We start from the raw sequence: 57671 nt of genomic DNA on the forward strand, positions 1-57671 counted from the left end.
GGGGGGCGTTCACTGTCACTTCCCGATTTTTGTCGAATGGCCCGGGTTAAAACCATCCTTTTTTTCGAAACCAGAATATCATGATGATAGATACGAGCAGCATGATTCCTAATATGATAAAGTAGCCATAATGCCACTCCAATTCTGGCATATTTACAAAATTCATCCCATAGATACCAGCAATAAAAGTTAGCGGTGCAAAAATGGAAGTAATGATGGTAAGTATTTGAATCACCTGATTTTGCTGGTAGGAATTCAAAGAAATAAAATTATCGCGGATGTCATTTGTTATGTCCCGATTGGAATCCACCATTTCTGATAGCTTCAGTAGATGGTCATAGATATCTGCAAAATATTCACGCCGACTGTGAATGCCCTCCAAATGATGGGAATTCAAGATGCGATAAAGTAAATCCCGAATCGGATTAATAGTATGACGCAATTTCAGGAGTTCATGCCGCAATTCAAATAACCGGTCAAGTAAAAGATTCATGCTTAAATGATTTGGATTTTCTTCCACATCATTAATCTGATCTTCCAATTCGTAAATAATGGGAAAGAAGTTATCCACCACTTTATCGAAAACTTCGTAGAAAACTCGGAATTCATCCCAATTGTCAATATCTTTACGTTTGATTAGTTCATTCCATACTTGGTTTACCTCAATTAAATCTGTCAAATGAAACGTAACAATAAAATGATCTCCAAGGAAAAAATCAATTTCATGCTGATTGTAGTGATTCTCCCCAATCGTATGGGTAACAACTAAGGAAAAATCATCATAGTAATCCATCTTTGGACGCTGCTGTCCCTGAATACAATCTTCTATGGCAAGCGGATGGAAATTCAGGATCTTATCAAGCTTTTTAATTTCTTCTTCGGTCGGTTTGTTAAAATCGATCCACCACCATTTATAATGTTCAAACTGGAAGTTATCGAGGTTCCGGTCTAATGTTCTTTCGTTTTCAGAATTTACTGCTAAGATCTGAATCACGATGGAAAACTCCTCTAAAATATAAAAATTTCATTCGCACGATTTAGGTATATCCCGAAACATCAGTTGCTATTCTTTAGTGTGCTTTTCGAGGTGCCATCGAGGTGCCTGTCACTTCCCGGATTTTGTTGGAATTTGTCGAATTTAAGCAGCAATACTTTCTTTCTGTTTAAGCCATCTAAGGTAAATGCCTAAAGCTTAGCGAACTCCATGCTCTCTAATGTACCAAAAAAGCCCTATTACCTTACTTAGGTATAGTGACTTTAATCATTAAAACTAATATTTATTTATGTTTTTAGAGCGATGTTTTTCTTCTTCGGAAATAACACTACGAAATGAATAGACAAAGACGCCCCCATCTGATATGTGTCTTTCAGCAACGCCAATTTTCACATAATATTCCAGCTTTCTTTCCGCATCGAGAATGGACAGATTTGTATTGGCTGCCAGTTCAGCCGTGGTTATTTTCCCTTTTGAATTTGCAGCAAGTTTGAGAATCTCATTTTCCAGTAAGTCTTCTTCACGCTGCTTTCTTTTCTTTATCATCCGTGCACATATAAAAATTCCGAACAACAAAGGTACGAGTCCTAAAATGAGGCCGATTGTCATATCTGTTATAAGGGACTCTTCCGGCAGCGAATAGTCGGTCATTGTAACGGCAACAGTAAAAATCGCTCCGATAAAAAAACCAAATAAAGCAATGAAAAGTCCGATGATGAAAACAATTCTTTCTTTCAGCTCCATTGATCCACCTCTTATATGTTGATAAGGTTACCCTTTTTCATTTGTAGAAAGTATCAACCATAATTTACATTTTGATTTAATTTGCAAAGGTTGTCAATGGTGTTTAAAGGTGATTGTAGGAGATGTATGAAAGGGTGAGTTTTTGTTGATACTGGCATAATAAGCCATCCGTATATGATGGCTTGTTTATGTCCGTATGCTAAAGGTGGATAAACAATATGAAAACAAGTATCTTATATACCATAAGGCCGGTGGAATCAAGCGAATTCTATGCAGGTCAAGAAGCGGAAATAGAGCGATACAGTAAAATACATCATCTTTTTATTTTAAAAAAATACAGTGATATCGGATACCCTGCAACCAATATGAAGCGTCCTGCTTTGAATGAGATGATAAAGTTTCTTGTTCATACTGAAGAGAATATTGATACCATTCTTTTTTATGCAATCCAACACTTGGAAAAAGATATGAAGCGAATCCATTATGTAATGCCTATTGTAAAAAAACATGTAAATGAAGTGACCTTTATAAAAAATCCTTCGAGCAATATACTGGATGAGTTTAAGAACATCCATAAACCAATCCCCGGCAGAATAAGAAAAACAAGCTAACTCTATACGACAAATTTCAGGAAGTGACACCACAGTCAAGTTTTAAGAATACACGAAATTATCAGCGTTCAAAGTTCAATGGATGTCCTTCAGGAGAGTTCTGAATTTTTAGAGAATCCACATCTGATTCGACAAATTTCGGGAAGTGACAGGCACCCCATTGAAATCTCAAATTAAGCGACATTATGCTTTGTTTCTGTTAACATATAGGTATATGAATTTAGTGTTAATAGGAGGTATGAGATGGATTTTAGGGGAGGAACAAACGGTTCAAACGGCCCGAATGGTCCGAATGAACAACTGATGAGAAAGATAAAGAAACTCGGTAATCGTTCAGGTATTATAATTGGAATCGTCTTCATGTTATTTATTATCGGTACGCTTGGACTGAATTGGGTTACAGAATACATATGGATGGATTCACTGGATTTTGGTTCTGTGTTTACCACCATATTTATGACGAAAGTAATGCTTGGTGTAATAGGGTTTATCCTATTTGCTGTGGTAACTTATATTACGATGTTTTGGATTAGGCGTTCTTATACAACACATTTTGATCCCCACCAGCTGCCACCGGTTTTTCGCCAGGGGAAAGTTATGGGCTGGATCATTTTTGCTGTTTCAGTTTTCATAGGCTTAATAGGAAGTGTTACTGTTCAGGGAATTGGATGGGAACCAGCATTGAAGCTAATGAATCATGTCCCATTTGGTGAGACGGATCCATTTTTTAATAGGGATATTTCATTCTATATGTATGTCCTGCCATTTCTGCAATTTGTTATTAATCTATTATTAAGTTTTAGTATTTTTATTTTAATCGCTGAAATTGGTGCCTATTCTGTTTTTCATATGTATCGTATGAGCAGATCGGCACAGACCCATTTAGGTATAACAGTGGTAATCGTGGGAATTCTCCTGGCGATGACACACCTTTTAGAACCATTTGGAACATTGCTGACAAACCGGGTAAATATGTTCCAGGAAAGCGTTGTGCATGGGCTTAGCTACACAGACCGTGTGATTAATATTCCAGTCTCCTATATTCTTGCGGCAGCTGCCATTATTGGAGCAATCTGGATTATCATTTCCCTTAGAAAAGGAAGTATCCAGAAAGTTATAACACCTATTGCTGTCTACTTCGGATTAATTATTTTAGGGCAGGGTGCATCATTTGTTGTTCAAAATTTTGTTGTTTCTCCAAATGAATTTTCCCGGGAAAAGCCTTATTTGGAACATAATCTGAATTTTACAAGGGCTGCGTATGATTTGGAAAATATGGAAGAAAGGGAACATCCAGGCAATGTTGATTCCCTTGATGAAGATATGATTGAAAGAAATAAACTTACCCTTGATAATGTGCGAATTAATGATGCAAGACCACTTCTGGATGTCTATAATCAGCTGCAGACGTTTAGAACGTATTATCAGTTTAATGATATTGATATTGACCGGTATGAAATAGATGGTGAGTACCAGCAAGTATTTATCGGGGCAAGGGAATTGAATACGGTAGATTTGCCCTCACAAGCCCAAACATGGTTGAACCAAACTCTTCGCTATACGCATGGATATGGGGTTACAATGAGTCAGGTGAATGAGGTTACATCTCAAGGTCAGCCACAATATATGGTCAGAAATCTTCCGCCACAAGGGGTACTCGATATTGAGAGACCGCAAATCTACTATGGGGAAGAAAGTTATGACAGTGTAATTGTTGATACAGAGGTAAATGAATTTGACTATCCGGCGGGGGATGAGAATGTAACAACACGTTACGAGGAAGAGGCTGGCATACCGCTGATAGGGTTAAATCGCCTACTATTTGCAGTGGATGAAGGTTCATTCCGTATTCTCGTTTCCGGACAAATCAACAGTGATAGTAAATTGCTGCAAACTCGTAATATTGTGGACCGTGTGAAGCGAATCGCTCCATTTTTTGAGTATGATGATGATCCGTATATCTTTGTTCGTGATGATGGAAGTTTAGCATGGATGATGGATGCCTATTTAATAGAAGAAGGCTATCCATATGCGGAAAGCTATGAAGGAAGAAAGAATTATATTAAAAACCCAGTAAAAGTTGTGATCGATGCGTATACTGGTGAGGTTCATTACTATATTACGAATCCAGAAGAACCGCTTGTACAAACGTATCAAAATATGTTCCCTGATTTGTTTTCAGAAGAAATTCCTGATGATGTGAGGAGTCACTTCCGTTATCCTGAAGACTTGTTTAAGATTGAAGCGGAGATATTTGGAACCTATCATATGACTAATCTGGAACTCTTCTATAATCGGGAAGACTATTGGCAGTTCCCGACAGAAAGATATTTTGATGAAGATATCGAGATGGATCCATACTACATTACGATGAAATTGCCAGAATATGAGGAAGAAGAGTTTATCCTAATGATGCCTTATACACCAAGAAATAGGCAGAATATGATTGCTTGGATTGGTGTCCGTAATGATGGAGAAAATTATGGGGAAAAAATTGTTTATCGATTCCCTAAACAGGAAAACGTATATGGGCCGCAGCAGATTGAAAATCGTATCAATCAGGATAGTGTCATTTCACAGGAACTGAACTTATGGTCACAAGGGGGTTCATCGGTAATTCGTGGGAACTTACTTGCAATTCCGATTGAAGATACGATTTTGTATGTGGAACCAATTTACATTGAGTCTTCCAATGAAACATCCCTTCCTGAAGTAAAACAGGTTATTGTTGCCTATGGGGATCATATTGCAATGGAGGCCACCTTTGATGAAGCATTGGAGGAAATTTTAAGACGTGTAGAATTAGGGATAGAACCTGAGGAAATTCCTGATCTTGACGAAGAAGGGCTACCTGCTGAAGATGGAATAGATGATGGAACAGAAGATGAAGGTGCTGTGGATGAGGGAGAAACGGAAATACCAGGTGCAGACCCTATCTTGGGTGCTGATGAAATGCTGCAGGAAGTTTCTGACCTATTCGAACAGTATCAAGATGCCTTATCAGCAGGCGACTGGCAAAGAGCCGGCGAACTGATGACAGAAATTGAGCGATTACTGGAATAGAAGTGCTTTTAGAGGTGCCTCTAAAGGTGCCTGTCACTTCCCGAAATTTGTCGAATGCAGGAAGTGTTGGTGCATAGTATAGAAAAAGCGAACGGTGCCTGGCACCGTTCGCTTTTTTAATGTAGTCGTTTTGCTCCAAGGTATCGTGGAGACCAGTATGGGTTGTCCATACTGCTGATGGTTACGCCAGTGGATGAGCCAGAATGGAGGAACTGGCCATTACCTAAATAAATTCCTGCATGAGATGGACCTGCTTTGTATGTTTCAAAGAATACTAGGTCACCCTTGGAAGGAGAGGAAACAGATTTACCTGCACTCCAAATCATTTCCACTGTTCTAGGGAGAGAAATTCCATTTTTAGAGTATACATAGTTTAAAAATCCGCTGCAATCAAACCCTGAAGGACTTGTACCACCCCAAACATATGGAACGCCCAAGTGTTTTTTTCCTTCTGTAATAAGGGAGTCTGCTATATTTACTTTTGGCTGCTGTTCCACTAGATTACCAGTATTTGAAGTTAGGTTAAGTTTTTGCCCGACATAAATGATGTCATTCGTTAATCCATTTAGTTGTTTTAATGATTGAACAGTAGTGCCATATTTTTTAGCAATAGCAGTTAATGAGTCTCCAGCTTGCACAACATGGTGTGATACTGTTTGCTGGGATGATTTTGTGGATCCTGATGGAATGTTTAATGTTTGTCCAACACTAATAGTATCAGAAGTTAAACGATTCGCATCTTTAATAGCTTGTACGGTTGTTCCATAGCTTTTAGCAATGGCATAAAGAGAATCCCCTGATTTTACAGTATAAGTACCAGAGTTATTTTCCGAAATGTTTTGTGAGCCGGATAATTTCAATGTTTGTCTAACATAAATCATATCTGACGTTAGGTTGTTTAATTGCTTAATAGCATCAACTGTTGTTCCATGGTTTCTAGCAATCAATGATAAGGAGTCACCATTTTTTACGGTATAAGTTGTTGAGGATTGTACTGGTTTTGCAACATGTAAAGTTTGTCCAATACCAATACTTGAGGAGGTTAAATTATTCCATTCCATTAAATTTGCAACAGAAATATTGCTCTTTTGTGAGATACTCCAAAGGGTGTCACCCGAATGAACTGTATAGGTGGTTGAACTTGCTTCAGCAGTAAGAGCATTCCCGGTAAATAGAATGGTAGAGGCTAATGCAACAGATAAAATATGCTTTTTTATATGAATCGTCTCCTTTAGTCTGAATGTCATTGCTCATTTATTGTATCCGGGTTCTGTAAGAAATGGAATAGGATAAATACTGGAAAAAATACCGGTTCTTCCCTAGTGAAACAAACGACAAATTATGACAAAAGTCGGGAAGTGACAGGCACCATAAAGGCACCATAAAAAAAACCGAAATTACTTTTCAGACTCCTTTTGGCACTATGATTTTAAAATTCCCATTACTGTTTATTTAAAAATGAAAAGGAAAAACAGATAATAATTGATTTTCAGCACTTTGACTTTCGTACAGAAATTGTTTATGTTTTCCTTAATTACGTATGGGGAGTTGAGATTATGTCAAGAAAAAGGCGAACATGGATTGAGGATTCTTTTTATCATGTAACTAGCAGGGGGAATCGTCGAGAGGAATTGTTTCGGCAGGAAGAAGATTTTAAGTTTTTTCTGCATGTGATGAAAGAAACAAATAGGAAGACACCCTTTGATTTAGCTGCTTATTGCCTCATGACCAACCACTTTCATCTTCAAATACGTTCTCAACAACAGCCACTATCCAAAGTTATGTTTCACATTAACAAACGCTATGCCGATTATTACAACAATAAAAATGGACTGAGTGGACATGTCTTTGAAAAGCGATATTATGCAGACCATATTGACTCACCATTAGGAATGCTGAAGGTAAGTCGCTATATCCATTTAAATCCACTGGAAGCCGGAATTATTCAAGATCCAATAGAATATCGCTGGAGTAGTTATTATGATTACATGCATTCGAATCAAAAGAGATTTTCGTTATTACATCCAGAGTTTGTATTAGAATCATTCTTAGGGGAAGAAAGAGATAAACGAAAAAAATACGAAGAATACATGGAAGCAGACGAAGAAATTAAGCTGGAGGTGCCTGTCACTTCCCGAAATTTGTCGAATGGATGAGATGTGAAGCTACTAGTCTAGTGTGGAGGCACAGAAATGGCTAGTAGCTTTTAATGTTTTCTCCAGATAAACATAATCATAAAATGCAATGAATAGAAATAGGTATAATATGTCAATCCTTTTTATTAGATGCGTGGCTTTTTGAACTAGTTAAAGGGGATATGAACATGAATGAAGACGGAAATTTTGCAAAAGGATTAACATGGGGGATTCTTTTGTCCATGCCAATTTGGGTGATGATTATTCAAGGAATAAGATGGATGCTGGATTAAAATTGAAGGCGATGGCGAGGAGAGAGTGAAAAACTTCTAAATAAAAAATACATAAACTATTATTCTCCTAATGAACCGACAATAAACGACAAAAACCGGGAAGTGACAGGCACCATTTTGTTTGACAACTAAACAAAAAGAAAGTATGTTTATTTTAGATAATATATTACTAATTTGATATAGGATAAATCGTAGTAGTGCATGGTATTTTTATATGTGATGTAAGGAAACGAACATCTTAAATTGAAAATCCCCTAGACAGGGAAAATGAGGTGAATGGAATGACTGAAATGCTTAAGAAGAACCGTCGTTTGAGTGAAACATTGCGAGAAATGGGCCGTGTTATGGTTGCGTTTTCTGGTGGAGTAGATAGTGCAGTTGTTTTAAAGAGAGCACAGCAGGAATTGGGAGACGACAATGTATTAGCAGTAGTTGTTAACTCTGAATTATTCCGTGATTCTGAATTTGATGCTGCTGTCAAATTTGCGGAGGAGATGGGCGTTCGTGTTCATCAAACAGAGATTAAAGAATTGGAAAATCCGAACATCGTAGCGAACACACCGGATAGCTGGTATTACAGCAAAAAATTACTTTATTCTCATTTAAATAAGTTAGCAGAAGAAATGGGTTATCCATATGTATTGGATGGCATGATTATGGATGATGAGGAAGATTTCCGTCCTGGTTTAAAAGCTAGAACAGAGGAAGGAATACGCAGCGTGCTTCAGGAAACAAACTTCTACAAAACAGAAGTTCGTGCCCTTGCAAAAGAATTGAATCTTCCAGTATGGAATAAACTTGCATCCTGCAGTTTAGCTTCCAGATTCCCATATGGAACAAAATTAAATAAACGCATTGTTGAACAAGTAAACCAAGGAGAACTTTATCTAAAAGGTATTGGCTTTGAGGAAGTTCGTGTACGTTATCATGATAATGTTGCCCGTATCGAAGTAGCTGCAGATAAAATTATCGAGTTATTGGAAAAACGTGAACAAATTCAGCATAAATTTGTATCACTTGGTTTTGATTATGTTTCTGTTGACCTTCGCGGTTATCGTACAGGTAGCATGAATGAAGTATTGCCAGAGGTTTCTGCTTCTGCTGAACAAAAACTTGCTGCAAATGCATAAAACGTTGATATCATTTACAATCCTATAGCAGTTTTTAATCTTAATGCAGATTGAAAACTGCTTTTTTTCTTTTTGGGTGCCTTTTTGGTGCCTGTCACTTCCCGGAAATTGTCGGATTTTGTCGGGGTGTTGGGCTGTAAAAAGTGGGTATCCTTTTGAAGAAGTCTAAATTAAATACAGCTATTACATAGGACAAGCAATATACGTTAAAGGAGCAATACACATGAAAATTTTATATCTTGATTGTTTTTCAGGTTTAAGTGGTGATATGACGATTGGCGCTCTTCTTGATGCAGGAGGAGATTTTTCCCATTTACAAAAAGAACTAAAGAAACTGCATATAGAAGACGAATATGAATTAAAATTCCAAAAGGTCGTAAAGAATGGGATTACAGGAACTAAATTTGATGTTATTTTGAACAATGAAGGACATCATCATGATGGACATGATACCGATATTAACCTTCATGTACATAGTCACGGGGGTGAAGCTCATTCCCATGATCATAGTCATCATCATGGAGCAAACGGCCATTCTCATGGACAGGATCAAGATAATCATGAGGTCGCCCCTCATGGCAATGGACATGACCACCATATCCATTCGCATGCACACTCTCATGACCATGAACATCATCACGATCATCCCCACAGTCATTATTATGGGCATGATCATCACCATGGCCACCACCATCATCATCGTGCCTATCGGGACATAGTGAAGATGATCTCGGACTCTGATTTATCGGAAAAAGTAAAAGACATGTCATTACGGATTTTTAAAAAAATTGGGGAAGCAGAAGGACATATTCACGGGATGCCGCTTAAGGATGTGCATTTCCATGAGGTAGGTGCAGTCGATTCGATTATTGATATTGTCGGAACGGCGATTTTAATCGAGCAGCTTGAAATTGAAGAAATAAAATCTGCGCCAGTTCCAACTGGTTCTGGAAAAATTCATATTGATCATGGAGTTTATCCGGTTCCGGCACCAGCGACATTGGAGATTTTACGAGGGGTACCCATTGCGGCAAGTGAATTGAAAGCAGAATTGACAACGCCTACTGGAGCTGCGATTGCAGCCGTATTGGCAAATGAATTTTGCGCATTTCCTTCTATGAAAGTAGAAGAAGTTGGTTACGGAGCAGGAACCAAAACATTTCCGAATCATCCAAATGTGCTGCGCGTAGTCATTGGAGAATGATGCCAAGCAGCTCAGAAGGCTAAAGGCCTATCCATGCATTCGACAAAATACAACAAAAATCGGGGAGTGACAGGCACCATCATGGAAGATATTTTAAGGCAGGTTCAGGATGGGACGTTAAGTATTGAGGAAGCAAAGAAACAGCTGGCAACTTATGAGGATTTGGGCTTTGCCAAAGTGGATCACCATCGGAAGAAACGTCAAGGGTTTCCGGAAGTTATATACGGTGAAGGGAAATCAGTCGAACAAATTACATCTATACTGGAAGCAATAAAGTCAAAGGATAATGATATTTTAATAACACGAATCTCACAGGAGAAGGCAGATAAAATCCTCAAGCTTCATCCGGAACTAACATATGAAAAAATAGCCAAGATTTTGTATTGGAAAGCAAATGCTGCTGGAACAACGGACAAAGCCGGTTATATTGCGGTGCTTTGCGCAGGAACCTCAGATTTACCAGTAGCAGAAGAAGCGGCAATAACCGCGGAAGTGATGGGCAGCAATGTTCGGAGGTTTTATGATGTCGGGGTAGCTGGGATCCATCGTTTACTGGACCAGGCAAAAGATATTCAGGGTGCAACGGTTTCGGTAGTTGTTGCAGGTATGGAAGGGGCTTTGCCTAGTGTGGTTGGCGGGCTAGTTTCACACCCGGTTATCGCGGTACCAACGAGTGTTGGATATGGAGCAAATTTTCAAGGGTTATCAGCATTATTGACCATGTTGAATTCCTGTGCAAGCGGGATAAGTGTTGTGAATATTGATAATGGTTTTGGTGGAGCATACAGTGCGGTATTGATCGACAGATTGGCGCGACAGAAGTAGGAAAGAAAGGGCGTGTTAAATGTTGGGAGCAAAACATCCTCCAAATAATGAGCATATTGACGATAATATGGTGAAAATGGAAGTGAATTTGGACGATATTTCAGGTGAGTGGCTCGGTTATGTTATGGATCTACTGTTTGAAGCAGGGGCAAATGACGTTTTTTATTCGCCGATTTATATGAAGAAAAATCGCCCAGGTATCCTGCTTCAACTCCTATGCTCTAGTCAAAAACTGGACAAGATGAAGGAAATATTGCTTCAGGAAACAACGACATTAGGGATTCGTTATTACCCAATTACTGTACATCGCATGGAACGAAGATTTATCACGGTGGAAACGAAATGGGGAATGGTAACCGTAAAGCAAGGCATATCCACAAAGGGAGAGGTATTCCAAAGTTCTCCAGAATATGAGGAATGCAAACAAATCGCTAAAGAGCATAATATCCCACTGAAAAAAGTCTATGCAGAAGTTTGGAAAAAGTTATAAAATCACCGCTGGACCAAACGATGCAAAGAAAGCTAGAATAATTGCCCCGTTCAAGAGCAATTCATTCTAGCTTTTTTTATACACTCATTCGACAAAATTCGGGAAGTGACAGGCACCACCTTTAGAAAGTTTAAAAAATTCTTTATAGAAAGAAGGAATTATGGTATTCCTTGACGAATTATTTATATTTAAATGAGGCTACATATATTACAATCGATTTTATATCATACATAACACTAAAATTTTAATAAGAAAAGCGCAAGCGCCCGTTTAGCGACGTACGGACTGCACCTGGCCATGCCAGGTGGTTCGGTGTTGCAGCGCAAAGCGGCGGTTTTAACCGAACAGTCCCCGTAGGAGATAAAGGAAACACGACGAACGGAGTGAGTCGATGTTGACTTTCACCGCAAGGGTATAAGTGCGACTAAGCCTCTGGTTTCACCAATCGGCAAGTCTTCTTTATCATACGGAGGTGAGGGAAGTCCGCTAGTCGCTGGGCGATGGAACTAGACATCAAAGCGCAAATTTATACTTTCTTAGTTTTGAACAAAAACGTCGAACCGATTTCCTGGATAACATTTTATCACGTATTAACTGGTTACAGACCGCCACTTCAAAAAATCGGATTTTCAATAAGTGGGGAACAGCAAATCAGTGATGTTGAAAAAAACGACTGATGGAAGATACACCTACCTAATTTCTCAATGTGTAAATAAGGAGGGGATAAGAATACATAAGTACGTATTAATAGTTAATCCGTCTAAAAATTAATAGACATTGGATTAGAAAGTTTCTGGTGCGAAGACAGACAAAAAAAGAAATATTAAAATTATGGGGGATATTTTAAAATGAAAATGTTAAAAGGGTTGTTATTTATCACTATTTCCGTATTTTTCCTTGTGGCATGTTCCAGTTCCAATACATCCGAAACCGATGGGACAAGTTCAGCACCTGGAAATGATGCAACGGAAGCAACAGAAGCGCTAGCTCAGGAAGATAAAATCATTCGAATCGCCATGAGTACCGAAGTGGATAATTTGGATCCATATATATCCGAAGCAGCAGACACTGAATCTATGATGGATAACGTTTTTGACGGATTGCTGGATACGGATGAAACCGGAAAATTAATACCAGCCATTGCTGATTCTTTTGAGGTATCTGATGATGGATTGACCTACACCTTTCAACTTAAGGAGGGAGTCCTTTTCCATGATGGTTCTGAGCTAACCGCAGAGGATGTTATCTATTCCTATGAAAAATTAAGTGGGTTGAATGGAGGAGAACCGTTAGCATCTCTGTTTGCGGGAATTGAAAAAATAGAAGCCCCTTCTGATTATGAAATTGTGATTACTTTAAGTGAACGTAACTCAGCATTTTTGGCCGCCAATATTCGTCCCATTTTGCCTGTGGGGTATGAGGAACAAAGCACGAAACCAATTGGTGCCGGTCCATTTAAATTTCAAGAATATGAAGTTGGACAGCAATTAACTTTGGTAAAGAATAAAGACTATTATAACGAGGAAAAGGTTCCGCAAATCGATGAAGTCCGTTTTATAGTCATGCCGGATTCGGAAGCGGCTATTTTAGCTATGCAGGCCGGTGAAATTGATATTATTCCTGGAGTGAGTGCACAAGGCTTACTCCAGCTTGGAGATACGGTGAACACTGTGTCAGGGCCACAAAATATGGTGCAGCTCATGGCATTGAATAATGAGGTCAAACCTTTGGATGATGTTCGTGTCCGCCAAGCTATCAACCTAGCAGTTGATAAAGATATGATTATCGAAACCGTTGCTGATGGCATGGGCACGAAACTGGGTTCGAATTTCAGCCCGGCGATGGATTTCTATTATGAACCAGGGTTAGAAGATTACTATGCACCAAATATCGAGGAAGCACAAGCCCTCTTAGCGGAAGCCGGCTATGCAGATGGTTTTTCGTTAGAGTTAACAGTACCTTCTGATTATCAGTTCCATGTTGATACGGCACAAGTAATCGTGGAACAGCTAAGTCAGATTGGCATTGACGTAGAAATTAAATTAATTGAGTTCAGCACGTGGCTGGAGACGGTTTATCAGGATGAACAATATGAATCAACCATTATAGCTTTTACTGGAGAAATAGATCCATATGAAGTACTCGTAAGATATGTTAGTGATTACCGCAGTAACTTTGTGAACTACAATAATCCAGATTATGATGAACTTATTGAAAAGGCTGTAGCATCAACCGATGAAGAGGAAATGGCAGAACTATACAAAGAAGCACAACGACTATTGACTGAAGAAGCTGCAAGTGTCTATATCATGGACCCAGACCGTACGATTGCGATGCGAAGTGATTTAGAAGGGTTGAACATGTATCCAATTCAAAAGTTTAATCTAGAGGATTTAAAAATTAAAGAATGAATCGATAAGAACGTGTTGGAATCACAATAAGTTTTTTACATCTTTCATAAGGAGTCTGGGACAGTGAGGTATATTCTTTACAAACTATCCAGTTTTTTCTTCACGATTGTGATGGTGTCGGTGATCATTTTCTTTGTATTTCAGCTTTTACCTGGCAATCCAGCACAAATTATACTCGGAATGGATGCAGAACCAGCACAGGTTGCTCAATTGGAAAAACAGCTGGGATTAGATCGGTCGGCAGTCGAACGGTATTTGGATTGGGTAGCTGGTTTGTTTCAGGGAGACCTTGGTGAGTCTTTACGGTACCAGCTTCCTGTCCGTGATATCCTAATGGACCGAATTCCAATTACCGCATCCCTTGCTATATTATCACTTATTCTTACGGTATGCATGGGACTGCCTTTAGGGATTTTGATTGCCCGTTTTGATGGGAAATGGGTATCGGTTATGTTAAATATCGTCACCCAGCTTGGTATTTCCATTCCGTCCTTTTGGTTTGGATTTATCCTTATTTTAGTTTTTGGTGTGATATTACAGTTGTTTCCGACCTATGGCTATGTCCCATGGTCTGAAAATTTTATTGGTGCATTACAGTCATTTTTCCTCCCGTCCTTAGCCATAGCAATCGGAAATATTGCAATTGTTATTCGGTATTTGCGAAATACGATATTAGATCAGGCAAAAATGGATTATGTTCGAACAGCAAGGGTAAAAGGCTTAAAGGAGCGGACCATATTATATGGGCATATTTTACGAAATTCACTGATTCCAGTTTTGACAATAATGGGTCTGATTGTAGCGGATACACTAGGTGGCAGCATTATTATTGAAAATGTATTCTCCCTCCCAGGGCTTGGCAATCTTCTTATTCAGTCGATTACATCACGGGACTTTCCGTTAGTTCAGTCGATGGTGCTATACATTGCAGTGCTTGTTCTTCTGATTAACTTCATCGTAGATATCCTATACAAAATAGTGGACCCAAGAATCAGGCAGAAGGGGTGAGTGGAATGCGAAAAACGAAAAGCATCCCATTTCATATCGGGGTTGGTCTAGTGGGGGCGCTCGTCGTCATGATGCTGATTAGTATATTTTATACACCGCATGTTCCCCAGGCAATGGATTCGGCCAACCGCCTGGCACCCCCGTCTCTTGATCATCCCTTTGGTACCGACAATTTCGGCAGGGATATATTGTCCCGGGTTATGGAAGGTTCGCAAACAGCCTTCATTATTGGCATATCATCAGTTGTAATAGGTCTGGTATTTGGTTTTATTTTAGGTGCATGTGCCGGATATTTTGGTGGATGGCTGGATGAAATTATCAGCAGGCTTATGGATGCAATGTTTGCGTTTCCGGGAATTTTGCTTGCCATTATGCTTATTGCCGTATTCAGTACAGGCATGACCAATACGATTATTGCCCTTGGAATCATGAGTATTCCGGCTTTTGCCAGAATAACGAGAAGCAGCTTTATCCAGTACAAAGAGTATGATTTTGTCAAAGCGAGTATTGCTAAAGGGGCAGGTTCATTTCGAATCATTTTTCATCATATTTTACCAAATGCGATTTCACCAATTTTAGTTGCAGCAGCTCTCAGCTTTTCCGGGGCAATCCTTTCTGAATCAGGATTAAGTTATCTTGGTTTGGGTGTACAACCTCCAGAACCAAGCTGGGGGCGGATGTTGAAGGAAGCACAACCTTATATTGATTCAGCCCCATGGTATGTTGTCATTACTGGCATGGCAATTACGCTATTAGTGCTTGGATTTAATTTGCTTGCGGATGGTCTGCGTGATAAGCAGGATAAAAAGGTGTAGTGGTACCTTTTGTTATGTTATGAAGGATATGATGAAGACATGGTTGCATAAGCTCTTGCAATGCCATGGTGAATCCAACCTTTTCGGGATTAGAAGAGAAATGCTAGGAGGGCAATTCATTGAGTACACCGCTATTAGCTGTTGAAAATATGAACGTTACTTTCCAGTTTGCAGATGGAAAATATAAGGCATTGGAAGATATTACATTCTCTGTTTTTCCAGATGAGGTAATAGGTATTGTTGGTGAATCAGGCTGTGGAAAAAGTTTAACCTCTCAGGCAATATTAGGGATTTTGCCTGACAATGCAGCTGTGAAACAGGGGAAAGTGTCGTATAAGGAAAAGGATCTACTGAAGTACAATGAACGGGAATGGCAGCAGGTTCGTGGAAAGGAAATTTCGATAATCTTTCAGGAACCGATGACAGCACTAAATCCATTACTTACCATCGGAAAACAAATTTCAGAGGTTTTAAAGAAACATACAAATTTATCTAAATCGGAAAGGAAAAAACGAACGATTGAAATGATGCAGGAGGTTGGGTTACCCCGAGCAGAGGAGTTATACAAAGCCTATCCCCATCAGTTATCGGGCGGCATGCGGCAGCGGGTGGTGATAGCCATCGCTCTCATCGCTGAACCCGATCTCATTATTGCTGATGAACCAACAACTGCCCTTGATGTAACAATCCAGGCGCAAGTTTTAGAACTGTTTCGAAAAATAAAACTTCAGCGCAAATCGTCGATGATTTTCATTTCCCATGACTGGGGAGTTATTCGCCATGTTTGTGATCGGGTTCTCGTCATGTATGCTGGTCATATTGTTGAGGAAGGAACCGTATCGGAAATTTTAAAACATCCAAAGCATCCATATACAAAAGGACTCATTCAATCGATACCGGACCATCGGAAAAGAGGAATGGAATTGTATACGATTCCTGGAAAAGTACCCTCTTTACAAGAGAGAAAGGGAGGATGTCCTTTTGCAGATCGTTGTCTGGAGCGCATGGAGCAATGTGGAGAACTGTACCCGGAATCGAGATTGCTGGAAGGAACCCATGCCGTGAAATGTCACCTCTATACGAAAAGTGGTGTAACGACGTCATGAAGGAACCAATCGTACAAGTTGAAAATGTGTTTAAGCATTATAAGCAAAGTCAGGGCAACTTTTCAGGGAGAGATGCGTATGTAAAGGCTGTTAATGGTGTGACCTTCTCGCTTTATGAAGGTGAATCTTTTGGTCTTGTAGGAGAAAGTGGATCAGGGAAATCAACGATCGGACAGGTGATGTTGCAATTAATTCAACCGACTTCTGGAGTGGTGAAATATAAAGGAAGGGATGTTTCGACATTTTCCAGGAAAGAGCGAAAAGCATGGAGAAAAGACGTGCAAATTGTGTTTCAGGATCCATATTCCTCCCTTAATCCAAAAAAAACAGTCGGCTGGATACTGAATGAACCACTCCAGATTCATAAAATTGGCGACAAATCCTATCGGAAGCAGAAAATCATGCAAACGCTTGAGGAGGTTGGACTGGACGCTTCCTATTTGAACCGGTATCCCCATGAGCTCAGTGGTGGTCAAAGACAACGAGTTGCCATTGCCTCTGCGATCATATTAAACCCTGAATTGATTGTAATTGATGAGGGCGTGTCAGCTTTAGATGTATCGGTTCAGGCCCAAATCTTGAACTTGTTAAAAAGTTTACAGCGAAAGTATCATTTAACTTATTTGTTTATTTCTCATGACTTGAATGTAGTTCAATACTTCTGTGACCGAATTGCTGTCATGTATTTGGGGGAATTGATGGAGATTGGCAAAACAGAAGAACTCGGGACAAAGCCAAAACATCCCTATGCAGAAGCGTTGTTTTCTTCTATATTAATGCATAATGAAGCGGAGAATCGGATTGTATTGGAGGGTGACCTGCCAAATCCGTCCAATCCACCTGCAGGCTGTCCATTTCATAGTAGGTGCATACACAAAATGGACATCTGTAAAACCACTAAACCAGCTAACCAATATTTAGGAGGCCAGCATCAAGTTAGCTGCCACTTATATAGCGAAAACCAATCCATTCAAAACGCTTAGCAGGTGCCTGTCACTTCCCGGATTTTGTCGTTTATTGTCGGCAGGGAATGGATAGAGTGTTATTTTATCGTTACATGGCAGGAAGATATAAAAATTTGGTCTATTAAATCTTCATTTAAAGAATCCACGTTCAGCTCTAGTGCTAAAGCAGTAGCGGGATTTTCTACACCACCATGAAAATATAAATATTGACTCTAATTATTGAGAAAGGCCGAATTATAGCGGTATGCCTACGCTCAGGCGCCTGCATACCGCTATAAAGGTGCATTTTTCTTCTTCGCTATAAATGCTTAGATTCAATTTTGTAAAGATCAAGTTCATCTAATCCGCTAGTAGCGAGTTGTTCGATTAATACAGCACTTAACGCGATAACATCGAATTATCTGACATGGAAGAAGCAACCCGTAATTCTCTAACCGGGCACTTGCACTTTTGATTGTTCATTTGAATGTAAATATTTTCCTGTATACTGTCGAAATATTTCCCGAGAAATATTTTTATGTCATATTCTTGTTTGTTAATTATACAAAAAACCCCCTTTGATTAAAGCGGGGTGGGCAAGTATAATGTAATAGACATGATATATAGATATTTCAGAAATTAAGTTTGAACGGAGGTATTTTATTGAGTTGGAAAACGAATTATAGTAAGTGGAAACAATTTTCGGATTTAGATGAGGAATTAAAAGTACAACTACAAAAGCTGGAAGAGGATTCAAAGCAATTAGAAGACAGTTTTTATAAAACATTGGAATTTGGTACGGGTGGCATTCGGGGAGAATTAGGACCTGGTACAAACCGAATGAACATATATTCCATCCGTAAAGCTTCCGAAGGATTGGCACAATACATAGAAGAGCACGGTGAAGAAGCAAAAGCTCGAGGTGTAGTAATTGCTTATGACTGTCGTTTTAAATCCCCTGACTTCGCAATGGAAGCAGCGAAAACCCTTGGACAGCATGGTATACATACATATGTGTTTGAATCACTTCGGTCTACGCCGGAATTGTCTTTTGCAGTGAGATATTTAAACGCCTACAGTGGAATTGTTATTACAGCTAGTCACAATCCTCCAGAATATAATGGTTACAAAGTTTATGGCGAAGACGGGGCGCAAATCCCGCCCGCCATTGCGGAAGAAATTATCACTAAAGTAAATGCAGTAGAAAACGAGTTAGCGGTAAAAGTGGGAGATAAGGAAAAACTGAAAGCAGCAGGAATTATTAATGTGATTGGAGAGACGGTTGATAGGGCTTACTTAGATCAATTAAAAACTGTCACTGTAAATCCTGATGTTATTAAAGAAGTTGCAGATGATTTTAAAATTGTTTATACACCACTCCATGGTACAGGAAACAGGCCAGTAAGAAAAGGGCTTGAAGCAATTGGGTTTAAGCATGTTCAAGTGGTAGAAGAACAGGAACATCCTGATTCGAGTTTTTCCACAGTGAAGTCACCGAACCCTGAAGAACATGCGGCATTTGAATTAGCCATTCAATATGGGGAGAAAAATGATGCAGACATCCTGCTAGGAACGGACCCCGATACAGACCGTGTTGGTGTAGCGGTACGTAATGATAAAGGAGAATACCAGGTATTAACCGGGAATCAGGTCGGTGCGCTATTACTCCATTATTTGATTACGGAAAAGAAAAAACAAGGTGTACTCGCTGACAATGCTACAGTGTTAAAAACGATTGTAACATCGGAAATCGGGCGGGACATTGCAGAAGCACATGGTTTAGAAACAATGGATACATTAACCGGCTTTAAATTTATCGGTGAAAAAATCAAAGAATTTGAAGAATCTGGTGAAAGAAGCTTCTTATTTGGATATGAGGAAAGCTATGGTTACTTAGTGAAGGATTTTGCCCGTGATAAAGATGCCGTTCAAGCATGTTTGTTAATAGCTGAAGTTGCTGCTTATTATAAGTCTCAACATATGACGCTTTATGAAGGCTTGTTGGACGTATTCCAGCAATACGGCTACTATTGTGAAGGATTGGAATCATTGACGTTAAAAGGAAAAGATGGAGCCGAGCAAATTAATAGCATTTTAGCAGCATTTCGCAGCAAACCTCCAAAAGAAATGGCAGGTAAAACAGTGGTGGTTATAGAGGACTACCAAGTTAGTAAGCGCCGATTGGTTAATGAAAACAAAGATGAAGAAATTCTTTTGCCTAAATCCAATGTGCTGAAATACAAATTAGATGACGGCTCATGGTTCTGTCTTCGTCCATCTGGAACTGAACCGAAAATTAAGTTTTATTTCGGTGTAAAGAATGAATCACTTGAGGCAAGTGTAAAAGCACTTGAACACCTGCGCCAGGCAGTGATGACACGTGTGAACGAGGAAATTAAATAAATGGAAAACCTTATTGGTGCCTGTCACTTCCCGAATTATGTCGAAAAATATTATAGTATACTTTAAAAAATAGCCAGCCTCATCATTTAGATGGGCTGGCAAATCCATGTATAAACTATTCATCAATATCAATAAACTTACGATTAGAATTTCTTTTTGGAATAACCACTTTGAGCAGACCATTTTTAAAAGATGCTTTAGTTTCTTTTTCAGGGATATTAAATGGAACAGTAATGATGCGCTCTTTACGCTGAAAGGACTCCTGTTTGCTGTAATAATGTTTCTTTTCATCTTTCCCTTCAAAGCTATTCGTATCCTCTACTGCAATCTTTAAGCGGTTACCTATGATTTCCAGTTTAATTTGATCGCGGCTATATCCGGGTAGTTCTGCTTTTACCATAATATCTTTTTCTGTTTCATCGACATCCACATGGAAATTGCCTAATTTAAAATTAGTATTCAGATGTTTAAAGGATTCATTAAACATGGAGTCCATTTTGCGCATAAAATCATGAAGTGGTGTCATATCAATGTCAAAGCCTTCTGGAAAATTTCCTTTTTTCAAAACCCACACTCCCCTTTCTATCCTTTTTTATATTTTTACATTATGCATGAACAGAATAGAAGGTATGGGTACTTGCCCTTATGCGAATCACTCATTTGACATTTTTCAACAAAAACCGGGAAGTGACAGGCACCGAGCACCAAAAAGGCGCCAAAAAATATAGAAATGCAGGAAATTTCCTAAGATGTATCGAAGTAATTATTAAATTGCTTTGTAAAGAAAGGAGATTATACAGTTGGAAACCGTAATAGATATCGTGGATGTTTCTTGGAAAAGACAGGGGCAATTCATTCTTTCGGACATAGATTGGAAAGTATGGAAGGGAGAGCATTGGGCATTATTGGGACTGAATGGTTCAGGAAAAACGACGCTGCTTAATATGATTAATGGATATATATGGCCGACGACTGGAAGAGTATCTGTGTTAGGACAAGTTTTTGGGGAAACGGATATGCGTGAACTGCGAAAATCAATTGGCTGGGTCAGTTCATCACTTCAGGAACGGCTTCAGGAAACTGCGACAGCGGAGGAGATTGTCGTCAGTGGAAAGTTTGCATCGATTGGGCTGTACGAATCGACAAACGATACCGATTTTGAAAAAGCCTATCATATTATGGACCAGCTTGGCTGCAGTCACATAATCGGTCGTACATACCAAACTTGTTCACAGGGGGAAAAGCAAAAGATCTTGATTGCCAGAGGACTAATGGGTTCACCGGAACTATTAATTTTGGATGAACCAACAAGTGGACTCGATTTTCTTGCCCGTGAAGACCTGCTGTTGGTCGTTGAAAACTTAGCAGCCCAGGACAATACACCTACGATTATTTTTGTAACTCATCATATAGAGGAAATCCTACCGGCATTTTCAAAGAGCTTGTTGCTTCGTGAGGGATCGGTGTTTAAAAAGGGCTACACGAAAGATATTCTTACAACCGACACCCTTTCTAAATTTTACAGCACACCAGTCGAAGTCGAACGGAAAAACAACCGCTTCTTGATGTCGGTGCCTGTCACTTCCCGATATTTGTAGAATATTGTCGAAGGGTGAGGGGTTATGTGATGTTTAGCTCCATGTCGTTTTTTCTGATTATTAATAGTTAGTTTTCAGTTTAATTTTAGATTGATATATTTCCAAAATTAAGTAACAATGAAATGAGATTCCTATTTTCATAACTTCAAGAGAATGGAGCATACATATGTTTGATTTATCTGTCGTGGAATGGCTAGTCGTCATTTTATGTGCGACCTTTATCGGATTTTCTAAATCAGGTCTGCCAAACATGATTATATTGGTTGTAACCATTATGATGTTTGTCTTTCCTGCCAGAGAATCGGTTGGAATTTTACTTCCTATGCTGCTTGTTGGTGATTGCTTTGCGATTTTCTATTATCGAAGACACGTTGTTTGGAAATATCTAATATCTCTCATTCCATGGGTCTTAATGGGGATCGTTGCCGGGTATTTTGTGTTAGACATCATAAACAGTGCACAGCTGGAGCCGTTAATTGGAATGATTGTTTTAGCCATGATTGGATTGCATTTATGGCGTGATAAATTAGGAGAAAAATTTAATGAAATGCTTCCGAAATCAAGGATATTTACAGGAACAATGGGGGTATTAGGTGGATTTACCACAATGGTTGGAAATGCTGCCGGTGGGGTGATGGCCGTCTATTTGCTTGTCAAAGGCTTGCCTAAAACAGAATTTGTAGGAACATCCGCCTGGTTTTTCTTATCTGTAAATATTATTAAAGTGCCTTTCTACCTTCAATTGGGATTAATTAATCAAGAATCTCTTGTATTCAATGCTTGGATGGTGCCAGCAATTATAATCGGAGCGTTAATTGGAGTAAGATTATTACCACTCATACCACAAAAAGTATTCCAAACATTAATTCTGGCATTAGCAGCCTTGGGCGGAATCAATCTGCTGTTTTAATTTGGCGCTCCATTTGAGTGCCGATTTTTAGGTGCCTGTCACTTCCCGGAAAAGCTCGAAATTTGTCGAAGTGATGAATTAAAAAAGCCGTTTCCATTCTAAAGAAAGGAAAGCGGCTTTTTACATTCAAACATTCGACATTCAAACATTCGAGCGATTTCGACAAAACTCAGGAAGTGACAGGCACCCCATTGAACCCATGCATCCAGTTCCCAGTGCTCCAGCGCGGGCACCCAGCTTATTTCCTGAATTTGCTTCCTTTGCTCTTGGACCGGAGTTTTGCCATTAAATCAGAGGATTTTTGTGAATCACTCATCGTTGCGTGCTCATCAATCGATACAATCTCAAATTTATCATCTTTTTTCTCTAGATTGAAATACGTATTTACCATACTGCCTTCAGGTAGTTTCTCGCGAGGAACTACCATTTCTTCCTTTAGTTCTTCTATGAGGATCACGGCATTGTTACCTTCAAAACGGTCTAGTACACCTTTTATCATCATTTATCATTCCTTCATCATTAGTTATCGACAAAAACCGTCAAAATCCGGGAAGTGACAGGCGCCTAACATGCTAGGCCTTCGTTTTTGATGTCGTCTATTCTTGCTGGGCCGATGCCATTAATTCGCGATAAATCATCGACGGATTTAAATGGCCGTAATTGAATTAATTCCTCTGCTCTGGCTGGCCCAATGTGGATAATGTTCTGTAGCTCTTCTACAGATGCTTCATTAATATTAATACAGGAACCTGCTGAAGCACTACCGCTATTCTCACTCTTTTCATTGCTAGTAGTATTACTCGAATCGCTTTCCGACGTGGAAGAGGAAGAGTCTCCTGAAGATGTACTTTCAGATGAAGCCCCCGAGCTTTTCGGACTAATCGTACCATCTTCCTTTGTAGCAATACTAAATTCTTTCCCATCTGTTGTTACTACAATGGTTCCGTGAACATCGGTTCCATACAGTTCCATTCCCTTATCCTGAATAAGTGAAACAACTTCCGCACTGGGATGTCCATAACTATTATTTTCCCCGGCACTGTAAATTGCAACGGATGGATTCACTGCATCAATAAAGGAGGAGCTGCTCGATGTCTTGGAGCCATGGTGTCCAAGCTGAAGGATATCCGCGTCAAGCTTCATGCCACTTTGAATCATTTCCTGTTCGCCAGATTTTTCTGCATCTCCCGTAAAAATGAAGCGGACGTCGCCATAAGTAAACTTCAAGGAAATCGATTCTTCATTTGCCTTGCCGGAAATATTTCTTGGGTACAAAACGTCAATCTCCATTGGCCCGATTGCAAATTCCTCGCCCATTCTAGGTTCATGGTAATCCGCATCACTGTTTATCACAGCTTCAATAGCGTTTTGGAAGGTTTTAGAAGAGCTCTCATTTCCCGACAGCCAAACCTCTCCTGTTTCATACGTACTCACAATTTCTGCCAGCTGGCCTATATGGTCGGCATCAGGGTGACTAACGACAATAAGATCTATATCAGATACATTCTGTGCAGCTAAGTAATTAACCACATCATTGCCTCGCCAATCCCCAGTGTCAAAAAGAATCGTATACGAATCCTCTCCATCCGAATACTGAAATAACGCCGCATCAGCCTGTCCAACATCAATATAGTGAACCTTTAGTTCATCCAGTGGGCCGCTGCTATTTTCCACGGCATCTTCAGGTGAGGAGGATTCCTCTGTTTCTGCCACATCTTTTGCAGGTTCCTCTTCATTTTCCTCTTCAGCCTTCTCAGATAAGGAAGAATCCTCTGCAACGGGAACTTCCCCACTCATATCTGCCTGATTCTGTTCTATATCCTGCCCACATCCTACCAAAAATACAGCCATGAGCATGGACAATAACAATCTTCTTGCCAAAATCATTCCCCCAAAATTAAAAAATTCATCACTATAAGAGTATCAAAACGTCGGAGAAATCGCTAGATAAGCAAGGAGTATTAATTTTTACAAATATAATAAAAAATTGCATTTTGCAGAGACTTTTATGTACTGTTTTTGCCTTTTCCCTGTTCAAAAAAGTAAATATGAGATCTATCCATGGTTTAATTTTTAAAAATAGCCATTTGCATGATTTTCCGAGTCTTGCCATAATGTGAAAAAAGATTTGAGGGAGCCGGGATGGAAGGGATGAAGAAAATGCTAGCAGCTCTATCATTGATTATTGTTGGAATCAGTTTTCTCCTACTGATTATGCAGTCATTTCAACATTTGCAACAAACATCTTTACATACAATCCACGTGAAAGGAGTCATCGACAGATATGAGAACAGTCTGGCTGTTATTCTCGTGGAAGAACTGGAGGAAGAATTTATTGTACCAAAAGAGGAATTGCCAAGAGGGAGTACTGAGGAAATGTGGTTGGATATTTCCGTAAGTAAGAAGGAGTTTGAAATCATTTCTATCCAGGAAGAGACAACAGAACATGAAAATAAACGTGTAGGAGAATTACTGAAAAGGCTGCAGGAATAACTTTATATTCAAATTAACCGGGCCCATCTGTATGGTATAGTAAACATAAACACTAACAGGAGGAATACCATTGAAACTAATCGCAATAGATTTAGATGGAACTTTATTATCAGATAAAGGTACAATCAGTATGAAAAATCGCGAAATGATTCGGCTTGTGCAAGATCAGGGACATGTCGTGTCGATAGCATCCGGGAGATCACTACATGATACCATCGAGATTTTAAAAGACGCGGAAATTCAATGTCCAATTATCGCAGGAAATGGTGCAATTGTATATCAAAAAGGTGAAATACTACAAAATCTTTATTTGCCAGCTGAAATAATTAAAGAGATGATGGACATGTTGGAAGAAATGGGACTCTATTTCGAACTTTATACAAACCAGGGCGTTTATATTGAAGAAAAAGGAAGGGATATACTAACGAAAGAAGCAAGAAGGATACATGAAAAAAATGATGATTTTCCAAGGGAGAAGGCCAAGCATATGATTGACCTGCAATTTCAGCAAAAAGGCTTTGTATCGGTTAAAGAATATCGTACATTGGATTACGCTCCACTAGAGATTTATAAGGTTTTCGTTCTTTCATTTGATCATGAAAAGCTATCGAAATTAAGTAACCTCCTTCAGCATCGAAAAGACATTTCCCTAACAACCTCTGGAAAGGAAAAGCTGGAAATTGGGAATCCGGGAACAAGTAAAGGAAATGCTCTGCAATTTTTGGCCAATCATCTCACTATTCCGCTAGAAAATACAGTTGCAATTGGTGATAATGTAAACGACCTCTCCATGTTTCATGCTGCAGGGACAAGCATTGCGATGGAAAATGCGGAGGAAACCGTTAAAAAGCAGGCAGCCTATGTAACGAAACGCTATGATGAGGATGGAGTTGCATATGGTCTGGAAAGGTATATTGCGATTGGTTTATAGGCGTATCCCTTTTTATTAGTGAGGAGGCTCACGGTTCTCCCGCGGAAGGCGAAGTGTATTTCCGGTGCGGGGGAAGGTAACTTATGTCACAGTTCATATCTGCTTCTAATCTTAAAACAACAATACGTACGACATTATCAGCTGAAATTTTACCTTTTGTAATCAATTTTTAATCATATTTCAACAGTACCCCCTACAAATAATGTTAGAATAGAAAAAACAGACAAATTTAGACAAAGGGGTAAAGGGAATTGTCGAAAAGGAATTATATATCGCTATTGGTATTATCAACTATTTTAGTGGGAATCTATCAACCTATTTATGCAATGGATAGAAATGATGTAGAAGTCATTATAGGTTATGAAAATGAGGATGGAAAACAGTCTATTCTGGAACATAGCAGTGAAGTAGAATATCAATTTCAACACTTATCTGCCATGTCTGTGTTGATAGATAAAAACAGAGCATCAGAGCTGTACGACAACCCGAATATTTCATACATAATAGAAAATCAGGTAATGGAACTGTCTGTTGGTGATCAGATTACCGAGGTTCCAGTGATGGAGGATGTACATGAAACCGAGCACTGGAATATCGATCTGATTGGTACGGAGAAAGCATGGCTGGAAGGAGCTACTGGTAAAGGGGTGAAAATAGCCATTATTGATACGGGAATTTCCCCGCATTCTGAGTTAACGATTGAAGATGGGATTTCAACGGTGGAATACACGGATGAGTGGATGGATGACAACGGGCATGGAACACATGTTGCTGGAGTAATTGCCGGAAAACGCGATGACCATGGAGTAGTTGGCGTTGCACCCGATGCCAGTCTTTATGCCGTGAAAGCACTGGATGAAAACGGGGAAGGCAATCTGGATGATGTGCTGGAAGCCATCGACTGGGCGATTGAAAACGAGATGGATATGATTAATCTTTCATTGGGAACAGAAGTAGAGAGTCCCTTACTGGAGGAAATCGTAAATAAAGCCTATGAAACTGGTATTTTAATCGTTGGTGCCAGTGGAAATTCCAGTAATACAAATTCGGTGATGTACCCAGCCAAATATGAAAGTGTCATTGGCGTTTCTGCCGTGGATGCAAGATTAAAACTGGCTTCTTTTTCATCAACCGGCCGGGAAGTAGAATTTTCTGGACCAGGATTAAACATTTTCAGCACTTATTTAAATAATTCCTATGGTATTGCTAATGGCACGTCACAGGCTGCCCCGCATGTAACTGGTATGCTTGCATTACTGAAAGAAAAGCATCCGGAAATGTCCCATGTAGAGCTTAGGGAAGAACTGGTTCAACATGTGCAGGATTCGGATGAGAAGGAATCCACCAGTTCCGGTCATGTTCCGTCGACAGAAAGGAACAGGCTTTCCATGGACGATGCCGACGAAAGGAAAATAGTTGAAAAAGCTCAAGAAGAGGAAACGTCGAATAAAACGATAAATAGTGAATTAGAAAAAGATGCTTCATCAAATGAGGAAAAGTCGTCTGATACGGAAAATAATACAGAGGAAACCGGTCAGGATAAGAATTTCTTTGAAAACATGATCGACTTTATCGGAAAAGTAATTGTATCGATTTTTACTTGGATAGGCGGACTGTTTCGTTAATATCGGCATTTTAAGGCTGCTAATACTTCTGTAGTTAGCAGTCTTTTTTCACGTTAGCAAAGTATAAAATTTTAGCAAAGAAGTAGTATCGGCGTAGCTAAAATTTTAAGGTCCTAAGTATAAGAAAAACTGGCTCATTCGCTAAAAGACGAGCGAATCCGAGTTTTTGTAATGCATGTCGGAAAAGTCATACATCGTTCAGAATGGTTCTACCACTTTAGTGTCACTTTCGTACAAAAGCTTTGCAGGATATTCTGAATATTCGTCGAACACATTAATGAAACGGGAAAGTGAGGCGACGAAGATGATTGCATTAAAAAATGTGTACCATAAAGTAAGGGAATCTATGTCCAAAGAAGCAATTGACTTGGCGATTCACGGTGAGTCAGTGGATGAATGGCAAAGGCTTTCCTATCCAGTGATTACGAAGCAATTTGAAAATTTAGCTGGAAAACATTCCAAAAAAGCATGGGTGAAGCGATTGGCCTATACGTATTCCTGGCATCCACAAACCCCAAGTTCAGTTACACCAACGCCAATGAAAGAGAATTTTAGCACACTGGAAAAGAAATTTTTTAATGCCAGTCTACGAAAAGTAAAATTGATGGAAACAGAAGAAGATGAAAAATTAATTCGTTATAAAAAGAAGCTGCATGAACTCAGTGAATTTATTGTTCCTATTGGTTCTCTGATATACGGTAAAGAGGAAATAGATTATCAGCTGTCATCCGTTTCCAAAGTATTGCATTTTATGTTCCCTAATTTATTTCCACTATTTGATCGCAAGGCCTGTGAAACGGTATTTGGTTCTAATTATCAATCATACAGCAGATATTTTCGCTATATCAGTGCATTTCGTACGTACCTTCAGGAAGGCGAAAATGCTGAATATGTAATCAAACAAGCAGAAAAAGAAGGCTTGTCTCCTCTATATGTCATGGAATTGGCATTATACGCGGATAGAATGAAGAGCTAAAACGAAGTAACGAGCTAAAGTTTAGCACCCAATCATTCGACAACATTCATCAAATTCCGGGAAGTGACAGGCACCACAATGGGCCACCACATATTTTTCTCTTTTTTGGTTAAAATATGAGCTAAAAAGGGGAAATTTGATGGAGCTTATCCAAAGATATGTTTCAAAGGAGCTGACTCATTTTGTTGGTCGTCATCAGCCGAAAAATGAACGTTTCGATTTACTGATGGATATCATTAAAAGTGGTTGGCTGCTTCATAAGAAAATTCCGGGGGATATTAAAATTAACACAGATGCAGAGGGTTTGGAGGATATTGTTACACCTGGGATTACTTGTTTTGCAGATATTCCTATTAACGATTTATCACTTCATATGGAAAAATACAGTAATTTTGGGTTAGCGTTTAAAAAGGATTTTCTTGTGGAAAAGGGCGCGAATCCGGTGTACTATATTGCCACAAATGGAGTCATACAGGAGTCAAACTCCAAACAGGAAAAACATAAACAAATAAGGGAAGGCTATTTTAAAGAACATATAAAAGGCTATTTTTCATTAATGGAAGAAATAAAGGAGGAACTATCCAAAAAGGGTAAAAACGAATCTGATCTTCTTCCATTACTAAACGAACTGGATTCCTTTTTAATTGAACATATCTTTGCTTACCTTAAACCGTTTGATGCATCAAAAACGGATGCAGACGAAGACAACTACTATTTGGAAAGGGAATGGAGAATCGTTGGTGATGTTCCGTTTTCACTTAATGATATTACGAGAATACTGATTCCAGAACGATATGGGAAAAAGCTTCGAGAAATGCTGCCCAACTATTATGGGCAGATTTCATTTACTGAGTAAAGCAACCCTATCCCTACACAAGTATAAAAATTCGACAAAATTCAACAAAAACCGGGAAGTAACAGGCACCACTAAAGAAGGGTGCCGATTGCTCCTGCGTATGGCCCTTTTTCCAGGAAGATGGGTTCGTATGACATCATACTTTGGAAGCCGCTTAACACTTCCTTTAACGGTGTGTTTCCGTTTAGAGTACTTCCAACAAAGACAATTTTCTTAGCATTTGCTGCAGCGGCAGCTTGAGCAGCAAGGGAAATAATTGTTTCGCCAAGTAATTGAATGAGGGCCGAGACATGGTCTTCTACTCTTGCTTTCTCGTTCCAATGTGCTTTTCCGAAATTTGCAGCGGTTAAGTCCCCGGGAATAGGCGGTTCGTCAGGGGCATAAATATCCTTGACAAGTAGATCACTATTTTGATTGGATCCCTTTTTCGCCAGTTCAATCAGATGATTATAATCATTTCTGCCCGTAATCAATGATCCTAGCCCCATGAGGGTTCCACCACCAATACCACTTCCGAGTACGCGACTGGAGTTTTCCGAAGTAACGTGAAAAACCGATGTACCGGTACCGATACTAACGAGAATAAAGTCCTCATCAAAATGAGGAGAATTTTCCTGTAAAAGAAATCTAGTTCCTTTTGTAACGGCTTCAAATTCTTTTACTATCTCGGCATGCTGGTTCACAGATTTTTTAATCGGCCCGCTCTTCCCACCTGTTAAGTATAGTTTTGCATTTGGCTTTATCATTTGCAGCCAGTGTAAAAGCTTTTCCATTTCATGATTTCCATATGCTTTGAAGTGAAACTTGCCTTTTTCCTCATAAGCAATTTTAATTAAAGAACCACCCGCATCAATCCCAATTTTCTCAGCCATCATGCATTGTCCTTTCCCACTCTATTTTTCCAGTACGTAACATGTTATATTAACCAATACTCTATCATATGCTTACTATTTTGACAATTAAAGGGAATGCTTCATCACGGTTGGCATTCCACTAGTAAATTCATTAAAATAGAGATAGATGAAACCTTTTAGTGAATTTCATCGTATTAAGAAGTAAATAGATGAATCCTTTACGAACAGAAGGATTTTCATAGGAGATGATAGATTTGAAGGCTTTTTTTCAATTTATAGTACAGTCGATATTAGCCTTCCTTGCTATGGTAGTGACATGGCTCATTAGTTTCCTAGCGATGGAACAAACTTTTTTCCTCTCAAGCTTGTTTGCATTGTTTGGAGGGGGAGTGGTGTTCATTGCTGTGAAGGAAATCTCCCATACAAGATTTGTACGGAGGAATGGTTTAACTCGCAGGGAGTATAAATATATCGGAAAAAATCTAAAGGAAGCGAAAGATAAAATTTCCCGTCTGCAGCGAGCGTTAATGAGTGTCCGCAGGATTGACCAAGCGAAACAGAACTTAGAAATAATCCGTACCGTTAAAAAAATTTACATGAACACGAAAAAAGAGCCGAAACGATTTTATAAAGCAGAAGGGTTCTATTATGATCACCTCGATTCCCTTGTGGAGTTAACAGAAAAATATGCCTTTTTATCCTCTCAGCCGACAAAATCAAAGGAAATACAGGATTCATTGCGTGATACCCGGATAACACTGATTGGCTTAAAAGAATCGGTAAAAAAAGATTTATATATCATGCTCGATGATGACGTGGATACACTGCATTTTGAAATCGATGTAGCTAAAAATTCAATCAATCGAATGAAGAAAAATGACAGGAGGATGTTTAAATGAACGAACAAAAACGTTCAGAGGAATTCAATGATTTAGTAGCCAATCCTTTTGGACAACGGGGAGAATCCTTAGCGGAATCTGACGTCACAGAAGCCAAACAGGATGAATTAAAAAAAGTCATCGACGTTTTGCCTGATGTGGACAAACAAAAAGCATTGGAAATCGCTAAACAAATTGACCACCAGAATCAACAGTCGATTAGTACGTATGGCACAGAGGCTCAATCCAAGCTCCATGACTTTTCCCATTCGATGCTGGAACATGTAGACAACAACGATGTGTCAGAAATTGGCGGGATTTTAAAAGATTTGATGAAGAAATTGGAATCCGTTAACCCGGATGAGCTCAAACCGGTAAAGCGCGGGTTTTTATCGAAAATGTTTGGAAAAGTATCCAGTACTGTTAATGAAATCCTCTCGAAATATCAAAAAACAGGTTCCCAGATTGACCGGATCAGTGTGAAATTAGACCGTAGCAAAAATGCGCTAATGAAAGATAACAGCTTACTGCAGCAGCTGTTTGATAAGAATCGTGATTTTTATGATGCGTTAAATATTTATATTGCTGCAGGAGAAGTGAAGCTGGAGGAATTGGAAACAACCGTTATTCCAGAGTTAAAACGTAAAGCAGAGCTTAGCCAAAATCAGATGGATGTCCAGGAAGTAAATGATACGATACAATTTGCGGAGCGGTTGGAGAAGCGAATGCATGACCTGAAGTTAAGCAGGCAGATTACGATGCAAAGTGCACCGCAAATTCGTTTAATTCAAAATACCAACCAGGCACTTGTAGAGAAAATCCAATCGTCTATTTTAACTGCTATTCCACTTTGGAAAAATCAGATTGCCATTGCCCTGACTCTTCTTCGCCAGCGGAATGCAGTGGAAGCGCAAAAACAGGTTTCGCAAACAACTAATGACCTGCTTAGTAAAAATGCGGAAATGCTTAAAACGAATACGATTGAATCCGCCCGGGAAAATGAACGGGGACTTGTCGATATAGAAACATTAAAGAAAACACAGGAAGATTTAGTTTCAACCATCGAAGAAACATTGCAAATTCAATCAGAAGGCCGTCAAAAACGTCAGCAAGCCGAAAAAGAACTACAAGGCATGGAAACCGAACTAAAACAAAAACTCCTCGAACTCCGGTAGGGTGCCTGTCACTTCCCGGATTTTGTCGAATGGTCTAAAAACTGTTAGCTATGAGTGTAACGGATTCGGTTTTGAATTACAAAATAACAATTAGAAGATATATTCACAACAGATTTAGTAACCAATTTGACCAGGAAAATCAGAATATATTTAACATAGAAAAACGCTTAGAGCTGAAAGAACTCCAAGCGTTTCTTTTTATTGCCTTATTCCATTAAAGCATCATATTGCTTGGTAAGTATTTAAGACAATTTCCAAGCGGGAATTAGGGAGTGAAACTGAAAAAAGTAACTTACTATAATGTGAATTATTGTGTATAAAACTAAAGTTGTAACATAGGGTAAAAAACCAAATATGTAATGGTTGATTTAAAAACAGAAATAGTAATAACATTCCAACTGGAAATGGCATCATTACAATTAACCATTTTGGTGCACCTATCTGTTCTGTAATAGCTCCAATCGATACTACGGAAATTCCAATTATCAGGGCTTTCCAAATAGATATTGCATTTGTGATTAAACTGCTTCCAAAAAAATATGATAAAGCTGTTAGCAATATAGCAATGGTAAAGCTGATAATATAACTCATAGAATCCCCCTTTTTGAATAAATAATTCAAGACATTATTGCCATAATAAAAAATGTTCTGTTTCTCCAATAAATCTTCCCTTTTAGTTTAAGAACAATTTTTTACAATCTCTATGATTATTTTGATATAATCATCCATTTTACCTGCTCTTTTCTAGGTGAAATTAGCACAATAAATGGAGATTATTTTAGCAACCGAATTATACGGTTGACAAGAATTTGTGTCATCTCGTTAAAACAAATGCTAATTAGGGTTTTATTTTGCTCTATTTTGTATATAAACGTTGCTAAAACAACAAAAATAAGCAGTCCAATTTATATGCGAATTAAACTGCTAAAAGCATCGCTATTTAATATTTTGTACTCTTAAACCTAACCCGTTACTATGAGTGCTAGCAGTTTTTTTATGTTAAAAAGAGAATAATATGGCACGGTATATATATACTGGAATTTAAATAGTAGCAAGCTTTTATAAATTCGTTTAAAATGAACTATACCTCTAAAATTCGTAAAAGTCCAAATTCAACACAAGCTATGTCGCAAACAAACAGTTTTTCTTTTAAGACGAACACAGTCTCAACATAGAGACATTAGGAATTATTTGCTCATCAGGAATTCGCAGAAGAAGAATGATAGACAATTAGTCCCCTACATCCGGGACCTTCTTTCTTAAATACTAGTATCAGCCTGATAGCATATAAAATCGTGTTACACTTTTAAGTAAACTCTTTTGAACCAACATTAATCCAAGAATACTTCCTCTAAGATAGGAAAATATAACAATATTAGTTTTGTTTTAAGGAGAGATTTCGGATGTCAGGTAAAAATAAAGATACCAATCAAACATTACGATCACCTAAGGAGCAAAAAGGTAGAAATCGTGTACTAATTGGGGCAGCATTTTTAATGGCAACCTCTGCTGTTGGACCGGGTTTTTTAACGCAAACAGCTGTGTTTACCGAAACCCTTTTAGCCAGTTTTGGTTTTGTCATCTTGGCTTCGATTTTATTAGACATTGGGGCACAGCTTAATGTCTGGAGAATAATTGCTGTTTCAGGAAAGCGTGGACAGGAAATTGCCAATGCAGTCGTGCCCGGATTAGGATTTATCGTCGCTGTGTTTATCGTCATAGGTGGGCTGGCGTTTAATATTGGAAATATCGGTGGTACAGGACTTGGCTCCAACGCGTTACTCGGAATAGACCCGAAAATTGGAGCGGTTATCTCAGCAGCTATTTGTATTTTCATCTTTCTATCCAAAGAAGCGGGAGCAGCGATGGACCGGATTGTTAATATTCTCGGTGCTATTTTGCTTGTATTGATTGCCTATGTCATGTTTGTAAGTCAGCCACCTATTGGAGAAGCAATCCACCGTACATTTGTCCCTTTGGAGCTAGATTTCTATGCGATTATTACGATTGTCGGTGGAACTGTTGGCGGATATATTACCTTTTCAGGTGGACATCGATTACTAGATGCAGGAATTCATGGGAAAGAAAGTATTCCTGAGGTAAACAGAACGTCGGTAACGGGAATTTTGGTAGCTTCTTTAGTGAGAATATTACTATTTTTAGCGGTATTAGGTGTTGTATATGCTGGGGTAAGTCTTGATCCGAACAATCCCGCAGCAACTGTTTTTCAGCATGCAGCAGGGGATATTGGTTACCGCCTGTTCGGGCTGGTGCTATGGATTGCAGGAATTTCATCCGTTATTGGAGCGGCATATACGTCGGTTTCCTTCTTACGGACCTTCCATCCAAAGATTGAAGAACATTATCGTTATTGGATTATCGGATTTATTCTTTTCTCAACCGTTGTTTATGTGCTAGTTGGTCAGGCAGCCACCCTGCTTGTACTTGCCGGAGCTGTAAATGGTCTGATCTTGCCTTTAACACTAGGCTCTATTCTGCTTGCGGCTCATAATAAAAAAATCATCGGCGATTACAAGCATCCAGTATGGCTGACTGTTTTCGGCACAATAGTTGTAATTTTAACGGCGTACCTTGGGATTCAGACATTGATTCAAATGGTACCGCAGATCTTTTAACAATTAAAATTATGGAGTAAATTTTTGAAGAATACGGTGGGGATACAATGTTTCAAATAGAAGCTTTTGGAGACAAAGGAATCAGAGTACAGCTTGGGAAAAGCATTTCCAAGGAAACAAATGAACGAATCCGCAATTTCTCCTGGTTTCTGGAAAAAGAAAACATACCTGGCGTGATGGAATGGATTCCAGCCTATACAACGGTCTCCATTTATTACGATCCATACTATATATCCTACGAGTTATTAAAAAAGCGGGTTGCGAGCTTAAAAGATAACTTGTCCAGCGTGAAGCTGCCCCCTGCACAGGTTATCCAGCTGCCTGTTTATTACGGGGGAGAACTAGGGCCGGATTTGAGCTTTGTAGCAAAGCATCATCATTTGACAGAACAAGAAGTGATACGCATCCATACAGCGACGGACTATCTTATTTATATGATGGGATTTAGTCCGGGATTTCCTTATTTAGGCGGGATGTCGGAAAAAATTGCCACGCCGAGACTGAAAGAACCACGCTTGAACATACCTGTTGGGTCGGTTGGTATTGCAGGTTCACAAACAGGAGTGTATTCGATGGAAACGCCTGGTGGATGGCAAATTATTGGTAAAACACCTGTGAAGCTGTATGATCCACAAAGAGAAACTCCTATCCTGCTTCAGGCTGGAAATTATGTCCGGTTTGTTCAGGTAACCGAAAAGGAATTCCAAGAGATAGAAAAGCAAATAGAGGATGGAACCTATGAAGTCCAAACAGACCTCTACCAAGGAGAGTGAAAGATATGGGGGAAAATTTCGTCGATTTAAACAGTGATTTGGGAGAGAGCTATGGTCCATATAAAATTGGCCAGGACGATTTAGTAATGAAATACATCACATCCGCTAACATTGCCTGTGGTTACCATGCAGGGGATCATAATGTCATTTATCAAACGGTAAAAAAGGCAGTAGAAAATCGGGTTGGTCTCGGTGCCCATCCGGGTTTCCCCGATTTGCACGGATTTGGCAGAAGACCTATCCATGTCGATGCAAACGAATTATATAATCTCATTGTCTATCAGATTGGGGCAATCCAAGCTTTTTCAAAAATAAATGATCATACACTTCAGCATGTGAAACCACATGGGGCACTATATAATATGGCTAGTAAAAACGAGGAAATGGCACATGTGATTGCCCAGGCTGTTTATGATATCGACCCAAAACTCATCTTGTTTGGTCTTGCAGGGAGTGAGTTAGTTAAAATGGGGAAAAAGGTTGGCCTAAAGGTTGCAGAAGAAGTGTTTGCCGACAGAACTTATCAGCCCGATGGTACACTTACTTCAAGAAAACAAACAAATGCGATGATTACTGATTCTGACGAGGCCGTTCACCGTGTCATCCGTATGGTTAAAGATGGTAAAGTGGAAGCAGTGGACGGGACCGATATTCGAATCACAGCAGATACGATTTGTGTGCATGGAGATAGTCAGAAGTCTTTGGAATTTGTGATAAAGCTGCAGGAAGGTCTGAAAAACAACGGAATTATCATGAAAAGAGTAGGGATGTAAAGTGGTAAATGACGTAATCAAAGTAGAAAAATCCGGACTATCTACTTCCATTCAGGACCTTGGTCGTACCGGGTACCAGCAATATGGCGTGGTAGTTTCAGGGGCAATGGATGTGTTTGCACTCCAGGTTGGAAATTTACTTGTTGGAAATCCAAGAAATGCAGCAGGGATTGAAGCAGTGATCATGGGGCCGAAGCTGAACTTTCTAAAAAACACCGTTATCGCCGTTTGTGGGGCAGATTTATCTCCAACACTGGATGGTAAGGAAATTCCGATGTGGACTTCCATTTTTGTTGAAACAGGTCAGTCCTTATCATTTGGGAAGCCTAAAAATGGTGCCTATACATACGTGACAGTTGCAGGTGGTATCGAGACACCGGTTGTTATGGGAAGCAGATCTACATATGTAAAAGCAGCAATTGGGGGGGGTGAGGGGAGATGTCTGCAAAAAGGTGACGTACTTAAAGCAGGAAAAATGGAAACTGTCCAGTTTAAAGAAAAAAGCTTATCACCTGAACTAATCCCATCCTATGAGACGCATCCCAAAATAAGGGTTATCCTTGGGCCTGACGAAAAAGCTTTTACAGCATCCGGCATCGAAACGTTTCTATCGGAGAAATATAAAATCACCACAAAAACTGACCGGATGGGAGCACGGCTGGAAGGACCTAAAATAGAGCATATCTCAGGAGCAGATATCATTTCAGACAGTATTTTTCCCGGCACCATACAAGTTCCAGCCAATGGCCAGCCGATTATTCTTCTGGCAGACCGGCAGACAACAGGTGGTTACACGAGAATTGCCAATGTCATTTCCGTTGATTTTGCCAAGGTTGCACAAAGCTTGCCTGGAACAGAACTGGAATTTGAAGCTGTCACTGTGGAAAAAGCGCAGCAGCTTTATGTGAAGCGGGAGAAAATATTGCGTCAGCTTAGTATTGGTGCAGGAGTTTATTGAAAATGGTTTATATTTTCAAACATAGGAGGCGAGCATCATGAGCAACACCACTTCAGAAATCCGTAAAAAGATTCGAACCGGAGAATGGCAGAAACCAACCACAGGATTAGCACCAGGATATACGCAGACCAATGTAGTTATTTTACCGACAAAATATGCATATGACTTTCTATTATTCTGTGTACGAAATCCAAAAACCTGTCCATTAATTGAGGTAACCGATGAAGGATCACCAGTCCCGAAAAAGACAGCCCCCAATGCTGATATACGAACCGATATACCAAAATATCGAATTTTCAAACAAGGTGAACTTGTTGAAGAAGTAACGGACATTAGCACCTACTGGCAGGATGATTTTGTTTCCTTCCTGATTGGATGCAGTTTTACATTTGAAAAACCTCTACTGGATAATGGAATTCCGATTCGTTACATTCAAGAGAACAAAAATGTATCGATGTACCAGACAAACATCTCCAGTGAACCTGCGGGGATTTTTCAGGGACCAATGGTGGTGAGTATGCGACCGATGAAGCCGGATGAAGCGATTCGTGCTACTCAAATCACTTCCAGATTTCCTTCCGTTCATGGGGCGCCTATACATATTGGAGACCCTGCAGCAATTGGAATAAAAGATATCAATCAGCCTGACTATGGTGATCCAGTAACCATTTACGATGGTGAAGTTCCTGTTTTCTGGGGCTGTGGAGTCACCCCACAGGCAGCCGTCATGGCAAGTAAAACGGATTTTGTTATTACTCACGCTCCTGGGCATATGCTGATTACCGATGTAAAAGAAGAGGCACATGCGGTTATTTAGTTATTGCCGTTTATAGGAATGGATCTTTTCGCAGGTTTTTTTATTACTGTAGTTGATATAACTTCCGAATCACTTTAAAGAAAAAGGGAATGTGAACAGAGGGGACGAAGTGGTTGAGATTGAATAGTAAGTCAAAGCAAAGAATCTTGAAAATCAATATATGTTTGCTTTTAGAAAAGAAATTTTTATACTTCAGGTAAGCATAAAATTTTAGCCGAAAAGTGGTTCCAGCGTAGCTAAAATTTTAACGTCATAAGTATAAGCATGTGTTTAAATTGAGAATGAAAGGGACCGGATTTAGGAACACCCTCTATAGAGGCTGGGACACAACTAAACTATTGTCCCGCCCTCATTTTTGTATCGTCTACTACTACCTTTTCCTCTTTTTTTATTTGAAAGTGTCATTTAGCAAAACATGGGTAGTGTTTTTATTCAAAAAAATTATTCCAAAAAAACAAAAAAAATGCGGGGATTATGTAACCGATTTAATTAGCGATATATTGCATATTTGGATTGAATACACACTTGGTAATTTAGCTGAAATTATTGAAATAGTAACTAATTATCTGATAAAAAAGGGTGGACAATGGTCATATGCGGTGATATATTAATGTCTAGCACTATCAAATTCGACAATAACTGACACGTTTCGCAGGATGTGCTAAGTCTGAGCTTAACTGAGCAATTAAAACGATAGAAGATTTATAGTCGGAAAATTACTTATTTTTTAACCAACAAGAGGAGGCATAAGGATGTTAAGTAATCCGCTTATCGCTACAACATTAATTTTTGCACTAATCGCACTAGGAGAATGGCTGTCCATTGTGACAAGAGCACGAATTCCCATGCTGCTTACCGCCATGGTAGGGTTTTTGGTTCTTTCCTGGACAGGCATTTTTCCAGATAATATATTGGAGGTTTCGCAGTTTGCTGCATTAGGGGCGATTTTAATTGCTCCAGCTATCGTGCATATGGGGACATTAATCCCGTTTTCCTTGCTGAAGAGTCAATATAAAGCGGTTCTTATTGCACTAGGTGGGATGGTTATTTCCGCAATCCTAATATTATCGATTGTACCTATATTATTTGATTACCCTACAGCAGTTGCTGGGGTTGGACCAGTTAGTGGGGGAATTATTGCACTCATTATTACATCTGAGAAACTAATTGAAATTGGACAAGCAAGTTTAGTAGTAATTCCTGCCTTAATTGTTGCATTTCAAGGTGTAGTGGGAATGCCATTAGCATTGAACATCATGCGTAAATATGCTGTCAAACTGCAAGCGAAAATGGACAATGGTACATTCGTAGCTATGGCCGATGAAGCTGCTGCAACAAAAGAAGTACAGGCTACGGCGGAAGAAAAATCAGAAAGCCCATTAAAATCCAGTATGACTTTAAAATTATTCTATGTGTTAGTTGGTGCCGCAATTGGTACTGTACTTGGAGAACTGACTGGAATTAATTATACACTATGGTGTTTAGCTATTGGTATTGCCGGTCTTAAATTAGGCTTATTGGAAGAAAGATCATTAGAAAAAGCAAACTCCTTTACGATCACGATGATTGGGATTATCTTCGTAGTTATCGGAACTATGGCAGATGTAACACCAATGCAAGTAGTGGAAAACCTACCAAGCATCATCTTGATTTTAGTATTAGGTACGCTAGGCCTGGCATTTGGCGGGTATATCATGTCGAAACTTCTGAAATGGGATCCATTAAAAGGAATGCCTGTCGCGTTAACGGCATTATTCGGATTTCCTGGAGACTACATCCTTTGTGAAGAAGCAAGCCGAAGTGTAGCTAGAAATAAACAGGAAGAAAAAGTTATCTTTGACGAGCTGTTGGCACCAATGTTAATCGGTGGATTTACTACAGTAACGGTCGCATCGGTTGTCATTGCGGGGCTGTTAGTGAACACATTGTAAGGGGGAAACAACATGACAAAGACACTTTTTAAAAATGGACTAGTCATTGACGGGAATGGTGGACAACCGTTGAATGATGCAGTGGTTGTCACAGAAGATAACCGGATTGTCTATGTAGGTCCTGAAACAGGGTATACGCAAACTGGAAATGAAACCGTGGTGGATGCTAAGGGAGGAACCATCCTTCCAGGTTTTATTGATGCCCATGTTCACATGATGATGGAATTTTCACCTGTATCTGAAAGGCTGGCAACTCCATTTTCATTCATGTACTATCAAGCGGAAAAATATTTAGAACGAACACTGCATGCGGGAATTACCTCTGTGAGGGACGCACTTGGTACAGACCTTGGTGTGAAAAAGGCAGTGGAAGATGGCCTGATTTCTGGTCCAAGACTACAGCTAAGTATTAATGCACTGACCATCACTGGCGGTCATGGTGATGGCTATACCGTGTCTGGAAATACATTGGATCTTCTTCCGTCTGGTTATCCGGGAATGCCTAGCGGAAAATGTGATGGCGTAGAAGAAGTTCGGAAAAAGACACGTGAAATGCTTCGTGCCGGTGCAGAAGTTATTAAAGTACATGCAACCGGCGGGGTGCTAAGTGCCACAGACCATCCGGAATTTACACAGTTCTCTTTAGAGGAATTGAAAGTGATGGTGGAGGAAGCTCGTTTCCGCAAAGGCGTGAAAGTGATGGCACATGCTCAAGGAGCAGAAGGAATTAAAAATGCGGTCAAAGCAGGAATTCATTCAATTGAGCATGGCATTTTTATCGATGACGAAGCGATTGAATTGATGCTGGAAAACGGAACCTACCTGGTACCAACCTTGCTTGCTCCGGTAGCTGTACTGGAAACAGCGAAGGAAACAGGGATGCCAGATACAGCGGTTGAAAAAACCAAAGAAGTGATTGAACAGCATCAAACCAGCATTGCCAAAGCTTATAAAGCTGGCGTGAAAATCGCCATGGGAACCGATGCTGGTGTCATGAAACATGGTACGAACTTACGGGAGCTCGGATTAATGGCAGATATTGGAATGACTCCAATGGAAACCATCGTTGCCTCCACGAAAACAGCAGCCGAATGCTTAGGCTGGGAAAATCAAGTCGGAACATTGGAAGCAGGAAAACTTGCTGATATTGTTATTGTAAAAGGCAACCCACTAGAAGATATCTATTCCCTAGCAGATAACAACACAATACAAGTCGTAATGAAAGATGGGAAAGTGGAGCTATAGGTGCCTGTCACTTCCCGAGCTTTGTCGATTTATGTCGAAGGTGAAAGTAATGCAAAAAGGTCAACATTTTTCCAACAGCTGTTGTTGGGGGTGTTGACCTTTTGCGTATGGTGCCTGTCACTTCCCGAATTTTGTCGAATTTTATTTGGATTATAGGGTCAATATTTCTGTTTTAACTGGAAATATTGACATTTTTTGAAAGATAAGAAAGTATAAAATTTTTGCATTGATGTCTAGCTCCAGCGCCCAGCGACTAGCGAGACTTCCCTCACCTCCGTACGATAAGTCAACGTCGACTCCCATACGCAGAGGAAGCATGAACACGCACTTGTATAAAAATATCGTAGGGAATTATGGAAATGAAAAGCGGGTATGACAATTTCTGAACCTTTTCTACAAATTCACATTAACTAAACAAAGTAAATTGGTTAGGTTATGGTATACTAATACTATATTGAAGGAGGTGTAATGTATGAGTGATAAATTATTAGAACAAATTTTATTAGAAATAAAGGAACTAAAACAGGGCCAGGCTGGAATGCAGCAAGAAATAACAGAAGTGAAGCAAAGCCAGCAAGGAATGCAGCAAGAAATAACAGAAGTGAAACAAAGCCAGCAAGGAATGCAGCAAGAAATAACAGAAATCAAGGAAGAACAGAAACTGACAAACCAAAGATTAACCAATTTAGAATCCAAACAAGCTGTGATATACGAACAGACTGCACATCTATCCGAATACTACACAGAAATGCACTCACGTTTTGATAATCTCGCGACGAAAGAAGACCTCGAATATATTGATACGAAATTGGGAAAACATGAAAGAGAAATATTTAAAATAAAAAATAATGTTTAATGAAACCTGATACTTCCTAAATATATAGAATGTTTTAGCCTACCAAAAATTAAAAACGGTCAACATTCATTTATTGTGCATTAAACAACCTCTTTTAAAATTACTTGTTTTATGTTGACCTTCTGTATTTTCGTTAAATAATATCCCGCATTATCATCAATACTTAAAATATTGTTAAAGACCTCCTCCAATAGATGCAGCAATATAAGGTCTACCTTCGTGTGGTCCGCTAATAGGACAACTTTTCGCAACTATGGCGGTTATAGGATACTACCAATTATCATCTCAAAGTGTCGTATTTTATTTTTATATTAAACGCTCAGGCTCGTATAAAAATTATCCAAACCTCTTATTAAAACACACGAGGATTACACCAAAACGACCGAGGTCAGCCTCATACGAGCAATCCCGGCAACAAAACGCGCGAAGTAGGTATCTAAACGGCAATCGAGACACATACCAAAACGAGCGAGTCCAGCCCCAAAAAGAGCAAGGACCGCAACAAACTGTGCAAGACCCACATCAGTAACTACCAAAGCAAGCCCCCTTTCAAAAAGATTCCCTTAAATAAAACAGTCCCCCATTCTTTAGCTCCAGCATCTATAACGTTTTCACATCCAATGTCCGAATAAATTCAATAAACGCACGCACGATATTCATTTCCAGTGATTCGGCATGATAGTACATCCATGTTTTTCGGGTTATCGGTTCACCAGAAGAATGATAGATTGGTTTGATGATCAGCTCTGGATAAGGTCGAACGACTAAGTTGGATAGTATCGCATAACCGAGACCATTGATGACCATTTCCTTACATGTTTCCACTTGATTCACTTCAATATTAATGTAGGGATTCTGGCTATAATGATTGTACCACCAGCCGTCTACGATATTTTTCATCAACCCGTCAGTAAAATAATCAATCCGTGGTAGGGAGGGCAGTTCTTCCCATTTGAAATCCCATGGTGAAGCAACACATATTTCCTCTTCATATAATAGTTCTTTCTTTTCCCTCCAAGGATAATCCCCTTTGATGAAACTGATATGTACATCGTGATTTAAAATCAGACGATGCATTTCACTGCTCCAGCCTGTCACGACCTGGCATTCAATATTTGGATACTTCTGTTTAAACAATCGTAACAGCTTTGGCATTTTATTTAAGGCAAAAAAATTAGATACTCCCACACGGAGCGTACCAGAAACTTCATTTTTCATATTGTTAATCTTTTCTTCGATGTTTCGCTGTTCATACAGCATTTTTTTCGCGTGAAGTGCCAGCTCTTCCCCTTCTGGAGTAAAGGTAATTCCCCGTTGCTTTCTTATAATGATTGGTACCCCGTAATATGTTTCCAATCGCTTAATTCTCGATGTTAACGTTGGCTGCGATAAAAATAATTGCTTTGCCGCCTGTGTAATGTTCTCGGTTGCATACAAGGACGCAAGCATTTTCCAGTCTTGATAGTCCATTCGCCAGTCTCCTCTGATATAGAAATAATCTATGGCTGATAATTAAAATTAAGTATTTTATTAATTTTTAGTATAATTATATAATTAAATTATAGTCAAATAAAGGGGAATTTTCTATTAAGTTGATGAAACGATTATTTTCCAGCGCTAATACATAAATAAAGGAGGATATTTATGAAAACAGAGGAAACGTATGTACCGGGTTTGGCAGGGGTAATTGCAGCAGAAACTTCCATTTCACTTTTGGATACCGAACAGGAAAAAATTATTATTCGGGGACATGACCTGATCGATTTATCGAAAAAGTATCAATATGCAGATGTTGTTCACTTATTATTGGAAGGACAGCTTCCTACACCTTCAGAAAGAACGAGATTGTCTGAACGTTTAAAGGAAAATTATGACATTCCACAAGGTGTGTTTAACGTATTTCAGTTATTGCCTGAGCAAACGCATCCAATGGACGGGCAGCGTACAGGAATTTCAGTATTAGCTGGATATGAGGATAATATCGATGACAGGTCGATAGAAGCGAATAAAAAAAGAGCCTATCAATTTCTAGGAAAGCTTCCGACAATTACGGTAAACAGCTATCGGATGATAAATCGGGAAAAGCCAGTATACCCGAGACCGGATTTAGACTATAGTGCGAACTTTTTATACATGATTACCGGCGAGGAACCGACCAAACAGGAGGCAGAGATTTTTGACCGATCCCTGCTCTTATACAGTGAACATGAAATGCCTAATTCGACATTTACGGCAAGAGTGATTGCATCAACTCAATCCGATATTTACGGAGCTTTAACTGGTGCGGTCGCATCCTTAAAAGGAAATCTTCATGGTGGGGCAAATGAAGCTGTCATGTACATGTTAAGGGAAGCGAATTCAGTTGGTGAATTTGAAGAACTTCTCTATAAAAAGCTGCAGCAAAAGGAAAAAATTATGGGATTTGGTCATCGAGTCTATATGAATAAGATGGATCCAAGAGCATTAGTGATGAAGGAATCATTAAAACAATTATGTGATCAAAAAGGAGATCATTTATTGCTTGAAATGTGTGAAGCCGGAGAAAAACTGATGGAACGGGAAAAGGGCCTTTATCCAAATCTTGATTATTATGCAGCACCTGTTTATTGGTTGCTCGGTATTCCAATTCCGTTATATACACCAATCTTTTTTAGTGCAAGAACGGCCGGCTTATGTGCCCATGTCATGGAACAGCACGAAAATAACCGGCTTTTCCGACCACGGGTTCATTATACTGGCGAACGTTAGAAATAATAATGGGAAGGGAAGGATACAATTGATTAACGTCACCGATCAAAAAAAAGTAGATACAGTAATAGAGGAAATTACAGATTACGTATTAAATAAAGAAATAACAAGTGAAGAAGCATTTACTACGGCTCAATATGTACTCATGGATACACTTGGATGCGGAATTTTGGCATTAAATTATCCGGAATGTACGAAATTGCTTGGACCAATTGTTCCTGGTACGATGGTTCCTGGAGGCACTCGGGTACCTGGGACTTCGTATGTTCTTGATCCTGTTCAAGGGGCATTTAATATTGGTGCGATGATTCGCTGGCTCGATTATAATGATACATGGCTGGCAGCGGAATGGGGGCATCCATCTGATAATTTAGGAGGAATTCTTGCCGTTGCAGATTATCTCAGTCAAGAACGAATTAGAAAAGGTCAGGAACCGTTAACCGTACAAGATGTGCTGGAAGCGATGATTAAGGCTCATGAAATTCAGGGTGTGCTGGCTTTGGAAAACAGTTTGAATCGTGTTGGTTTAGATCATGTTCTCTATGTAAAAATTGCAACAACGGCAGTCGTAACAAAGCTGCTTGGAGGCGGACGTGAAGAAATCAATAATGCCTTGTCCAATGCGTGGATTGATAACTCCAGCTTGCGTACGTATCGTCATGCACCAAATACAGGATCAAGGAAATCATGGGCAGCAGGAGATGCAACGAGTAGAGGTGTTCGCCTAGCGATGATGGCAATGAAAGGGGAAATGGGCTATCCGTCTGCTTTATCAGCGGAAGGATGGGGATTCCAGGATGTTCTTTTTAACCATCAAACGCTAACATTGGCTCGTCCGCTTGATAGTTATGTGATGGAAAATGTATTGTTTAAAGTTTCCTATCCGGCGGAATTTCATGCGCAAACTGCTGCAGAGGCTGCTGTTCAGCTTCACCCTGATGTCAGCAACCGTTTGGATGAAATCGATAAGATCACGATCACAACACATGAATCGGCTATTCGAATTATTGATAAAAAGGGTCCATTAAATAATCCAGCTGACCGGGATCACTGCATCCAATACATCACAGCGATCGGACTGCTCAAAGGAAATATTACGGCAGAGGATTATGAGGATGAGGCAGCTTCTGATTCTAGAATTGATGCACTAAGGGAGAAAATGGTCGTTACAGAGAATAAACAGTACAGCAAAGATTATCTTGACCCAGATAAGCGCTCGATAGCCAATGCCGTTCAAGTTCATTTTCAGGATGGTACATCAACGGAAAACGTGGAATACCAGTATCCATTAGGGCACCGTTTTCGTCGTAAAGAGGCGTTTCCGAAAATTGAGCAAAAACTCTCTGCTAATCTTGCTACACAATATACAGTGAAACAGCGCAGGAAGGTGGAAGAAGTGGGCTTTGACTATGCGAAACTAACAGGAATGAGTATCAATGATTTTATGGAATTGTTCATTCCTTAAAATGGATATGGAGATCGTTTAATAGGAGGGATGCTTTATGGCATGGATTGTTAACGAGCAGTCGACACAGGGAGAATTAGCCAATCAATTTAAGGATCTTATCGAATCACCAGATATTTTACAAATACCGGGCGCACATGATGCCATGGCGGCACTTGTGGCCAAAAATGCCGGATTTTCTTCCCTTTACCTATCGGGGGCTGCCTACACGGCAAGCAAGGGTCTGCCTGATTTAGGAATGGTAACGTCCACCGAAATGGCAGAACGTGCCCGTGACCTTGTTAGAGCAACGAACTTACCGGTATTAGTGGATATCGATACTGGGTTTGGTGGTGTATTGAGTGTAACACGTACTGCAAGAGAAATGGTCGAAGCGAATGTCGCTGCCGTACAAATAGAAGACCAGCAATTACCGAAGAAATGTGGACATTTAAATGGAAAACAACTCGTTCCTCCAGAAGAACTAGTCCAAAAAATTAAAGCAATAAAAGAAGTGGCGCCAAATCTCATCGTTGTCGCACGAACAGATGCCAGGGCAGTAGAAGGCATAGAAGGAGCTTTAGAAAGAGCTGAGGCTTATATCGAAGCAGGTGCAGATGCGATTTTCCCGGAAGCATTACAAACGGATGGAGAATTCCGCTTATTCTCAGAAAAAATCTCCGTCCCATTGCTGGCAAATATGACGGAATTTGGGAAAACACCATACATTTCAGCACAAGCTTTTCAGGATATGGGATTTCGCATGGTAATATATCCTGTTACTTCCTTACGAGTAGCTGCCAAGGCCTACGAGCGTATCTTTGAAATAATTAAACAAACGGGTACACAAAAAGAAGGCCTGGAAGACATGCAAACCAGGAAGGAATTGTATGAAACGATTTCGTACTATGATTTCGAGGAACTCGATAATCACATCGCGAAAACGGTATTACCATCCGAAGAAGAGACGCGGAAATCCTGAAAATTAGTCCTTTGCTGAATAGCTAGACTTGAAGGCTGAATTATGGGGATGAAGGCTGAATTAATGGGATGAATGCTGAAATAATGAGCTTAATGCTGAATTATAAGTCAAGACCCTTAAATTCCCCAACAATAAAGCCAAAAAGCAAGATATATAAGTTAAAAACAGCTTAAAAAAGAGCCAACACTTTTAAATCCAAAGATGTTGGCTCTTTTCTTATTGAACCCATAAGACAATCAAACCCAACAACGCACATTTCTAATTCAAGTTATAATATATGATTTTTCAGACTATAATTCCCTAACAAATTGTAGTACGATAGTTATTAATATTGATAAAAAATATAAACAGAAAAATCATAAGCGAAAAGCTTATACATAAACTTAATGGTGGAGGGGAAAGCGATGAAAACGATTAAAAAGGCAATTATCCCAGCAGCTGGTCTGGGCACACGTTTTTTACCAGCAACAAAAGCAATGCCGAAAGAAATGCTGCCAATTGTTGATAAGCCAACGATTCAGTACATTGTTGATGAAGCCATTGCATCAGGTATTGAGGACATTTTGATTGTGACGGGAAAAGGAAAGCGGTCGATAGAAGATCACTTCGATAATAATTTTGAATTAGAGAGAAATCTGATGGATAAAGGGAAATTTGAGTTATTGGAAAAGGTAAAAGAACCATCAGAAGTCGATATTCACTACATACGTCAAAAAGAGCCAAAAGGGCTGGGGCACGCGGTTTGGTGTGCTCGCAAATTTATCGGTGATGAACCATTTGCTGTGCTGTTGGGAGATGATATCGTTCAAGCAGATAAACCGGCATTGAAGCAGCTCATTGAGCAATATGAGGAAACGGAAAGATCCGTTGTCGGAGTCCAAAAAGTTCCTGAAAATGAAACATCACGCTACGGGATTGTGGACCCTTGTACGATTGAAGGTAGGAGATATCAGGTCAGCCATTTTGTAGAGAAACCAGCACCGGGAACTGCACCATCCAATTTGGCGATTATGGGGCGCTATATTTTCACACCGGAAATCTTTACATTTTTGGATAAGCAGGAAATTGGTGCCGGCGGAGAAATCCAGCTTACGGACGCCATCCAGGAATTGAATGAGACCGAGCGCGTGTATGCTTATGATTTTGAAGGAAAACGCTATGATGTTGGGGAAAAGCTCGGATTCATCCGCACAAACTTAGAATTTGCTTTACAGAATGAGGAGATTGGTGAAGAAGTTGAGCGAGTGGTAAGGGATTTGTTAATGGAGAAGGAAAGAGCGAAATTATAGAATAAAAAACACCAAGAAACTACCTGTGGGAATAGGTGGTTTTCTTGCTTTTAGGGGGAAGGGGAGTTAGACCATGATGGATGAGGTACTGGGTCAAATTAGAAATATTATTAAAGAACAAAAAAGGATCTTAACAGATAAAGCAGACCTATACAGCTATTCCTATGATGCCTCATTTGGTGTACATCTTCCAGACATTGTTGTACAACCAAAATCCGCACAAGAAGTTACTCATATCATGAAACTGGCAAATAAGCATTTGATTCCTGTGTATCCCCGGGGGCAGGGTACGAGTTTGAGTGGTGGTCCATTGCCTGTAAAAGGTGGCATTGTTTTAGACTTTTCCAAATGGGACGACAAACTGGAAATCGATAGGGAAGATATGGTTGCCATCGTATCTCCAGGAGTTCTTACCTCTAACATTAATGATGCAGCAATGGAACAGGGATTCATCTATCCTCCAGACCCAAGCAGTTCCCATGTGTCAACAATTGGTGGGAATTTAGCGGAAAATTCAGGAGGGCCAAGGGGATTAAAATATGGCGTGACGAAGGATTATGTCATCGGACTTGAGGTGGTCACACCAGAGGGAGAAATTATTCGGACTGGGGGAAGAACAGTAAAAAATGTGACCGGATATGATTTGACCAAGTTGATTGTCGGTTCAGAGGGGACGCTTGGAATTATTACGGAAGCAACTCTTCGGCTTTATCCAAAACCTCAAGGAAATCAAACATTAATGGCTGTGTTTGATGAGATGGCTGATTCCGGAAAAGCAATCACCAATATTTTAAGTGCTGGCATATTGCCGGCCAAACTGGAGTTGATGGACAATGCTTCCATTACCGCGGTGGAAGCCTATGAACCATTGGGGCTACCAACAGATGCCGAGGCTCTTATTTTAATCGAATTAGACGGACATCCTGCTGCTATTGCCGATGAAAGCGAAAGGGTTCGTCAAGTTTGTGAAGCGGCTGATGCCAAGGAAGTAATCATTGCTGCAAATGAACAGGAAGCAGAAAATTTGTGGAAGGCCAGAAAGCTCGTTTCCCCTGCGATTGTTCGTGAAAAGCCAACAAAAATTTCCGAAGATGCTACTGTACCAAGAAGTAAGATTCCAGCTATGTTTCAGCGGTTAAAAGAAATTAAAGAAAAGTACCAAGTGGATTTGGTTGTATTTGGGCATGCTGGAGATGGCAATTTACATCCGAATATCATTGCTGACAAACGGGACAAAGACGAAATGCAGAGAGTAGAACAGGCAGTGGAGGGAATTTTTCAGGCTGCCATTGAACTTGGTGGAACATTATCCGGAGAACATGGGATCGGGACGTTAAAAGCACCATTTATGGAAATGGAATTAGGGGAAGTGGGTCTTGATATGATGAAACGGATTAAACAAAGCTGGGATCCAAACCATATTTTAAATCCGGGTAAAATCTTTCCTGAGCCAGGTCAAAAGCTGGTGTTAAGTGATGGGTAGTGCGAGACTTGCGTATGAAGAAACCTTTGATTGTGTGCAGTGTGGCTATTGTTTACCGGCTTGCCCCACTTACATCACGATGGAAAAAGAAACCCACTCCCCAAGGGGAAGAATTAATCTAGTGAAGATGGCAGCAGAAGGTAACATCACTTTTTCCGAGCTGGAAGGGCCGATTAATTTATGTTTGGGCTGCCGTGCATGTGAGGTTGTATGTCCGACCAATGTCCAATACGGCAAGATTTTGGAGTCGGCAAAAGAGGTGCTTCTTGAGGAAAAGGGACGGCGGTCATTTTTTCAGGAATTTGTCTTTGGAAAGGTATTTCCGAATAAAAAGCTGTTGCGTGCAGCAGGTGCTGGGATATCAATTTATCAAAAATTTGGTATGCAACAGGTCGCAAGAAAAACAAAGGCAATAACCCTCCTTCCTGAACCAATGCGTTCCTTTGAAGCGATATTGCCGGAGACACAAGGAATAGGAAAGCGTGCAAAGTTTTATCCTGCAGCAGCAGATCATCCTGTATATAAAATTGGATATTTTACCGGTTGCATGATGGATGCCATGTTTTCCTCCATCAATACAAAGGCAATTAAACTTCTTCAGGCAGCAGGTTGTGAAGTTACTGTGTTGGATGAACAGACATGCTGTGGGGCATTGCAGAGTCATAGTGGTCATACAAAGGTGACGAAGGAGTTAGCGAAGCGGAATGTTGCAGCATTTGAAGCATATGATTTGGATTATATGGTGAACAGTATTGGTGGCTGTGGTGCAATGCTCGTGGAGTATGACCAGCTATTTTCGGAAGAGGATGGTAAATGGAAAGAACGTGCGGAGAAATTTTCCCGGAAAAATGTTGATATTAGTGTCATTCTATCTGAATTGGAGCTTCCATTTAAGCATGAAATAAACAAAGTTGTAACCTATCAGCCTTCCTGCCATCTCAGCAATGTACAAAAACGAACGGAAGAACCTGTCAAGCTTCTGAAATCGACCCCTGGCATTCAGTATGTGGAACTGCCTCATCAACATATGTGCTGTGGGTCTGCTGGAATTTATAATCTCATAAACTATGAAGCTTCTATGGATATTTTGGACGAGAAGATGAAACATGTGGGAGCTTTAAAGCGAAAACCGGATATGATGATAACGACGAATCCTGGATGTCACTTGCAAATGAAACTGGGTGTGGAAAGGGAAGGGCAGACTGATGAAATCGAGGTAGTTCATTTGGTTGAACTACTGGCGGTATCTTGCGGGATTGACACTTAGAAATTTTAAAAGATTCGACAGAAAAGTTGAATGTTTCATGCTATAGTAATGGAAGGAGGATTATCTCCTTTCATATTTTTGTGTTTACATACAGTTAGGAGTTATGCACATGCAGGCTGTAGAGAACTGGGGTTTGAGAATTTCTATTGTACTTTATGCGATCTTACATTTTATCACATATTTCTATGAAAATAGCTTTTTCGTTTTACTGTTGGCGATTTCTGGTTTTGGTATCTTCACCTTTACCGTTTTGAAGCTACATATTAATCATATTAAAATGCCATTTGGACTGCTTCTTGCAGGCATGATCATTCTCATTTTTTCCGGCGGGTCCCTAGTAGATGGATTTCTAAACGGTTTGGTGCAAATGCGGAACATGGTTGGCTTATTAATTATCGTTCCAATGATCAGCTGGGTCCTTCAGGAAGAAAATTATATTGAATCGATCATGAGTTTTGCTCATAACCTGCTGGATACGAGCCGCAAATTTTATTTTGGGATCGTCTCGTTTACACAGGTTATCGCCTACTTTTTATTATTCGGATCGATTTCCATGATGTATCAATTTGTGAATACCGTTTTAAAAAATGAACATGGCGAGCCATGGGAAAATTATAAGGGAACAGCACTACTTCGAGGGTTTTCGTTATCGGTGATGTGGGTGGTAAGCATTCCAAGCTTTGCCTATGTAGTTGAAGTGATGGGTGCTTCTCTAGGGGTGTCGATTTTACAGGGACTAGGGATTTCCATTGCAGGGATTATCGTGGCTCTTATCTTTTCGCATTTTGAAGAGAAGCGTTATGGAGTGGACTTAACTGCCGGACTGCAAACAGAAATCGATGATGTACTAAGCCATACCAGGAATAGAAAACAAATGCACCGTAATGTGAGGGAATTTGTTGTGCTGTTTGTTTCCCTATTTGGTTCGATACTAATTCTGCAGGCGATGATTAATTTGGAATTGTTAGTTTTGATTCCGTTAGTTGTGTTGATCTGGATGACAGCCTATTACCTTATAAAAAGAAGGCCAAAACGATTAACACAGGAAGCGTATGCCTATGTAACAAAAGATATCGAACATCAGGCATATCAGCTTTGTGTCATGCTGGGGGCAGGAATATTGATTTATGCACTGAACCAAACCGGATTTGCTCACGTAGTTGTTGATGGAATTTATATGATACAGGAATCAATCCCATTTTTAAATATCCTGTATTTCCTTCCGTTCATTATTATCATTCTCGGTTTTGTTGGATTGGGGCCATTGACGGTGATGGTTTTAGTTGCAGGAATCCTGGAATCGATTCATCTTCCATACCCACCAGAACTAACCGTGTTAGCTATTACATCAGGTAGTGCAATTTCAATTATGTTATCTCCATTGATCATGCCTCTTATTATGTTGAGTGGGGCAAATGGTTTGAGTGCGTTTAAGAATGGTATTCGATTTAATTGGAAGTATGCGCTGGTAATTTATGTGTTGGTGCAGGGGTATGTGCAGGTTAGGGTTTGGGTTGGGGTGTGATTAATAATCCTATGAAGGTAAATTTAATCTAGATTGTGTTCAATTATATTAAAAATAGTATTATATCACTCTCCCTATAGAATCAACTGCGGGAAACTGACATCTTTTTACTTACTTCTTAAAGGTGTGTATCTTCGCATCGAACGCAGGAAAAGCGTACTTCTTTTCCGAGGAGCGGAGTGAACATAAATTACCCGTCTATGGTGATGGAAGATAAAGTGTTTACACTTGCGAAAGATGACTAGGCACTATAGGGAAAATACCCATTGCCAATATTTAGTAAACATCAGTATTTGAGTGTTCGACAAAATTCGGAAAGTGCCTGTCACCATATCAATTAAGTACTAGACTTTGGGAGAAACAAGATTTTTTCGGAAAAAGGCGAAATTTCTGTACAACGAGGGAGGGGTTATACTATAATTGTTTATAACATAAAAAATAGCCGGACAAATAGGTTTCTTAAATGATTCTTGTAAGATTTATTTAAGACTAAGAGGGAAGTTGGTGTGAATCCAACACGGTCCCGCCACTGTGAGCGATGAGGAAGGTTAAAGTGATCCACTGTGTAATCTACATGGGAAGGATTAGCCAACCATTGAATCGTAAGTCAGGAGACCTGCCTATTTGGTTTTAATCTTCCTCGAGGAAAGGAATGTTTAAAGTGCATTGTAAGCGGTCACAGTAGGTGGGATTCTAAATGTTTCATTTTCTACTTACTGAAGATACAAGTGTGCCTTATACATTTACGCCTTTTCCCCAGGAAATGGCGTTTTTTATTGCAAAGAAAAAGTAGGAGGAGAAGAGATGAACAGCAATATTATTAAAAAGTGGAGGCTTATAGGTATTGTTCTTTTGTTAAGTATCACGTTTTTAGCAGGTTGTGGTACACAAGAACAGGAAGCGGTACAAAATGAGGAGAATGTACCTGAAGAAGTTGAAACAAATGATAATAATGGTGAGGAAATACAAGAAGGGACAGAAGAGCTATTTCCAGTAACCTTTACAGATGATGTCGGAAGAGAAGTAACAATTGAATCCGAACCAGAAACCATTGTTTCGATTCAAGCAAGTACAACAGAAATTTTATTTGCACTTGGTTTAGGCGATAAAATTATTGGAGTATCTGACTATGATAACTATCCAGAGGAAGCTCTGGAAATTCAAAATGTTGGTGCACAAGATATGAATGTTGAACTTATCTTAACTCTTTTACCAGACGTCGTATTTGTTACTAATTATCACTATAATAATCATTTGGACATGCTAGAACAGTATGAGGAAGCAGGTATCGATGTTGTCGTTACTGGAAGTGCTGAATCGTTTGACGATGCGTATAGCGGAATGGAAATGATAGCTACTGCGACAGGAACTGGGGAAGAAGCAGAAGGAATTATTACGGATATGAAGGAACGCCATGAAGCTATTAAAGAAAAAGCAGCAGAAGCAATTACGGATAAGAAAAGAGTTTGGGTGGAGGTAGCCCCATCTCCAGATATCTTCACAACAGGAACAAATACATTTATGCATGAGATGCTTGAGTCCATTCAGGCGATTAATGTTGCGGCAGACGAAGAAGGATGGGTGAAATTTACGGAAGAGGAAGCTGTTAATTTGGACCCAGAGGTTATTATTACGACATACGGCTATTACATAGATGACCCAGAAAATGAAGTGTATTCACGTGATGGATGGCAAGAGGTTCCAGCTGTTAAAAATGAGCAAGTATTCGATGTGAATAACGATACCGTAACAAGACCAGGCCCTCGTTTAATCGAAGGGGTGGAAACACTTGCTAAGCTCATTTACCCGGAAGTATTTGGCGAATAAAGTAGTTTGGTTGTATATATTTGCAGGAGGGCTTGTACTAGGTACAACCCTCCTTGGTTTATTGGAAAGTAGTGTGACTATTCCAATTCCTACGATTTTGCATATTGTATCTGAAAAAATTTTTGGAATAGCTTGGCTTAGTGATGTTCCTAAAAATGTAGAGATGATTATATGGAATATTCGTCTTCCAAGAGTTTTGCTTGCGCTTTGTGTCGGGGCATCCTTAGCACTGGCTGGTGCTGCCTTCCAAGGGCTTTTGAGAAACCCATTAGCAGATCCTTATACGATTGGAGTTTCATCAGGGGCTGCTTTAGGTGCGGTGTTTGTTATATTTTTCCAATTGACGATTATAGGATTAGGAAGTTATACACTTCCTGTCGTTGCTATCGTTAGTGGGTTGATCACATTATTTGCTGTCTTTGGTTTAGTTCGATTAAGCAGCAGAAGTTTGGCCATTGAAACGATTATTCTGGCAGGAATCATTATCAGTGCTTTTATTGGGGCTCTGACGTCACTAATTATTTCGCTAGGTGATCAAGATTCCATGACCCAAATTATTTACTGGCTATATGGAAGTGTGGCAATGAGAGGGTGGAGTCATGTTCAACTCATCATTCCTTTTATGATTGTCGGGTCCTTTATTCTTTTCATTCACTATCGCGAACTAAATGCATTAGCATTAGGCGAGGAAGCAGCTGACCATATAGGAGTAAATGTAAAAAGAGGGAAATTATTCATATTAATTGGCGCTTCCCTATTAACCGGTGCTGCTGTAGCAGTTTCTGGTACCATTGGGTTTGTTGGACTAGTGATTCCTCATCTTGTTCGTTTAGTGACAGGCCCCAATCATAAACACGTCCTGCCATTATCGATGCTGGTAGGTGGAGCGTTTCTCATTTTAGCTGATCTTCTTTCAAGAACAATTGTTGCCCCAAGTGAACTTCCGATTGGTGTCATTACAGGTCTGATTGGTGCGCCGATTTTTGCAATTTTACTCGTTAAGGAACGAATTAGTGGTAGGGGGTAGGATGATGATAAAAATGAAAAATCTTGTTGGTGGATATAAAAATACTCCCATTATCAAAGGGCTTGATTTGGAGATAGAACAAGGCGAGTTCTTTGCATTACTTGGACCAAATGGGAGCGGTAAAACAACACTATTTAAATTGATTACAGGCCAGCTACCAATCCAAGAAGGGGAAATTCTACTTTCTGGAAAGGAAATCGCCTCTTATTCAAAGTTTGAAAAAGCAAGAAAAGTATCTGTCCTAACCCAGGAAATCCAGATTTCCTTTGATTATACGGTTGAAGAGATTATTAGTCTTGGGCGTTACCCTCACCAAAAAGGAGTACTAAAGCAACTATCCAAAGCAGACCAGAAAATTATTGTAGATGTCATGGAAAAAACGAAAATAAGCCATTATCGACATACCCCCTTTCGAATGATTAGTGGAGGTGAAAAGCAACGGGTTTTATTAGCGAAAGCTTTAGCACAGGAGCCAGAAATTCTGCTTTTAGACGAGCCGACCAATCACTTGGATATTAAGTATACGTTTCAGATTCTTGATTTATTAAAAGAACAACAACAGGAAACAGGGTTAACGGTTTTAGCTATATTACATGATTTAAACGTTGCTTCCCTTTATGCGAATCGGATAGGTTTACTTGAAAAAGGTAAATTGTTAGAAGTGGGGCGGGTTGATGTATTACGGAAAGAAGAACAGCTAAAAAAGGTGTATGATGTGGAAGTGAAAACACAATCCCATCCATCTGTACCAAAACCACAGCTTCTCATGACACCAGGACATATGATAACAGAACACCCTATCGACTTTTACAATTCCTATAAAATCGTGAAAAATAGCACCTATATTCATGTTCAATTTGATCAAGCATTACGAACGGTTTCGAATGGTGTGATAGGAGAAGGGATCCAGTGGTTAAATCACTTTTGTAATTTTCATGTGGACAAACACTATAATTGCTCTAATCCGAAAAAGGATTTACAAGATTGGATGAACATGTACAACATTCCTCATGAACAGGCAGTAGGAATGATGACGGCAGTTAATCTGGATGATATGGTGATGGAAACGAGAGAGATCGAAGGAATTCCCATGATGATCATTATAACAGCTGGGGTTGGAAATGCCATCGATATCACCAATGAATATGTAGCAAATCCTAGCATCCAGATTGGTACGATCAATACGATGTTGTTTATGGATGCCCATTTTACGGACGGAGCACTCGTTAATGGCTACATGTCCGCAACCGAGGCAAAAGTAAAGGCATTACAAGACCTTCAAGTAAAAGACCCTGAATCAAATACAATCGCAACGGGTACATCAACGGATGCTCTCCTTCTTGGTTTAACACAGCAAGGAGAGAGAACCCCTTATGCTGGATCAGGAACCGTTGTAGGAAAAGGGATTGGTCAGATGGTGTATCATGCAACAAAGAAAGCAGTAAAGAAATATTTGAAGCGGGTTCAAAGGTAGTGGGTCCTTTATTTTACTTGCAAGGGGGAGATTATTTTGTCAGAAAAACGGATAGTCATTGCAGGGACTGGTAGTGGTGTAGGCAAAACAACCTTAACCATTGGGATTATGGCCGCATTAAAAAAGCGTGAACTCACTGTTCAA

General features: G+C 39.6%; 51 protein-coding genes and 1 riboswitch (1 of these 52 running past the window's edge). Of the genes, 41 read left to right on the top strand and 10 right to left on the bottom strand.

Annotated features, from left to right (window positions below; translation table 11 throughout):
• Positions 1-46: 46 nt before the first annotated feature.
• Both corA and GMJ66_RS06710 read right to left on the bottom strand, forming a co-directional pair.
• Positions 47-994: a magnesium/cobalt transporter CorA gene (corA, locus tag GMJ66_RS06705; RefSeq protein WP_156289555.1), complete on the bottom strand. Its 948-nt coding sequence runs from the start codon at positions 992-994 to the stop codon at positions 47-49.
• A gap of 276 nt (positions 995-1270) precedes the next feature.
• A complete protein-coding gene (locus tag GMJ66_RS06710) occupies positions 1271-1738 on the bottom strand; it encodes a hypothetical protein (RefSeq protein WP_156289556.1) in 468 nt (155 codons plus the stop codon).
• A gap of 218 nt (positions 1739-1956) precedes the next feature.
• Here GMJ66_RS06710 and GMJ66_RS06715 point away from each other — a divergent pair, with 218 nt between their 5' ends.
• Both GMJ66_RS06715 and GMJ66_RS06720 read left to right on the top strand, forming a co-directional pair.
• Entirely contained in the window at positions 1957-2349 is a 393-nt protein-coding gene (locus tag GMJ66_RS06715; RefSeq protein ID WP_156289557.1) for a recombinase family protein, read from the top strand.
• Between the two features lie 243 nt (positions 2350-2592).
• Positions 2593-5412, top strand: coding sequence for a UPF0182 family membrane protein (locus GMJ66_RS06720; protein ID WP_156289558.1), 2820 nt, complete (start codon positions 2593-2595; stop codon positions 5410-5412).
• Positions 5413-5528: 116 nt separating this feature from the next.
• On the opposite strand, the gene GMJ66_RS06725 is transcribed toward GMJ66_RS06720, so the two are convergent.
• The gene (locus GMJ66_RS06725) at positions 5529-6659 is read right to left on the bottom strand and encodes a C40 family peptidase (RefSeq protein ID WP_231514841.1); all 1131 of its coding nucleotides are present in this window, start codon (positions 6657-6659) and stop codon (positions 5529-5531) included.
• A 309-nt stretch (positions 6660-6968) separates the two neighbouring features.
• On the opposite strand from GMJ66_RS06725, the gene GMJ66_RS06730 reads away from it, so the two are divergent.
• The 11 genes from GMJ66_RS06730 to GMJ66_RS06780 all read left to right on the top strand — a co-directional run bounded on the left by GMJ66_RS06730 (position 6969) and on the right by GMJ66_RS06780 (position 20176).
• Positions 6969-7568, top strand: coding sequence for a transposase (locus GMJ66_RS06730; RefSeq protein WP_156289559.1), 600 nt, complete (start codon positions 6969-6971; stop codon positions 7566-7568).
• 553 nt (positions 7569-8121) lie between these two features.
• The gene (gene larE / locus GMJ66_RS06735) at positions 8122-8970 is read left to right on the top strand and encodes an ATP-dependent sacrificial sulfur transferase LarE (RefSeq protein ID WP_156289560.1); all 849 of its coding nucleotides are present in this window, start codon (positions 8122-8124) and stop codon (positions 8968-8970) included.
• A 223-nt stretch (positions 8971-9193) separates the two neighbouring features.
• Complete coding sequence (gene larC / locus GMJ66_RS06740; protein ID WP_156289561.1) at positions 9194-10174, top strand: nickel pincer cofactor biosynthesis protein LarC; 981 nt, start codon at positions 9194-9196, stop codon at positions 10172-10174.
• Positions 10175-10252: 78 nt separating this feature from the next.
• Positions 10253-10999, top strand: coding sequence for a nickel pincer cofactor biosynthesis protein LarB (larB, locus tag GMJ66_RS06745; protein WP_156289765.1), 747 nt, complete (start codon positions 10253-10255; stop codon positions 10997-10999).
• 19 nt (positions 11000-11018) lie between these two features.
• A complete protein-coding gene (gene larC2 / locus GMJ66_RS06750) occupies positions 11019-11489 on the top strand; it encodes a nickel pincer cofactor biosynthesis protein LarC2 (RefSeq protein ID WP_156289562.1) in 471 nt (156 codons plus the stop codon).
• An 848-nt stretch (positions 11490-12337) separates the two neighbouring features.
• Complete coding sequence (locus tag GMJ66_RS06755) at positions 12338-13900, top strand: ABC transporter substrate-binding protein (protein ID WP_156289563.1); 1563 nt, start codon at positions 12338-12340, stop codon at positions 13898-13900.
• 63 nt (positions 13901-13963) lie between these two features.
• Positions 13964-14908: an ABC transporter permease gene (locus GMJ66_RS06760; RefSeq protein ID WP_231514842.1), complete on the top strand. Its 945-nt coding sequence runs from the start codon at positions 13964-13966 to the stop codon at positions 14906-14908.
• A 5-nt stretch (positions 14909-14913) separates the two neighbouring features.
• On the top strand, positions 14914-15723 hold the full coding sequence (locus GMJ66_RS06765; RefSeq protein WP_156289564.1) for an ABC transporter permease: 810 nt from the start codon (positions 14914-14916) through the stop codon (positions 15721-15723).
• Positions 15724-15842: 119 nt separating this feature from the next.
• On the top strand, positions 15843-16829 hold the full coding sequence (locus GMJ66_RS06770) for an ABC transporter ATP-binding protein (RefSeq protein WP_156289565.1): 987 nt from the start codon (positions 15843-15845) through the stop codon (positions 16827-16829).
• The gene (locus GMJ66_RS06775; protein ID WP_156289566.1) at positions 16826-17812 is read left to right on the top strand and encodes an ABC transporter ATP-binding protein; all 987 of its coding nucleotides are present in this window, start codon (positions 16826-16828) and stop codon (positions 17810-17812) included. The genes GMJ66_RS06770 and GMJ66_RS06775 overlap by 4 nt, the downstream gene beginning before the upstream one ends.
• 624 nt (positions 17813-18436) lie before the next feature.
• The gene (locus tag GMJ66_RS06780; protein ID WP_156289567.1) at positions 18437-20176 is read left to right on the top strand and encodes a phospho-sugar mutase; all 1740 of its coding nucleotides are present in this window, start codon (positions 18437-18439) and stop codon (positions 20174-20176) included.
• A 115-nt stretch (positions 20177-20291) separates the two neighbouring features.
• Here GMJ66_RS06780 and GMJ66_RS06785 read toward each other — a convergent pair whose 3' ends face one another.
• Positions 20292-20741: an Hsp20/alpha crystallin family protein gene (locus GMJ66_RS06785; RefSeq protein WP_231514843.1), complete on the bottom strand. Its 450-nt coding sequence runs from the start codon at positions 20739-20741 to the stop codon at positions 20292-20294.
• 235 nt (positions 20742-20976) lie between these two features.
• Between GMJ66_RS06785 and GMJ66_RS06790 the strand changes: the two genes are divergently transcribed.
• Positions 20977-21774, top strand: coding sequence for an ABC transporter ATP-binding protein (locus GMJ66_RS06790; RefSeq protein ID WP_156289568.1), 798 nt, complete (start codon positions 20977-20979; stop codon positions 21772-21774).
• Positions 21775-21940: 166 nt separating this feature from the next.
• A complete protein-coding gene (locus tag GMJ66_RS06795) occupies positions 21941-22684 on the top strand; it encodes a sulfite exporter TauE/SafE family protein (RefSeq protein ID WP_156289569.1) in 744 nt (247 codons plus the stop codon).
• 238 nt (positions 22685-22922) lie between these two features.
• Here the strand turns inward: GMJ66_RS06795 and GMJ66_RS06800 are convergent, their stop codons facing one another.
• Together GMJ66_RS06800 and GMJ66_RS06805 are read right to left on the bottom strand one after the other, a co-directional pair.
• Positions 22923-23183 (bottom strand): DUF3006 domain-containing protein, encoded by a 261-nt coding sequence (locus GMJ66_RS06800; protein WP_197046625.1) that lies wholly within the window; start codon positions 23181-23183, stop codon positions 22923-22925.
• A gap of 65 nt (positions 23184-23248) precedes the next feature.
• Complete coding sequence (locus tag GMJ66_RS06805; RefSeq protein ID WP_231514844.1) at positions 23249-24571, bottom strand: MBL fold metallo-hydrolase; 1323 nt, start codon at positions 24569-24571, stop codon at positions 23249-23251.
• 264 nt (positions 24572-24835) lie between these two features.
• Here GMJ66_RS06805 and GMJ66_RS06810 point away from each other — a divergent pair, with 264 nt between their 5' ends.
• From GMJ66_RS06810 to GMJ66_RS06830, 5 genes are all read left to right on the top strand, one after another.
• Positions 24836-25177 carry a DUF3006 family protein gene (locus GMJ66_RS06810; protein WP_197046626.1) on the top strand — a complete coding sequence of 114 codons (342 nt, stop codon included), beginning with the start codon at positions 24836-24838 and terminating at the stop codon, positions 25175-25177.
• Between the two features lie 70 nt (positions 25178-25247).
• Positions 25248-26108: an HAD family hydrolase gene (locus GMJ66_RS06815; RefSeq protein WP_156289573.1), complete on the top strand. Its 861-nt coding sequence runs from the start codon at positions 25248-25250 to the stop codon at positions 26106-26108.
• A 251-nt stretch (positions 26109-26359) separates the two neighbouring features.
• Positions 26360-27733: a S8 family peptidase gene (locus GMJ66_RS06820; protein ID WP_156289574.1), complete on the top strand. Its 1374-nt coding sequence runs from the start codon at positions 26360-26362 to the stop codon at positions 27731-27733.
• 304 nt (positions 27734-28037) lie between these two features.
• On the top strand, positions 28038-28709 hold the full coding sequence (locus GMJ66_RS06825) for a hypothetical protein (protein WP_156289575.1): 672 nt from the start codon (positions 28038-28040) through the stop codon (positions 28707-28709).
• A 139-nt stretch (positions 28710-28848) separates the two neighbouring features.
• A complete protein-coding gene (locus tag GMJ66_RS06830; protein WP_156289576.1) occupies positions 28849-29565 on the top strand; it encodes an abortive infection system antitoxin AbiGi family protein in 717 nt (238 codons plus the stop codon).
• A 71-nt stretch (positions 29566-29636) separates the two neighbouring features.
• Here the strand turns inward: GMJ66_RS06830 and coaW are convergent, their stop codons facing one another.
• A complete protein-coding gene (gene coaW, locus GMJ66_RS06835; protein WP_197046627.1) occupies positions 29637-30437 on the bottom strand; it encodes a type II pantothenate kinase in 801 nt (266 codons plus the stop codon).
• Positions 30438-30664: 227 nt separating this feature from the next.
• On the opposite strand from coaW, the gene GMJ66_RS06840 reads away from it, so the two are divergent.
• Positions 30665-31318 (top strand): 5-bromo-4-chloroindolyl phosphate hydrolysis family protein, encoded by a 654-nt coding sequence (locus GMJ66_RS06840; protein ID WP_407939205.1) that lies wholly within the window; start codon positions 30665-30667, stop codon positions 31316-31318.
• A complete protein-coding gene (locus GMJ66_RS06845; RefSeq protein ID WP_156289579.1) occupies positions 31315-32472 on the top strand; it encodes a toxic anion resistance protein in 1158 nt (385 codons plus the stop codon). Before GMJ66_RS06840 ends, GMJ66_RS06845 begins: the two co-directional genes overlap by 4 nt.
• A 222-nt stretch (positions 32473-32694) precedes the next feature.
• Here GMJ66_RS06845 and GMJ66_RS06850 read toward each other — a convergent pair whose 3' ends face one another.
• Positions 32695-33063 carry a hypothetical protein gene (locus GMJ66_RS06850; protein ID WP_231514845.1) on the bottom strand — a complete coding sequence of 123 codons (369 nt, stop codon included), beginning with the start codon at positions 33061-33063 and terminating at the stop codon, positions 32695-32697.
• 812 nt (positions 33064-33875) lie between these two features.
• On the opposite strand from GMJ66_RS06850, the gene GMJ66_RS06855 reads away from it, so the two are divergent.
• The 8 genes from GMJ66_RS06855 (at position 33876) to GMJ66_RS06890 (ending at position 42461) form a co-directional block, all read left to right on the top strand.
• Positions 33876-35108 (top strand): NRAMP family divalent metal transporter, encoded by a 1233-nt coding sequence (locus GMJ66_RS06855; RefSeq protein ID WP_156289580.1) that lies wholly within the window; start codon positions 33876-33878, stop codon positions 35106-35108.
• 47 nt (positions 35109-35155) lie between these two features.
• Complete coding sequence (gene pxpB, locus GMJ66_RS06860) at positions 35156-35881, top strand: 5-oxoprolinase subunit PxpB (RefSeq protein ID WP_156289581.1); 726 nt, start codon at positions 35156-35158, stop codon at positions 35879-35881.
• 5 nt (positions 35882-35886) lie between these two features.
• Entirely contained in the window at positions 35887-36654 is a 768-nt protein-coding gene (locus GMJ66_RS06865) for a LamB/YcsF family protein (RefSeq protein ID WP_156289582.1), read from the top strand.
• A 1-nt stretch (position 36655) separates the two neighbouring features.
• Positions 36656-37612, top strand: a complete 957-nt coding sequence (locus tag GMJ66_RS06870) for a 5-oxoprolinase subunit C family protein (RefSeq protein ID WP_156289583.1) — start codon at positions 36656-36658, stop codon at positions 37610-37612.
• A 37-nt stretch (positions 37613-37649) separates the two neighbouring features.
• Complete coding sequence (locus tag GMJ66_RS06875) at positions 37650-38429, top strand: putative hydro-lyase (RefSeq protein ID WP_156289584.1); 780 nt, start codon at positions 37650-37652, stop codon at positions 38427-38429.
• A gap of 752 nt (positions 38430-39181) precedes the next feature.
• Positions 39182-40360, top strand: a complete 1179-nt coding sequence (locus GMJ66_RS06880; protein WP_156289585.1) for a hypothetical protein — start codon at positions 39182-39184, stop codon at positions 40358-40360.
• Positions 40361-40372: 12 nt separating this feature from the next.
• Positions 40373-41605, top strand: coding sequence for a metal-dependent hydrolase family protein (locus tag GMJ66_RS06885; RefSeq protein WP_156289586.1), 1233 nt, complete (start codon positions 40373-40375; stop codon positions 41603-41605).
• A gap of 472 nt (positions 41606-42077) precedes the next feature.
• A complete protein-coding gene (locus tag GMJ66_RS06890; RefSeq protein ID WP_156289587.1) occupies positions 42078-42461 on the top strand; it encodes a hypothetical protein in 384 nt (127 codons plus the stop codon).
• Positions 42462-42829: 368 nt separating this feature from the next.
• On the opposite strand, the gene GMJ66_RS06895 is transcribed toward GMJ66_RS06890, so the two are convergent.
• Together GMJ66_RS06895 and GMJ66_RS06900 are read right to left on the bottom strand one after the other, a co-directional pair.
• Positions 42830-42997 (bottom strand): hypothetical protein, encoded by a 168-nt coding sequence (locus tag GMJ66_RS06895; RefSeq protein ID WP_156289588.1) that lies wholly within the window; start codon positions 42995-42997, stop codon positions 42830-42832.
• A gap of 64 nt (positions 42998-43061) precedes the next feature.
• Complete coding sequence (locus GMJ66_RS06900) at positions 43062-43931, bottom strand: LysR family transcriptional regulator (protein ID WP_156289589.1); 870 nt, start codon at positions 43929-43931, stop codon at positions 43062-43064.
• A 174-nt stretch (positions 43932-44105) separates the two neighbouring features.
• On the opposite strand from GMJ66_RS06900, the gene mmgD reads away from it, so the two are divergent.
• The 11 genes from mmgD to GMJ66_RS06955 all read left to right on the top strand — a co-directional run.
• Positions 44106-45209 (top strand): citrate synthase, encoded by a 1104-nt coding sequence (gene mmgD / locus GMJ66_RS06905; protein ID WP_156289590.1) that lies wholly within the window; start codon positions 44106-44108, stop codon positions 45207-45209.
• Positions 45142-46674 (top strand): bifunctional 2-methylcitrate dehydratase/aconitate hydratase, encoded by a 1533-nt coding sequence (locus GMJ66_RS06910; RefSeq protein WP_156289591.1) that lies wholly within the window; start codon positions 45142-45144, stop codon positions 46672-46674. Before mmgD ends, GMJ66_RS06910 begins: the two co-directional genes overlap by 68 nt.
• Before the next feature lie 37 nt (positions 46675-46711).
• On the top strand, positions 46712-47635 hold the full coding sequence (gene prpB / locus GMJ66_RS06915; RefSeq protein ID WP_156289592.1) for a methylisocitrate lyase: 924 nt from the start codon (positions 46712-46714) through the stop codon (positions 47633-47635).
• A 404-nt stretch (positions 47636-48039) separates the two neighbouring features.
• The gene (galU, locus tag GMJ66_RS06920; RefSeq protein WP_156289593.1) at positions 48040-48924 is read left to right on the top strand and encodes a UTP--glucose-1-phosphate uridylyltransferase GalU; all 885 of its coding nucleotides are present in this window, start codon (positions 48040-48042) and stop codon (positions 48922-48924) included.
• A 76-nt stretch (positions 48925-49000) separates the two neighbouring features.
• Positions 49001-50407, top strand: a complete 1407-nt coding sequence (locus GMJ66_RS06925; RefSeq protein WP_156289594.1) for an FAD-binding oxidoreductase — start codon at positions 49001-49003, stop codon at positions 50405-50407.
• Positions 50400-51674 (top strand): (Fe-S)-binding protein, encoded by a 1275-nt coding sequence (locus tag GMJ66_RS06930; protein ID WP_156289595.1) that lies wholly within the window; start codon positions 50400-50402, stop codon positions 51672-51674. The genes GMJ66_RS06925 and GMJ66_RS06930 overlap by 8 nt, the downstream gene beginning before the upstream one ends.
• A 109-nt stretch (positions 51675-51783) precedes the next feature.
• Positions 51784-53199 carry a hypothetical protein gene (locus GMJ66_RS06935; protein WP_156289596.1) on the top strand — a complete coding sequence of 472 codons (1416 nt, stop codon included), beginning with the start codon at positions 51784-51786 and terminating at the stop codon, positions 53197-53199.
• Between the two features lie 435 nt (positions 53200-53634).
• Positions 53635-53837, top strand: a riboswitch (cobalamin riboswitch).
• Between the two features lie 166 nt (positions 53838-54003).
• Positions 54004-55026, top strand: a complete 1023-nt coding sequence (locus GMJ66_RS06940) for an ABC transporter substrate-binding protein (protein ID WP_156289597.1) — start codon at positions 54004-54006, stop codon at positions 55024-55026.
• Positions 54989-56053, top strand: coding sequence for a FecCD family ABC transporter permease (locus GMJ66_RS06945; RefSeq protein ID WP_156289598.1), 1065 nt, complete (start codon positions 54989-54991; stop codon positions 56051-56053). The genes GMJ66_RS06940 and GMJ66_RS06945 overlap by 38 nt, the downstream gene beginning before the upstream one ends.
• Positions 56054-56057: 4 nt before the next feature.
• Complete coding sequence (locus GMJ66_RS06950) at positions 56058-57527, top strand: adenosylcobinamide amidohydrolase (protein ID WP_156289599.1); 1470 nt, start codon at positions 56058-56060, stop codon at positions 57525-57527.
• A 36-nt stretch (positions 57528-57563) separates the two neighbouring features.
• Positions 57564-57671, top strand: partial view of a cobyrinate a,c-diamide synthase gene (locus GMJ66_RS06955; protein WP_156289600.1) — the 5' portion only. Its footprint extends 1269 nt past the window's final position; 108 of the gene's 1377 nt are visible here — the first part of the coding sequence; it begins with the start codon at positions 57564-57566; the stop codon falls past the right edge of the window.

The sequence above is a fragment of the Oceanobacillus salinisoli genome (genome assembly GCF_009733865.1).
Lineage (GTDB): Bacteria > Bacillota > Bacilli > Bacillales > Amphibacillaceae > Oceanobacillus > Oceanobacillus salinisoli.

Bases quoted from the DNA above. Each gene is read 5' to 3' on its own strand.
- GMJ66_RS06715 (WP_156289557.1), top strand. From the start codon at position 1,957: ATGAAAACAAGTATCTTATATACCATAAGGCCGGTGGAATCAAGCGAA.
- GMJ66_RS06850 (WP_231514845.1), bottom strand. From the start codon at position 33,063: ATGAGTTATATTATCAGCTTTACCATTGCTATATTGCTAACAGCTTTA.
- GMJ66_RS06910 (WP_156289591.1), top strand. From the start codon at position 45,142: ATGTCATGGAACAGCACGAAAATAACCGGCTTTTCCGACCACGGGTTC.
- GMJ66_RS06900 (WP_156289589.1), bottom strand. From the start codon at position 43,931: ATGGACTATCAAGACTGGAAAATGCTTGCGTCCTTGTATGCAACCGAG.
- GMJ66_RS06855 (WP_156289580.1), top strand. From the start codon at position 33,876: ATGTCAGGTAAAAATAAAGATACCAATCAAACATTACGATCACCTAAG.
- GMJ66_RS06865 (WP_156289582.1), top strand. From the start codon at position 35,887: ATGGGGGAAAATTTCGTCGATTTAAACAGTGATTTGGGAGAGAGCTAT.
- GMJ66_RS06830 (WP_156289576.1), top strand. From the start codon at position 28,849: ATGGAGCTTATCCAAAGATATGTTTCAAAGGAGCTGACTCATTTTGTT.
- GMJ66_RS06880 (WP_156289585.1), top strand. From the start codon at position 39,182: ATGTTAAGTAATCCGCTTATCGCTACAACATTAATTTTTGCACTAATC.
- GMJ66_RS06725 (WP_231514841.1), bottom strand. From the start codon at position 6,659: ATGACATTCAGACTAAAGGAGACGATTCATATAAAAAAGCATATTTTA.
- GMJ66_RS06755 (WP_156289563.1), top strand. From the start codon at position 12,338: ATGAAAATGTTAAAAGGGTTGTTATTTATCACTATTTCCGTATTTTTC.
- galU (WP_156289593.1), top strand. From the start codon at position 48,040: ATGAAAACGATTAAAAAGGCAATTATCCCAGCAGCTGGTCTGGGCACA.
- GMJ66_RS06805 (WP_231514844.1), bottom strand. From the start codon at position 24,571: ATGATTTTGGCAAGAAGATTGTTATTGTCCATGCTCATGGCTGTATTT.
- GMJ66_RS06810 (WP_197046626.1), top strand. From the start codon at position 24,836: ATGAAGAAAATGCTAGCAGCTCTATCATTGATTATTGTTGGAATCAGT.
- GMJ66_RS06840 (WP_407939205.1), top strand. From the start codon at position 30,665: ATGATAGATTTGAAGGCTTTTTTTCAATTTATAGTACAGTCGATATTA.
- mmgD (WP_156289590.1), top strand. From the start codon at position 44,106: ATGAAAACAGAGGAAACGTATGTACCGGGTTTGGCAGGGGTAATTGCA.
- GMJ66_RS06890 (WP_156289587.1), top strand. From the start codon at position 42,078: ATGAGTGATAAATTATTAGAACAAATTTTATTAGAAATAAAGGAACTA.
- prpB (WP_156289592.1), top strand. From the start codon at position 46,712: ATGGCATGGATTGTTAACGAGCAGTCGACACAGGGAGAATTAGCCAAT.
- GMJ66_RS06940 (WP_156289597.1), top strand. From the start codon at position 54,004: ATGAACAGCAATATTATTAAAAAGTGGAGGCTTATAGGTATTGTTCTT.
- GMJ66_RS06885 (WP_156289586.1), top strand. From the start codon at position 40,373: ATGACAAAGACACTTTTTAAAAATGGACTAGTCATTGACGGGAATGGT.
- larC (WP_156289561.1), top strand. From the start codon at position 9,194: ATGAAAATTTTATATCTTGATTGTTTTTCAGGTTTAAGTGGTGATATG.
- coaW (WP_197046627.1), bottom strand. From the start codon at position 30,437: ATGGCTGAGAAAATTGGGATTGATGCGGGTGGTTCTTTAATTAAAATT.
- GMJ66_RS06775 (WP_156289566.1), top strand. From the start codon at position 16,826: ATGAAGGAACCAATCGTACAAGTTGAAAATGTGTTTAAGCATTATAAG.
- GMJ66_RS06935 (WP_156289596.1), top strand. From the start codon at position 51,784: ATGCAGGCTGTAGAGAACTGGGGTTTGAGAATTTCTATTGTACTTTAT.
- GMJ66_RS06950 (WP_156289599.1), top strand. From the start codon at position 56,058: ATGATAAAAATGAAAAATCTTGTTGGTGGATATAAAAATACTCCCATT.
- larC2 (WP_156289562.1), top strand. From the start codon at position 11,019: ATGTTGGGAGCAAAACATCCTCCAAATAATGAGCATATTGACGATAAT.
- pxpB (WP_156289581.1), top strand. From the start codon at position 35,156: ATGTTTCAAATAGAAGCTTTTGGAGACAAAGGAATCAGAGTACAGCTT.
- GMJ66_RS06825 (WP_156289575.1), top strand. From the start codon at position 28,038: ATGATTGCATTAAAAAATGTGTACCATAAAGTAAGGGAATCTATGTCC.
- GMJ66_RS06845 (WP_156289579.1), top strand. From the start codon at position 31,315: ATGAACGAACAAAAACGTTCAGAGGAATTCAATGATTTAGTAGCCAAT.
- GMJ66_RS06730 (WP_156289559.1), top strand. From the start codon at position 6,969: ATGTCAAGAAAAAGGCGAACATGGATTGAGGATTCTTTTTATCATGTA.
- GMJ66_RS06875 (WP_156289584.1), top strand. From the start codon at position 37,650: ATGAGCAACACCACTTCAGAAATCCGTAAAAAGATTCGAACCGGAGAA.
- GMJ66_RS06720 (WP_156289558.1), top strand. From the start codon at position 2,593: ATGGATTTTAGGGGAGGAACAAACGGTTCAAACGGCCCGAATGGTCCG.
- GMJ66_RS06930 (WP_156289595.1), top strand. From the start codon at position 50,400: ATGGGTAGTGCGAGACTTGCGTATGAAGAAACCTTTGATTGTGTGCAG.
- larE (WP_156289560.1), top strand. From the start codon at position 8,122: ATGACTGAAATGCTTAAGAAGAACCGTCGTTTGAGTGAAACATTGCGA.
- GMJ66_RS06800 (WP_197046625.1), bottom strand. From the start codon at position 23,183: ATGATAAAAGGTGTACTAGACCGTTTTGAAGGTAACAATGCCGTGATC.
- GMJ66_RS06710 (WP_156289556.1), bottom strand. From the start codon at position 1,738: ATGGAGCTGAAAGAAAGAATTGTTTTCATCATCGGACTTTTCATTGCT.
- GMJ66_RS06795 (WP_156289569.1), top strand. From the start codon at position 21,941: ATGTTTGATTTATCTGTCGTGGAATGGCTAGTCGTCATTTTATGTGCG.
- GMJ66_RS06765 (WP_156289564.1), top strand. From the start codon at position 14,914: ATGCGAAAAACGAAAAGCATCCCATTTCATATCGGGGTTGGTCTAGTG.
- GMJ66_RS06925 (WP_156289594.1), top strand. From the start codon at position 49,001: ATGGATGAGGTACTGGGTCAAATTAGAAATATTATTAAAGAACAAAAA.